The 54,252-nt window shown below is 70.3% G+C and carries 54 protein-coding genes and 2 riboswitches (1 of these 56 only partly in view); of the genes, 20 read left to right on the forward strand and 34 right to left on the reverse strand.

Translation table 11 applies throughout. The features are described 5' to 3' along the window. Positions 1-567, forward strand: partial view of a DUF4126 domain-containing protein gene (locus ACWD04_RS14280; RefSeq protein ID WP_451131584.1) — the 3' portion only. It extends 51 nt beyond the left edge of the window; the window shows 567 of its 618 coding nt (coding positions 52-618); its start codon lies beyond the left edge, outside the window; the stop codon is at positions 565-567. A gap of 31 nt (positions 568-598) precedes the next feature. Then, positions 599-2,095 (forward strand): phytoene desaturase family protein, encoded by a 1,497-nt coding sequence (locus tag ACWD04_RS14285; RefSeq protein ID WP_451131586.1) that lies wholly within the window; start codon positions 599-601, stop codon positions 2,093-2,095. Positions 2,096-2,129: 34 nt separating this feature from the next. On the opposite strand, the gene ACWD04_RS14290 is transcribed toward ACWD04_RS14285, so the two are convergent. The 6 genes from ACWD04_RS14290 to ACWD04_RS14315 all read right to left on the reverse strand — a co-directional run bounded on the left by ACWD04_RS14290 (position 2,130) and on the right by ACWD04_RS14315 (position 6,976). Further along, positions 2,130-3,044, reverse strand: coding sequence for a hypothetical protein (locus tag ACWD04_RS14290; RefSeq protein WP_451131588.1), 915 nt, complete (start codon positions 3,042-3,044; stop codon positions 2,130-2,132). 50 nt (positions 3,045-3,094) lie between these two features. Further along, positions 3,095-4,012, reverse strand: coding sequence for a methylenetetrahydrofolate reductase [NAD(P)H] (metF, locus tag ACWD04_RS14295; protein WP_451131590.1), 918 nt, complete (start codon positions 4,010-4,012; stop codon positions 3,095-3,097). A gap of 129 nt (positions 4,013-4,141) precedes the next feature. Continuing rightward, positions 4,142-4,792 carry a thiamine phosphate synthase gene (thiE, locus tag ACWD04_RS14300; RefSeq protein WP_451131592.1) on the reverse strand — a complete coding sequence of 217 codons (651 nt, stop codon included), beginning with the start codon at positions 4,790-4,792 and terminating at the stop codon, positions 4,142-4,144. Between the two features lie 147 nt (positions 4,793-4,939). Further along, complete coding sequence (locus ACWD04_RS14305) at positions 4,940-5,305, reverse strand: Rv2175c family DNA-binding protein (protein WP_326697067.1); 366 nt, start codon at positions 5,303-5,305, stop codon at positions 4,940-4,942. Positions 5,306-5,364: 59 nt separating this feature from the next. Further along, entirely contained in the window at positions 5,365-6,606 is a 1,242-nt protein-coding gene (locus ACWD04_RS14310) for an NAD(P)/FAD-dependent oxidoreductase (RefSeq protein WP_451131594.1), read from the reverse strand. A 28-nt stretch (positions 6,607-6,634) separates the two neighbouring features. Continuing rightward, on the reverse strand, positions 6,635-6,976 hold the full coding sequence (locus ACWD04_RS14315; RefSeq protein WP_451131595.1) for a hypothetical protein: 342 nt from the start codon (positions 6,974-6,976) through the stop codon (positions 6,635-6,637). Between the two features lie 51 nt (positions 6,977-7,027). Beyond that, positions 7,028-7,140: riboswitch (TPP riboswitch) on the forward strand. Between ACWD04_RS14315 and thiO the strand changes: the two genes are divergently transcribed. From thiO to ACWD04_RS14340, 5 genes are all read left to right on the forward strand, one after another. Beyond that, a complete protein-coding gene (gene thiO, locus ACWD04_RS14320; protein ID WP_451131596.1) occupies positions 7,138-8,331 on the forward strand; it encodes a glycine oxidase ThiO in 1,194 nt (397 codons plus the stop codon). It overlaps the preceding riboswitch by 3 nt. Continuing rightward, the gene (thiS, locus tag ACWD04_RS14325; protein ID WP_451131598.1) at positions 8,328-8,570 is read left to right on the forward strand and encodes a sulfur carrier protein ThiS; all 243 of its coding nucleotides are present in this window, start codon (positions 8,328-8,330) and stop codon (positions 8,568-8,570) included. The genes thiO and thiS overlap by 4 nt, the downstream gene beginning before the upstream one ends. Positions 8,571-8,572: 2 nt before the next feature. After that, positions 8,573-9,367, forward strand: coding sequence for a thiazole synthase (locus ACWD04_RS14330; protein ID WP_451131600.1), 795 nt, complete (start codon positions 8,573-8,575; stop codon positions 9,365-9,367). Positions 9,368-9,493: 126 nt separating this feature from the next. Continuing rightward, entirely contained in the window at positions 9,494-11,413 is a 1,920-nt protein-coding gene (pknB, locus tag ACWD04_RS14335; protein ID WP_451131602.1) for a Stk1 family PASTA domain-containing Ser/Thr kinase, read from the forward strand. Between the two features lie 22 nt (positions 11,414-11,435). Next, positions 11,436-12,293 carry a deoxyribonuclease IV gene (locus ACWD04_RS14340; protein ID WP_451131604.1) on the forward strand — a complete coding sequence of 286 codons (858 nt, stop codon included), beginning with the start codon at positions 11,436-11,438 and terminating at the stop codon, positions 12,291-12,293. A 17-nt stretch (positions 12,294-12,310) separates the two neighbouring features. On the opposite strand, the gene ACWD04_RS14345 is transcribed toward ACWD04_RS14340, so the two are convergent. Beyond that, positions 12,311-12,943 (reverse strand): sulfite oxidase-like oxidoreductase, encoded by a 633-nt coding sequence (locus ACWD04_RS14345; protein WP_451131606.1) that lies wholly within the window; start codon positions 12,941-12,943, stop codon positions 12,311-12,313. A gap of 155 nt (positions 12,944-13,098) precedes the next feature. On the opposite strand from ACWD04_RS14345, the gene bfr reads away from it, so the two are divergent. Next, entirely contained in the window at positions 13,099-13,578 is a 480-nt protein-coding gene (bfr, locus tag ACWD04_RS14350) for a bacterioferritin (protein ID WP_451131608.1), read from the forward strand. A gap of 22 nt (positions 13,579-13,600) precedes the next feature. Here bfr and ACWD04_RS14355 read toward each other — a convergent pair whose 3' ends face one another. Both ACWD04_RS14355 and ACWD04_RS14360 read right to left on the reverse strand, forming a co-directional pair. After that, positions 13,601-13,870, reverse strand: coding sequence for a (2Fe-2S)-binding protein (locus ACWD04_RS14355; RefSeq protein ID WP_451131610.1), 270 nt, complete (start codon positions 13,868-13,870; stop codon positions 13,601-13,603). Between the two features lie 159 nt (positions 13,871-14,029). After that, positions 14,030-15,376 carry a class II 3-deoxy-7-phosphoheptulonate synthase gene (locus ACWD04_RS14360; RefSeq protein ID WP_451131612.1) on the reverse strand — a complete coding sequence of 449 codons (1,347 nt, stop codon included), beginning with the start codon at positions 15,374-15,376 and terminating at the stop codon, positions 14,030-14,032. A 104-nt stretch (positions 15,377-15,480) separates the two neighbouring features. Here ACWD04_RS14360 and ACWD04_RS14365 point away from each other — a divergent pair, with 104 nt between their 5' ends. Continuing rightward, positions 15,481-15,537, forward strand: a complete 57-nt coding sequence (locus ACWD04_RS14365; RefSeq protein WP_451131692.1) for a trp operon leader peptide — start codon at positions 15,481-15,483, stop codon at positions 15,535-15,537. A 108-nt stretch (positions 15,538-15,645) separates the two neighbouring features. After that, positions 15,646-17,544, forward strand: coding sequence for an anthranilate synthase family protein (locus ACWD04_RS14370; RefSeq protein WP_451131694.1), 1,899 nt, complete (start codon positions 15,646-15,648; stop codon positions 17,542-17,544). 135 nt (positions 17,545-17,679) lie between these two features. Here the strand turns inward: ACWD04_RS14370 and ACWD04_RS14375 are convergent, their stop codons facing one another. From ACWD04_RS14375 to ACWD04_RS14385, 3 genes are read right to left on the reverse strand one after another with little or no spacing between them, the layout of a single operon-like run. Then, positions 17,680-18,372 (reverse strand): response regulator, encoded by a 693-nt coding sequence (locus ACWD04_RS14375; RefSeq protein WP_451131614.1) that lies wholly within the window; start codon positions 18,370-18,372, stop codon positions 17,680-17,682. Continuing rightward, on the reverse strand, positions 18,369-19,586 hold the full coding sequence (gene macS, locus ACWD04_RS14380) for a MacS family sensor histidine kinase (RefSeq protein WP_451131616.1): 1,218 nt from the start codon (positions 19,584-19,586) through the stop codon (positions 18,369-18,371). The genes ACWD04_RS14375 and macS overlap by 4 nt, the downstream gene beginning before the upstream one ends. 60 nt (positions 19,587-19,646) lie before the next feature. Further along, positions 19,647-20,366: a lysophospholipid acyltransferase family protein gene (locus ACWD04_RS14385; protein WP_451131617.1), complete on the reverse strand. Its 720-nt coding sequence runs from the start codon at positions 20,364-20,366 to the stop codon at positions 19,647-19,649. A 227-nt stretch (positions 20,367-20,593) separates the two neighbouring features. Here ACWD04_RS14385 and ACWD04_RS14390 point away from each other — a divergent pair, with 227 nt between their 5' ends. Both ACWD04_RS14390 and ACWD04_RS14395 read left to right on the forward strand, forming a co-directional pair. Continuing rightward, positions 20,594-21,373, forward strand: coding sequence for an alpha/beta hydrolase (locus tag ACWD04_RS14390; protein WP_451131619.1), 780 nt, complete (start codon positions 20,594-20,596; stop codon positions 21,371-21,373). Further along, positions 21,366-22,040 carry a hypothetical protein gene (locus ACWD04_RS14395; RefSeq protein ID WP_451131621.1) on the forward strand — a complete coding sequence of 225 codons (675 nt, stop codon included), beginning with the start codon at positions 21,366-21,368 and terminating at the stop codon, positions 22,038-22,040. Before ACWD04_RS14390 ends, ACWD04_RS14395 begins: the two co-directional genes overlap by 8 nt. Positions 22,041-22,086: 46 nt before the next feature. Here the strand turns inward: ACWD04_RS14395 and ACWD04_RS14400 are convergent, their stop codons facing one another. From ACWD04_RS14400 to ACWD04_RS14425, 6 genes are all read right to left on the reverse strand, one after another. After that, positions 22,087-22,848, reverse strand: a complete 762-nt coding sequence (locus ACWD04_RS14400) for an endonuclease/exonuclease/phosphatase family protein (protein WP_451131623.1) — start codon at positions 22,846-22,848, stop codon at positions 22,087-22,089. 73 nt (positions 22,849-22,921) lie between these two features. Next, complete coding sequence (locus ACWD04_RS14405) at positions 22,922-23,863, reverse strand: ROK family glucokinase (protein WP_451131625.1); 942 nt, start codon at positions 23,861-23,863, stop codon at positions 22,922-22,924. Between the two features lie 75 nt (positions 23,864-23,938). Continuing rightward, positions 23,939-24,409, reverse strand: a complete 471-nt coding sequence (locus ACWD04_RS14410) for a DUF5304 domain-containing protein (RefSeq protein ID WP_451131627.1) — start codon at positions 24,407-24,409, stop codon at positions 23,939-23,941. 80 nt (positions 24,410-24,489) lie between these two features. After that, the gene (locus ACWD04_RS14415; RefSeq protein ID WP_451131629.1) at positions 24,490-25,689 is read right to left on the reverse strand and encodes an ArsA-related P-loop ATPase; all 1,200 of its coding nucleotides are present in this window, start codon (positions 25,687-25,689) and stop codon (positions 24,490-24,492) included. Between the two features lie 4 nt (positions 25,690-25,693). Further along, positions 25,694-26,143, reverse strand: a complete 450-nt coding sequence (locus ACWD04_RS14420) for an SRPBCC family protein (RefSeq protein WP_451131631.1) — start codon at positions 26,141-26,143, stop codon at positions 25,694-25,696. A 120-nt stretch (positions 26,144-26,263) separates the two neighbouring features. After that, a complete protein-coding gene (locus ACWD04_RS14425) occupies positions 26,264-27,073 on the reverse strand; it encodes a metallophosphoesterase family protein (RefSeq protein ID WP_451131633.1) in 810 nt (269 codons plus the stop codon). A gap of 280 nt (positions 27,074-27,353) precedes the next feature. Between ACWD04_RS14425 and ACWD04_RS14430 the strand changes: the two genes are divergently transcribed. Beyond that, a complete protein-coding gene (locus tag ACWD04_RS14430; protein ID WP_451131635.1) occupies positions 27,354-29,150 on the forward strand; it encodes an AMP-dependent synthetase/ligase in 1,797 nt (598 codons plus the stop codon). Positions 29,151-29,221: 71 nt separating this feature from the next. Here ACWD04_RS14430 and ACWD04_RS14435 read toward each other — a convergent pair whose 3' ends face one another. Further along, a complete protein-coding gene (locus tag ACWD04_RS14435; RefSeq protein ID WP_451131637.1) occupies positions 29,222-30,364 on the reverse strand; it encodes a glycosyltransferase family 4 protein in 1,143 nt (380 codons plus the stop codon). A gap of 77 nt (positions 30,365-30,441) precedes the next feature. Between ACWD04_RS14435 and ACWD04_RS14440 the strand changes: the two genes are divergently transcribed. Beyond that, complete coding sequence (locus ACWD04_RS14440; RefSeq protein ID WP_451131639.1) at positions 30,442-31,707, forward strand: glycosyltransferase 87 family protein; 1,266 nt, start codon at positions 30,442-30,444, stop codon at positions 31,705-31,707. On the opposite strand, the gene ACWD04_RS14445 is transcribed toward ACWD04_RS14440, so the two are convergent. From ACWD04_RS14445 to ACWD04_RS14460, 4 genes are all read right to left on the reverse strand, one after another. Then, positions 31,664-32,917 (reverse strand): hypothetical protein, encoded by a 1,254-nt coding sequence (locus tag ACWD04_RS14445; RefSeq protein ID WP_451131641.1) that lies wholly within the window; start codon positions 32,915-32,917, stop codon positions 31,664-31,666. The genes ACWD04_RS14440 and ACWD04_RS14445 overlap by 44 nt on opposite strands. A gap of 184 nt (positions 32,918-33,101) precedes the next feature. After that, entirely contained in the window at positions 33,102-34,127 is a 1,026-nt protein-coding gene (locus tag ACWD04_RS14450) for an NlpC/P60 family protein (RefSeq protein WP_451131643.1), read from the reverse strand. A 294-nt stretch (positions 34,128-34,421) separates the two neighbouring features. Then, complete coding sequence (locus ACWD04_RS14455) at positions 34,422-35,783, reverse strand: NYN domain-containing protein (RefSeq protein WP_451131645.1); 1,362 nt, start codon at positions 35,781-35,783, stop codon at positions 34,422-34,424. A 37-nt stretch (positions 35,784-35,820) separates the two neighbouring features. Then, a complete protein-coding gene (locus ACWD04_RS14460) occupies positions 35,821-36,063 on the reverse strand; it encodes a hypothetical protein (RefSeq protein ID WP_311312862.1) in 243 nt (80 codons plus the stop codon). Between the two features lie 170 nt (positions 36,064-36,233). Here ACWD04_RS14460 and ACWD04_RS14465 point away from each other — a divergent pair, with 170 nt between their 5' ends. Both ACWD04_RS14465 and ACWD04_RS14470 read left to right on the forward strand, forming a co-directional pair. Beyond that, positions 36,234-36,983: a rhomboid family intramembrane serine protease gene (locus ACWD04_RS14465; protein WP_451131647.1), complete on the forward strand. Its 750-nt coding sequence runs from the start codon at positions 36,234-36,236 to the stop codon at positions 36,981-36,983. Then, positions 36,980-37,261 carry an Lrp/AsnC family transcriptional regulator gene (locus ACWD04_RS14470; protein WP_359475858.1) on the forward strand — a complete coding sequence of 94 codons (282 nt, stop codon included), beginning with the start codon at positions 36,980-36,982 and terminating at the stop codon, positions 37,259-37,261. Before ACWD04_RS14465 ends, ACWD04_RS14470 begins: the two co-directional genes overlap by 4 nt. Positions 37,262-37,336: 75 nt before the next feature. Here ACWD04_RS14470 and ACWD04_RS14475 read toward each other — a convergent pair whose 3' ends face one another. The 6 genes from ACWD04_RS14475 to ctaE all read right to left on the reverse strand — a co-directional run bounded on the left by ACWD04_RS14475 (position 37,337) and on the right by ctaE (position 44,436). Next, positions 37,337-38,713 (reverse strand): aminotransferase class V-fold PLP-dependent enzyme, encoded by a 1,377-nt coding sequence (locus ACWD04_RS14475; protein WP_451131649.1) that lies wholly within the window; start codon positions 38,711-38,713, stop codon positions 37,337-37,339. Between the two features lie 175 nt (positions 38,714-38,888). Beyond that, positions 38,889-39,006: riboswitch (SAM riboswitch) on the reverse strand. A gap of 84 nt (positions 39,007-39,090) precedes the next feature. After that, positions 39,091-40,155, reverse strand: a complete 1,065-nt coding sequence (gene trpD / locus ACWD04_RS14480; RefSeq protein ID WP_451131651.1) for an anthranilate phosphoribosyltransferase — start codon at positions 40,153-40,155, stop codon at positions 39,091-39,093. 124 nt (positions 40,156-40,279) lie between these two features. Next, positions 40,280-41,905 carry a cytochrome bc1 complex cytochrome b subunit gene (gene qcrB, locus ACWD04_RS14485; protein WP_451131653.1) on the reverse strand — a complete coding sequence of 542 codons (1,626 nt, stop codon included), beginning with the start codon at positions 41,903-41,905 and terminating at the stop codon, positions 40,280-40,282. Then, positions 41,902-42,954, reverse strand: a complete 1,053-nt coding sequence (gene qcrA, locus ACWD04_RS14490; RefSeq protein WP_451131655.1) for a cytochrome bc1 complex Rieske iron-sulfur subunit — start codon at positions 42,952-42,954, stop codon at positions 41,902-41,904. Before qcrA ends, qcrB begins: the two co-directional genes overlap by 4 nt. Then, positions 42,951-43,760 (reverse strand): cytochrome bc1 complex diheme cytochrome c subunit, encoded by an 810-nt coding sequence (qcrC, locus tag ACWD04_RS14495; RefSeq protein ID WP_451131657.1) that lies wholly within the window; start codon positions 43,758-43,760, stop codon positions 42,951-42,953. The genes qcrA and qcrC overlap by 4 nt, the downstream gene beginning before the upstream one ends. 55 nt (positions 43,761-43,815) lie before the next feature. Further along, positions 43,816-44,436 (reverse strand): aa3-type cytochrome oxidase subunit III, encoded by a 621-nt coding sequence (ctaE, locus tag ACWD04_RS14500; protein ID WP_205019672.1) that lies wholly within the window; start codon positions 44,434-44,436, stop codon positions 43,816-43,818. A 187-nt stretch (positions 44,437-44,623) separates the two neighbouring features. Here ctaE and ACWD04_RS14505 point away from each other — a divergent pair, with 187 nt between their 5' ends. Beyond that, on the forward strand, positions 44,624-45,025 hold the full coding sequence (locus ACWD04_RS14505) for a hypothetical protein (protein ID WP_451131659.1): 402 nt from the start codon (positions 44,624-44,626) through the stop codon (positions 45,023-45,025). A 63-nt stretch (positions 45,026-45,088) separates the two neighbouring features. On the opposite strand, the gene ACWD04_RS14510 is transcribed toward ACWD04_RS14505, so the two are convergent. The 4 genes from ACWD04_RS14510 to ctaC all read right to left on the reverse strand — a co-directional run bounded on the left by ACWD04_RS14510 (position 45,089) and on the right by ctaC (position 49,567). Beyond that, positions 45,089-46,345: an Ig-like domain-containing protein gene (locus ACWD04_RS14510; RefSeq protein ID WP_451131661.1), complete on the reverse strand. Its 1,257-nt coding sequence runs from the start codon at positions 46,343-46,345 to the stop codon at positions 45,089-45,091. Between the two features lie 125 nt (positions 46,346-46,470). Next, a complete protein-coding gene (locus ACWD04_RS14515; RefSeq protein WP_451131663.1) occupies positions 46,471-46,869 on the reverse strand; it encodes a cytochrome c oxidase subunit 4 in 399 nt (132 codons plus the stop codon). Further along, positions 46,866-48,602 (reverse strand): aa3-type cytochrome oxidase subunit I, encoded by a 1,737-nt coding sequence (ctaD, locus tag ACWD04_RS14520; protein WP_451131665.1) that lies wholly within the window; start codon positions 48,600-48,602, stop codon positions 46,866-46,868. Before ctaD ends, ACWD04_RS14515 begins: the two co-directional genes overlap by 4 nt. Beyond that, positions 48,599-49,567 carry an aa3-type cytochrome oxidase subunit II gene (ctaC, locus tag ACWD04_RS14525; protein WP_451131667.1) on the reverse strand — a complete coding sequence of 323 codons (969 nt, stop codon included), beginning with the start codon at positions 49,565-49,567 and terminating at the stop codon, positions 48,599-48,601. The genes ctaD and ctaC overlap by 4 nt, the downstream gene beginning before the upstream one ends. Positions 49,568-49,838: 271 nt before the next feature. On the opposite strand from ctaC, the gene ACWD04_RS14530 reads away from it, so the two are divergent. After that, on the forward strand, positions 49,839-51,221 hold the full coding sequence (locus ACWD04_RS14530) for an aminotransferase class V-fold PLP-dependent enzyme (protein WP_451131669.1): 1,383 nt from the start codon (positions 49,839-49,841) through the stop codon (positions 51,219-51,221). A gap of 27 nt (positions 51,222-51,248) precedes the next feature. On the opposite strand, the gene ACWD04_RS14535 is transcribed toward ACWD04_RS14530, so the two are convergent. After that, on the reverse strand, positions 51,249-52,223 hold the full coding sequence (locus ACWD04_RS14535) for a carbohydrate kinase family protein (protein ID WP_451131670.1): 975 nt from the start codon (positions 52,221-52,223) through the stop codon (positions 51,249-51,251). 160 nt (positions 52,224-52,383) lie between these two features. Between ACWD04_RS14535 and ACWD04_RS14540 the strand changes: the two genes are divergently transcribed. Next, positions 52,384-52,581, forward strand: coding sequence for a hypothetical protein (locus ACWD04_RS14540; protein WP_451131672.1), 198 nt, complete (start codon positions 52,384-52,386; stop codon positions 52,579-52,581). 133 nt (positions 52,582-52,714) lie between these two features. Then, complete coding sequence (locus tag ACWD04_RS14545; RefSeq protein WP_451131674.1) at positions 52,715-54,169, forward strand: hypothetical protein; 1,455 nt, start codon at positions 52,715-52,717, stop codon at positions 54,167-54,169. The last annotated feature ends 83 nt before the right edge of the window (positions 54,170-54,252 follow it).

Consider the following 54,252-nt stretch of genomic DNA (forward strand, 5'->3'; position numbering starts at 1 on the left):
GCCTACGCGGTGGTCCTCCTCCTGGGCGTCTTCGGCGCGACGGGCCTCTCCGACGAGGTGCCGGAGTCCCTGCAGCGCACCGATGTACTCGTGGCCGCAGGCGTGCTGTTCCTGTGCGAGACCGTGGCCGACAAGATCCCGTACGTGGACTCGGCCTGGGACGCGGCGCACACCGTGATCAGGCCCCTGTCCGGCGCGGTCGTCGCGGTGCTGCTGGCCGGCGGGAGCGGGGCGCTGCCGGAGCTCGCGGCGGGAGCCGTGGGTGGCTCCACCGCCCTGCTGAGCCATCTGGTGAAGGCCGGCACCAGGATGGCGGTCAACACCTCGCCCGAGCCGTTCAGCAACGCCGGGGTCAGCGTCGCGGAGGATCTCGGCGTCGCCGGGATCCTCACCTTCGCGGTCTTCAACCCGGTGGCGGCGGCCGTCGTCGCCGGGGTCCTGCTGCTGCTCGGCCTGGTGGTACTCCTCTTCCTGGCCTCCCGGATCGGCCGGTTCCTGCGCCGCGGCGCGCAGCGCCGCGAGGAGAAGCGTCCGGCAGGTGCGGGCAGGCACCGGCCTCACGATTGATGTGTCGGTGCCACCCCTTAGGCTCACTGACATGGCACGAATTGCGGTGATCGGCGCCGGGACCGGCGCGATGGCGGCGGCCGCCCGGCTCTCCGTGGCAGGCCACCGGGTGACGGTGTACGAGCGGTCGGAGACCTACGGCGGCTCGCTCGGCCGGTATACCCGCGACGGCTTCGTCTTCGACACCGGCCCCGGGCTGCTGCATCTGCCTGCGGTCTACCGCGACCTCTTCGTGAAGACGGGCAAGGAAAGCCTGGAGCAGTGCCTCACGCTCACCCAGGTCGACCCGGCGAGCCGCCATCTCTTCGCCGACGGCACCGCGGTGTCGCTGCCCAACGCCTCGCGGGCCGGGGTGGTCGGCGCACTGGACCGGGCGCTCGGCGAGGGGGCCGGGGCCCGATGGGGGGCTTTCCTGGACCGGGCGGGGACCGCGTGGAACCGGTCGCGGAGGCCACTGCTGGAGGAGCCGCTGCCCGAGGACCGGCAGGTGCTGAGCCGCGATCCCTACCCCGCGGTGCGCCGGCGCAGGCTGCTGCGCACCGCCCTGCGGGCGGGGACGGTGGCGGAGGTGGGCGCCTGGGAGCTGGGCGACCCCCGCCTGGCGGCCCTGCTCGACGGATACGCCCTGTCCTACGGGCTCGACCCGCGCCGCGCGCCGGCCGCCGCCGCCCTCCTGCCGTACATGGAGGAGACCTTCGGCAGCTGGTACGTCGCCGGGGGCATGCGCACGCTGGCCGACGCGGTGTACGAGCGGTGCCTGGCCCGCAGGGTCGAGTTCGTCTTCGGCGCCGAGGCCATCCGGGTGTCCGAGAAGGACGGGCGGGCGGCAGGGGTCGAGCTGGCGGACGGCGGGAGCGTGGAGGCCGACCACGTGGTCCTGGGCGCGCAGCCGTCGCCCGGGCTCCTGCCGGCCGGGGAGGAGCGGTCCGCCGGGGCGGGCGGGGCTCCGGTGCCGGGACGCTTCCTCGTCCTGCTGTCGCTTCGCGGCGCCCGCGAGTCCGGCGCCGCGCACCGGACCGTGGTGCACACGGCGGACCCCGTCACGGAGCAGGAGGCGGTGTTCGGCGGCCGGACGGCGGAGCGGCCGACGGTGACGGTGCTACGCCCGGACGACCCCGCCACCCGCCCCGACGCGGAGCACGAGGCCGTGACCCTGACGGCGACGGTGGCACCGCACGGTCCGGTTGACTGGACGGCCCCGGCGCTGCGCGAGCGGTTCGCGGACGCGGTGATCGGCCAGGCCGCCGAGGCGGTTCCAGGCCTCCGCGAGCGGATACTCCACACCGAGGTGCGTACGCCAGCCGAGACCGCGGGTGACACGGGCGCCGAGGGTGGTTCGGTGCCTACCCCCGCCCTGGCCGGGGTAGGGGGCGCGTATCTGCACTCCGGAAACCGCGCGCCACTGCCGGGGCTGTACCTGGCGGGCGGCTGGTCACATCCCGGCGGTGGGCTGGCCCACGCCGGGATGTCGGGTGCGCTGGTCGCCGGACTCGTCGTGGAGGGGGACACCTTCCGCGGCTCCCGGTGAGCCGTGGAAGGTGCGTCGGCTGCCGGTCGGCAGGTCAGTAGCGGTACTGCTCGTTCTGGCCTGTGTCGTACCCGTTGCCGTACGGGCCGGGCTGGACGGGTGCTTCCGGCGGCATCGGGGGATGCTGCCCGCTCTCGCGCTGCTGCGGAACCCACACCCCGCCCGGCGGGGTGTCCGTGTACTGCCCGGCGTACGGGTCGGCGGGCTGCTGCCCGGTGCCGTAGGAGGCGTCGTAACCGTTGCCGTAGCTGTCGTGCCCGGTGTACTGCCCGGGGCCCGTGGTGGCGTTCGTGCCGGTGTAGGGATCGGAGTGGGCCGCGTAGCCCGCCTGGCCGGTGTCGTGGTCGTACTGGCCCGCGTAGGTGCCCTGGTCCTGGTACGTGCCCTGGCCCTGGTAGCCCTCCTGGCCGCCGTAGGGGTTCTGGGCGGGTTGCTGGCCGTAGCCGGTGTACGGGTCGTAGGCGGCGTACTGCTGCTGCTCGCCGTACTGGTCCTGCCGGTCACCACCGCCGGCCGGGGCGGGGTCGGTGTAGACGCCGTACTGCCCGGTGTCGTCCGGCAGCGGCTCAGGTGCGTAGACCGCCGAGGGGGCGGCCTCCGCCTGCTGGGGGGCGCCCTCGTACTCGAGGCCGGAGACTTCGAGCGTGGGCTTCGGGTTGCGGCCCGCCCCACGGCGGCGGCGGCTCTCACCGGGACTGCCGCCTATGGCCCAACCCGTCGAGAAGCCGCGCCTGAAGGAGAGCGTCACATACGTCTGGCCCGTAGCGAAGGCGACCGCCCCGATGATGATCACCAGCACGGAGGCGAGCAGGACACCGAGGACCACGCCGAGGAAGCCTGCGAAGGCGAGCAGCCGCCAGCGCAGACGTGCCTTGTACTGCAGGAGCACCTCGCCAAGCAGCCACAGCGCCACTATGCCGAATGCGATGTAGAGGACCGTCCAGCCCACGCCCGCCCCCTCCTACGGCCACCGCCCCGGATGGTGGCGGGTACGGCCGGTCACGACTGCTTGTGCAGTCCGAGATTCTCGTAGATCTCGAGTGTCGCCGTCGAGTTGTTGAGCGTGATGAAGTGCAGCCCCGGGACTCCCTCGGAGAGCAGTTTCGCGCAGAACTCCGTGGCGAACTCGATGCCAATGGAGCGTACAGCGGCCGGGTCGTCCTTGGCTGCGAAGATGCGCTCTTTCAGCTCGGAAGGCAGGGATGCGTTGCTGAGCTGCGCGAATCTCTCCAGTTGTCTGACGCTGGTGAGCGGCATCACCTCGGGAATGACCGGAGTTTCGCAACCCGCAGCGACCACACGGTCACGCATATGCAGATAGCTTTCCGGATGGAAGAACATCTGGGTGATCGCGTAGTCGGCACCGGCGCGGCACTTGTCCACGAAATGACGGATGTCGGAGTCCCAGCCGTCGGACCGCGGATGCATTTCGGGGAATGCCGCGACGCCGACGCAGAAATCACCGGCCTCCTTGATCAGCCGGACGAGATCCGCCGCGTACCGCACGCCGTGCGGGTGCTCGATCCACTCACCCATCGGGTCGCCGGGCGGGTCACCCCGCACCGCCAGGATGTTGCGGATACCGGCGTCGGCGTACTGCCCGACCATGTTGCGCAGCTCGGCGACGGAGTGGTCGACGGCGGTGAGGTGCGCGACCGGGGTGAGCGTGGAGTCCGCGGCGATCTGCTGGGTCGCCCGGACCGTCCCGGCGCGGGTGGAACCACCGGCCCCGTAGGTCACGGAGACGAAGCTCGGCCCCACCGCCTCGATCCGGCGCAGCGCGTTCCAGAGGTTCCGCTCACCCTTCTCGGTCTTGGGCGCCCAGAACTCGAACGAGAACGACATCTCGCCGGTCGCGAGCATCTCACCCACGGTGCGCGCGTGATCTGTCCTGGTGGAAGGTGTGCCAAGGGCCATACTGGGAGGTTAACCAGGGCCCGGCGGTACCCCAACCAGAGAGGGTGATTTGCCCGGAATGAGGTGGGCTTTGTCCACCCTTCGGACAGCCCTCGGGCAGCCGCCGCCTCGGAGTGCGAGGCCGTACGTTCAGACAGCGCGCGCCCGGATGCGTCGCGCGAGCGACGCGGCCGCCGTGGCCGGATCCGCCGCCTCGGTGATCGCCCGCACGACGACGACACGGCGTGCGCCGGCGTCCAGCACCTCGTCCAGATTCCCGGCGTCGATCCCGCCGATGGCGAACCAAGGGCGCGTCGTGCCGAGCGAGGCGGCATAGCGCACGAGGCCGAGGCCCGGGGCGTGCCGGCCGGGCTTGGTCGGGGTGGGCCAGCAGGGGCCCGTGCAGAAGTAGTCGACGCCCGCCTCGGCGACGGCCGCGTCGACCTCGGCCTCGGCGTGGGTGGAGCGGCCGATCACGGCGTCGCCGCCGATCACGGCGCGGGCGGCGGGCACCGGCAGATCGCCCTGCCCGAGGTGCAGCACGTCGGAGCCGATGGCATGGGCGACATCGGCCCGGTCGTTCACCGCGAGGAGCGCGCCGTGGCGCTTGCAGGCGTCGGCGAACACCGCGAGGTGTTCGAGCTCCTCGGCCGCCTCCATGCCTTTGTCGCGCAACTGGACGATGTCCACGCCACCGGACAGCACCGCGTCGAGGAACTCGGGAAGGTCACCCTGCCGCTTGCGAGCGTCCGTGCACAGATAGAGCCGGGCGCCGGCGAGCTGGGAGCGAGGCGTGGACATGGCGATTTCCCCCGTCGGTGTGTCGATGGATCACTGATGCGGCGACGAATCGCCCGTACGTCGAGGGACCGCCGTGCCGGCAAGCCCGATAACGGCGGGGTGCGGGCCGCGTGTGCCACGGCCCGCACCCCGCTCATGGTCGTCCGGTCAGACGGCGAGCGCCTGGGCCCGGCGCTTCACCTCCGTACCGCGATTCTCGCTCAGGGCCTGCGCGGGGGTGCCCGGCAGGCTCGGGTCAGGGGTGAAGAGCCAGTCCAGCATCTCTTCGTCGTTGTAGCCGTCGTCCCTCAGGAGTGTCAGGGTCCCTGCGAGCCCCTTGACCACCTTGTCGCCGTCGATGAAGGCGGCAGGCACCTGGAGCGTCCGGTTCTCACCACGTCGTACGGCGATGAGCTGGCCTTCCTTGACCAGCTGCCGAACACGCGTCACCTCGACATCGAGCATTTCCGCGATGTCGGGAAGGTGGAGCCAGGCGGGGACGAGAGCATCGATCTTTGCGTCAATCTCGGTCACAGGGACAAGCGTGCCATCCCGGACCGGCAGCCGGTACCCGGGCCGACCGTACGAGGCCGTCACTGCCCCTGGAGGACCGTCGATTTCAGCGGTACGGAGGAGTCGGCGGCGCGCACCGGATCGATCCGCGCCCCGGCTTCGACGAGCTTGCGCCCCTGCGCCAGGTCGCGCACCCTGCCGACGGCCAGCACCGCGACCAGGACGCCCTCCCGTAGCCAGCAGACCGTCCAGGACGCCTCCGCGGGGTCACCCCGCCACAGCAGCGTGTCGGCATGGGCGTGACGACCGGCGTACTGCACGAAGCGCCCGAACTGCTCGGACCAGAAGTAGGGCACCGGGTCGTATGCCCCGGCCGTACCCTCCGCGAGGGCCGCCGCGACCGTCTGGGGCCCCTGGAGGGCGTTGTCCCAGTGGTGGACCAGCAGCCGTTCCCCGTAGCGGGCGGAGGGGAAGGAGGCGCAGTCGCCCACCGCGTAGACGTCGGGCAGCGAGGTGCGCAGGGAGCTGTCCGCGGTGACCGAGCCGTCGGGGCCGAGCTCGATGCCCGTGCCCGCGAGCCAGGCGGTGGCGGGCCGGGCGCCGATGCCCACGACCACCGCTCCGGCGGGGATCACCCGGCCGTCCGCCAGGTGGACCGCGCCCTCCTCGACGCGTGCGACCCGGGCGCCGGTGAGGAGTTCGGCTCCGCTCTCGGCGTACCAGCGGGCCATAGGAGCGGCGGCCTCGGCGGGCAGCGTGCCCGCGAGGGGGCGGTCCGCGGCCTCGACGACGGTGACCGCGCAGCCGGCCGCGCGGGCCGCGGTCGTGAACTCGGCGCCGATCCAGCCCGCTCCGACGACGACCACGTCGTGCTGCCGTTCCAGGACGGGCCGCAGCCGTGCGGCGTCGTCGAGGGTGCGCAGCAGATGGACGCCTGGCACGCCCTCGGAACCGGGCAGCCCGATGGGTTCCGCGCCCGTGGCGAGGACCAGCACGTCGTAAGGGACGGGGCCCGCAAGGGTGTCCAGCTCGTGCGCCTCGGCACGCAGGCCGGTCACGTCGACGCCCAGGCGCAGCGTGATGTCCAGTGCCTCGAAGTCGATGTCGAAGGCGGAGTCCTCGGCCTTGCCGAGCAGGACCGCCTTGGACAGCGGCGGCCTGTCGTACGGCTGGTGCGGCTCGGCCCCGATCAGCGTGACCGGGCCCGTGAAGCCCCGTCGGCGCAGGGCCACGGCTGTCTGCACACCGGCCATGCCTGCCCCCACGACCACGACTCCATGCGGCCGCTGTCCCACTGCCGTGTCCTGCGTCTGCTCGCTCACCCGTCCACCCTAATCACCCGATACATCGTCAGCTCGTGAGCTCCTCCACGACGCTGGTCCCGCTGCCCTCCTGGGACTCCCAATCCCACCGCTCGTTTAGACGGACCCGGCCGTCGGGCAGATCCGTGACCGTCGAGACGCAGTGCCCGGAGGACGTCGTTCCGTCGTGCTTCAGCTGGACGTAGCGGAAGTCCAGGGTGTCCGCGTCGCGGGTGCCGACGAGATGCCCGCGGACGACGTCACCGCCCGTGTACCCGGCCCATATCCGGCCGTCCTGCTCGTGGTACGTGAAACGGGTCCCGGTCCCGACCTGGCCGGGGGCCTGGTCGGCGACCGGCGACAGGACGAGTCCGTCGAGCGAACGGGCCACGGGTACGGCTCCCTTACTGGCTGCGAGCGGTGGGGTCTAGGCTGGCCACCGTAAGACACTCGCGGGAGTCCGGACGCACCGGGCTGAGAGGGAGGCTGGCCGGCCTCCGACCGTACGAACCTGATCCGGGTCATGCCGGCGAAGGGAGGGGCTGGACGCCCATGCGCATCTCCGCAGACAGTTCCGACGTCCTGGTCGTCGGAGGCGGCATCATCGGTCTGGTGACCGCCTGGCGGTCGGCCCAGCACGGTCTGAGCACCACCCTCGCCGACCCCGAACCGGGCGGCGGGGCCACGCAGGTCGCGGCCGGAATGCTCGCCGCCGTCACCGAACTCCATTACGGCGAGCAGATGCTGCTCGGCCTCAACGTGGCCTCAGCGGCGCGTTATCCGGCGTTCGTGGCCGAGCTTGAGGTTGAGAGCGGGCAGGAGACCGGCTTCCGTGCCTGCGGCACCCTGTCCGTCGCGCTGGACTCCGACGACCGGGCGCATCTGCGGGAGCTGCACGCTCTGCAGCTGCGTTCGGGGCTGGAATCCGAGTGGCTCAGCGGGCGCGAGTGCCGCCGTCTGGAACCGATGCTCGCCCCCGGTGTGCGCGGCGGGCTGCGGGTCGACGGCGACCACCAGGTGGATCCCCGGCGACTGGCCTCGGCGCTGGTCACCGCGTGCGAACGGGCTGGGGTGGTCTTCCACCGCGCCTGGGTCCGGCGGCTGTCCGCCACGGGCGGCCGCGCGACGGGAGCCGTCCTCGCGGACGGTACGGAGCTCGCCGCAGGCCAGGTGGTTCTCGCCGGCGGCAGCCTCAGCGGCCGGCTCGAAGGGCTGCCCGAGGCCGTCGTGCCGCCGGTGCGCCCGGTCAAGGGGCAGGTGCTGCGGCTCACCGTGCCACCCGCGTACGCGCCCTTCCTCAGCAGGACGGTGCGGGCCGTCGTGCGCGGCAGCCAGGTGTACCTGGTCCCACGTGCCAACGGTGAGCTGGTCGTCGGCGCGACCACTGAGGAGCTGGGCTGGGACACCACGGTCACCGCGGGCGGGGTGTACGAACTGCTGCGGGACGCCCATGAGCTGATGCCCGGCATCACCGAGCTTCCGTTGACCGAGACCCGGGCCGGTCTGAGGCCCACCACGCCGGACAACGCGCCGCTGCTGGGCCCCACCGCCCTGCCCGGCCTGCATCTCGCCACCGGGCACCACCGCAACGGAGTGCTGCTGACTCCCGTCACCGGCGATGTGATGGCCCAGGTGCTGACCACCGGCGAACTGCCCGAGGTGGCCCGCCCCTTCATACCGGACCGCTTCGGCCCGTCCCGCGAAGCCCCCTCCCCCGCCCCGGCGCCCCAGGAGCAGCCCGCATGACAGAGCCCCCGACCGCCTCCGTGTCCGTGTCCGTGTCCGTGTCCGTGTCCGTCAACGGGGAGTACCGCAGTGTCCCCGCAGGGACCCCGCTGGACGCCCTCGTCGCTTCCCTGACCACAGCCCCTTCCGGGGTCGCCGCCGCGGTCAACGAGGCCGTCGTCCCGCGCGGCCGGTGGTCGGCCACCGCGCTCGCCGACGGCGACCGGGTCGAGATCCTCACCGCGGTCCAGGGAGGCTGACCATGTCCGACGATCTCTTCGCCCTCGGTTCCACGACGTTCTCGTCTCGGCTGATCATGGGGACGGGCGGGGCGCCCAGCCTCGACGTGCTCGAACGCTCCCTGATCGCCTCGGGCACCGAGCTGACCACCGTGGCGATGCGCCGGCTCGACCCCTCCGTGCAGGGTTCGGTGCTCTCCGTCCTGGAACGCCTCTCCATCAAGATCCTGCCGAACACCGCGGGCTGCTTCACGGCGGGTGAGGCCGTGCTGACCGCCCGGCTGGCCCGGGAGGCGCTGGGCACCGACTGGATCAAGCTGGAGGTCGTGGCCGACGAGCGGACCCTGCTGCCGGACCCGATCGAGCTGCTGGACGCCGCCGAGATCCTGGTCGACGACGGGTTCACGGTTCTGCCGTACACCAATGACGACCCCGTCCTGGCCCGCAGGCTCCAGGAGGTGGGATGCGCGGCTGTCATGCCGCTGGGCTCCCCCATCGGCTCCGGGCTCGGTATCCGCAACCCTCACAACTTCCAGCTGATCGTCGAGCAGGCCACCGTCCCGGTGATCCTGGACGCCGGTGCCGGAACCGCGTCGGACGCGGCGCTGGCGATGGAACTGGGCTGTGCGGCTGTGATGCTCGCCTCCGCGGTGACCCGGGCGCAGGAGCCGAAGCTGATGGCGGCGGCGATGCGGCACGCGGTGGACGGCGGACGCCTGGCGTACCGGGCGGGACGCATCCCGCGCCGCCATTTCGCCGAGGCGTCCTCGCCGAGGGAGGGCCGAGCGGTGCTGGATCCGGAGCGCCCGGCCTTCTGAGGTCCTGGCCCCGGCGGCGGCCTCCCGGCCACAGAACGTGCATGTCCCGTCACGGCTCGGCACCGGAACCGCCCCCGGCCCCCTCGGCCCATCCGTCGTGTCCGTGGCAGCTCGTAGACTCGCTCCGTGGACACGACCCTCCAGGACCCCCTTGTCGGGCAGCTGCTCGACGGCCGCTATCGCATCGATGCGCGCATCGCCGTCGGCGGTATGGCCACGGTCTACCGGGCCATGGACACCCGGCTCGACCGGGTGCTCGCGCTCAAGGTGATGCACCCGGCGCTGGCCGCGGACGCCGCCTTCGTCGAACGCTTCATCCGCGAGGCCAAGTCCGTCGCCCGGCTCGCCCACCCCAACGTGGTGGCCGTCTTCGACCAGGGCGCCCAGGGGGCGTATGTGTACCTGGCGATGGAGTACGTCGCGGGGTGCACCCTGCGCGATGTCCTGCGCGAGCGCGGGGCGCTGCAGCCCCGGGCCGCGCTGGACATCCTCGAACCGGTCCTGGCCGCCCTCGGCGCCGCGCACCGCGCGGGTTTCGTCCACCGCGACATGAAACCGGAGAACGTCCTGATAGGGGACGACGGCCGGGTGAAGGTCGCCGACTTCGGTCTCGTACGCGCTGTGGGCACCGCCACGGACACCACCGGTTCGCTTCTGGGCACGGTCTCGTATCTCGCCCCTGAGCAGATCGAGCAGGGCACGGCCGACACCAGGTCCGACGTGTACGCCTGCGGTGTGGTGCTCTACGAGATGCTGACCGGTGGCAAGCCCCACGCCGGGGACACCGCCGCCCAGGTCATCTACCAGCACCTGAATCAGGACGTCCCGGCGCCGTCCGAGGCCGTGCCGGGCCTGGCCGCTGGGCTGGACGAGCTTGTGGCGGCCGCCACCGCGCGCAACCCCGATGTCCGTCCGCTCGACGCGGTGGCCCTGCTGGCGAAGTCCCGCGGGATGCGGGCGGCTCTCACCGAGGAGCAGCTCGACAGGGTGCCTCCGCAGGCCCTCGCGGAGGCACACGACGCCGCCGAGGACCGTACGAGCGTGATCCCCAGGGTGATCCCGGCGGGTCAGGGCACCGCCCACCACACCAGCCGGCTGGAAATGCCCCCGCCCCAGGAACCCGGGCACGGACGGCGCCGCCCCTTCGCCGGCCGCGGTAACCGGCGCGGGATGCTCGCCGTGCTCGTCGCCGTCCTGCTGGTGCTGGGGGTCGGATCAGGCGTCTGGTACATCAACTCGGGTCAGTTCACCCGGGTCCCCTCCCTTCTGGGCCAGACCCAGAGCGCTGCCGGGAAGCGGCTGGCGGACGAGGGCCTCGATCTGAAGGGTGTCGAGCGCGCCTACAGCGACACGGTGAAGCGCGGCACGGTGATCAGTAGCGATCCGGGCGCCGGTGAGCGGATCCGGGGCAACGACGCGGTGAAGCTGGTGATCTCGCGCGGCCCGGAGATCGTGAAGGTCCCCGATGTGGAGGGTCTCTCGCTCGGTGACGCCCGGCGCGAGCTGAAGAAGACGGGGCTCGCGCCCGGGATGGTGACCCGGGAGTTCAGCGAGGACATCGCCCGGGGCGAGGTGATCCGTACGGATCCGGCCATGGGCACCGAGCGGCACCCCGACTCCGCGGTCGCCCTGGTCGTCAGCAAGGGCAGCCCGGTCGACGTCCCCGACGTCACGGGACTCGGCATCAAGGAGGCCACGGCCGAGCTGGACGAAGCGGGGCTCAAGGCGAAGGTGCTGCCCGAGCGGGTCAACTCCCCCGAGGCCCAGGGCGAAATCGCCCGGCAGACGCCCGGAAGCGGTGCGGAGGCGGCCGAGGGCGACACCGTGGAACTCACCGTCTCCAAGGGCCCGCGCATGCTCCAGGTTCCCGATGTCACGGGGAAGGACGTCGAGGAGGCCCGGAGCACACTGGAGGACGCGGGGTTCGAGGTCAAGGTCGACCGCCCGTTCCTCTCCTTCAGCGACACGGTCGGGAGCCAGTCGGTGGAGGGCGGCGACAAGGCCGCCGAAGGCTCCACGATCACCATCAGGACCAAGGCCCTGTAGACCCCCCGAGGACTGACAGCACATGCGCAACCCGATAGGCGGTCACGTGCCCGTGGCCGGCGGACTCGCCAAGGTCGGCCTCGGCTACGCACGCGAGCTGGCGGCGGAGACCGTGCAGGTCTTCGTCGCCAATCCGCGCGGCTGGGCGACCCCGTCCGGGAACCCGGCGCAGGACGAGCTGTTCCGCACGGAGTGCGAGGCACGGTCGCTCACTGCGTACGTCCATGCCCCGTATCTGATCAATTTCGGCTCGCACACGGAGGCCACGGTCGAGCGGTCGGTCCTGTCGCTGCGCCACTCACTGCGCCGGGCGCGAGCGATCGGCGCCGCGGGGGTGGTGGTGCACACCGGCTCGGCGACCGGTGGACGCCCGCGCGCGGAGGCCCTCGCCCAGGTGCGTACGCACATGCTCCCCCTGCTGGACGAGCTGACCCATGACGACGACCCGTTCCTGCTCCTGGAGTCGACCGCCGGGCAGGGCTCCTCGCTCTGCTCGCGGACCTGGGACTTCGGCCCGTACTTCGAGGCCCTGGACTCCCACCCCATGCTGGGGGTCTGCCTGGACACCTGCCACATCTACGCGGCGGGCCACGACCTGACCGGTCCCGCCGGCATGCGGCAGACCCTGGATCTGCTGGTGGACACCGTCGGCGAGGGCAGGCTGAAGCTCATCCACGCCAATGACTCCAAGGACGTGGTGGGTGCCCACAAGGACCGGCACGAGAACATCGGGGCCGGGCATATCGGCGCCGAGCCGTTCCGCGAGCTGTTCTCGCACCCGGCGACCGACGATGTGCCTCTGATCATCGAGACGCCTGGTGGCAGGGAAGGCCATGCGGCGGACGTGGCACGGCTGAAGGAGCTCCGCGGCCCTCGCTGAAGCGGACGGGGAGGACGTCAGAGCTCGGGGCCGTCCCCGGGCTCCTCCTGGTAGGAGTAGCGCTGCTCGCTCCACGGGTCGCCGATGTTGTGGTAGCCGCGCTCTTCCCAGAACCCGCGTCGGTCGGCCGTCATGTATTCGATGCCCCGGACCCATTTGGGCCCCTTCCAGGCATACAGATGCGGAACGACCAGGCGCAGCGGGAATCCGTGTTCGGCGGTGAGCAGTTCGCCGTCCTTATGGGTGGCGAACAGCGTGTGGTCCGACGCGAAGTCGGCGAGTCGGAGATTCGAGCTGAATCCGTATTCGGCCCAGACCATCACATGGGTGACGTGGGGCGCGGGCGGCGCCAGTTCCACGATCTCGCGGGCCAGAATTCCGCCCCACTCGGCTTCGAGCATGCTGAATTTCGTCACGCAGTGGAGGTCTGCGACAACGGAGGAGAAGGGAAGCGCCGTGAATTCCTGGTGATTCCAGCAGTGCTTGTCACCGTCGGCGGTGGCACCGAAGACCCGGAACTCCCAGCGGTCCGGTTTGAACTTGGGCACGGGCCCGTAATGGGTGACCGGCCAGCCCCGCTGCAGCCGCTGCCCCGGTGGAAGCCCGTTCTGATCTGCTGTGCCTCGTTCCCGGCTTTCCGGCTGACCCATGCCTCCATGGTGACAGACAGGCAGGGGTGGTCATGACCAGGGGAGAGCCGATTCGGACAACTCCCACTAAGCATGCACTTACTGGACGGCCGCGTAGTGCGATGCGAGGATGCGCGCAACCATGCCCAGTTCACCGGTTGGAAGGAGCCTCTGCGATGCAGGGCGACCCTGAGGTCCTCGAGTTTCTGAACGAACAGCTGACCGCCGAATTGACTGCCATCAATCAGTACTTCCTGCACGCGAAGATGCAGGAGAACTTCGGCTGGACGAAGCTCGCGAAGTACACGCGGGCCGAATCGTTCGACGAGATGAAGCATGCGGAGATCCTCACCGACCGGATCCTGTTCCTGGACGGCCTGCCCAACTATCAGCGGCTCTTCCACGTGCGGGTCGGCCAGACGGTCACCGAGATGTTCCAGGCCGACCGGCAGGTCGAGGTGGAGGCGATCGACCGCCTCAGGCGGGGCATCGAGGTGATGCGCGGCAAGGGCGACATCACCTCGGCGAACATCTTCGAGTCCATCCTCGAGGACGAGGAGCATCACATCGACTATCTCGACACCCAGCTGGAACTGGTCGAGAAGCTCGGTGAGCCGCTCTACATCGCCCAGCAGGTCGAGCAGCCGGACAGCTGATCGCCCTCGTGCCCCGGGCCCCTCAGGCGGCGTCGGAGAGGTTGACGTCCGGCATGACGCCCCGGGCGGCGGGCGCACCGCCCTGGGTGCCCGCCGGCACCGTAGGCCCTTCGACGAGCTCACGGCGCGGACACTCGCCGCGGCCGAGGAGCGCCTGGATCCTGCGGACGCAGCCGCCGCAGTCGGTGCCGGCCTTGCAGGCCGAAGCGATCTGGCGAGGCGTGCACGCTCCGCCGTCCGCATGCTGCTTGACCTGGTCCTCCGTGATGCCGAAGCAGGAGCAGACGTACACGCGGTTCACCTCCCGACGGATCGATCGCTGCGCCGTCCCGATTACTCGGTGAGGCTAACCTAACCTTACCCGTGGGACCCCGCACGCAAAAGCCCCGGTACGCCCGTGGGGCACGGATCACATCGATCCGTGCCCCACGGGCTGCACCAGGGGTGCTCCCTACTGGTCGCGGTACATCTCGGCGACCAGGAAGGCCAGGTCGAGGGACTGGCTGCGGTTGAGGCGCGGGTCGCAGGCCGTCTCGTAGCGCTGGTGCAGGTCGTCCACGAAGATCTCGTGGCCGCCGCCGACGCACTCGGTGACGTCGTCGCCCGTGAGCTCGACGTGGATTCCGCCGGGGTGCGTCCCGAGCTGCTTGTGCACCTCGAAGAAGCCCTTGACCTCGTCCAGGACGTCGTCGAAGCGCCGCGTCTTGTGGCCGGAGGCGGCCTCGAAGGTGTTTCCGTGCATCGGGTCGGTCACCCACACGACCGTGGCACCGGAGGCGGTGACCTTCTCGACCAGCTCGGGGAGCTTGTCGCGGACCTTGTCGGCACCCATGCGGACGATGAAGGTCAGCCGGCCCGGCTCGCGCTCGGGGTCGAGGCGGTCGACGTAGCCGAGCGCCTCGTCGACGGTGGTCGTCGGGCCGAGCTTGATGCCGATGGGGTTGCGGATCTTCGAGGCGAACTCGATGTGTGCGCCGTCCATCTGGCGGGTGCGCTCCCCGACCCAGACCATGTGGCCCGAGGTGTCGTAGAGCTGACCGGTGCGCGAGTCGGTGCGGGTGAGCGACGACTCGTAGTCCAGCAGCAGCGCCTCGTGCGAGGCGTAGAACTCGACCGCCTTGAATTCGGCCGGGTCCGTGCCGCACGCCTTCATGAAGTTCAGCGCGTTGTCGATCTCGCGGGCCAGGGCCTCGTAACGCTGCCCGGACGGTGAGGACTTCACGAAGTCCTGGTTCCAGGCGTGCACCTGCCGCAGGTCGGCGTAACCACCGGTGGTGAAGGCACGCACCAGGTTCAGCGTGGAAGCGGATGCGTGGTACATCTGCTTCAGTCGCTCGGGGTCCGGGATGCGGGAGGCCTCGGTGAAGTCGAAGCCGTTGACGGAGTCGCCGCGGTAGGTCGGCAGGGTCACGCCGTCGCGGGTTTCGGTCGGCTTGGAGCGCGGCTTGGAGTACTGACCGGCGATTCGGCCGATCTTGACGACCGGCACGGAAGCCGCGTACGTCAGGACGGCGCTCATCTGGAGCAGCGTCTTCAGCTTGGCCCGGATGTGCTCGGCGGACACGGCGTCGAAGGCCTCGGCGCAGTCGCCGCCCTGCAGCAGGAACGCCTCGCCCTTGGCGACGGCTCCCAGGCGGGCGCGCAGCTGGTCGCACTCACCCGCGAAGACGAGTGGAGGATACGAGTCGAGGTCCGCGAGTACGTCGCGCAGAGCCTCGGCATCGGGGTACTCGGGCTGCTGCGCCGCAGGAAGGTCTCGCCAGGTGTGGCCACCGGCGACGGAGGTATTGGCGTTCACGGTCACCTCGACAACATTACGGGGTCGGCGAGTGCGTCCCGTCCTGCCGCTCAGCAAATGAGACGCGCGCTCGTTTGTCCACCGTTTCCGTTAGGGTACGTGCCATGTTCGCGCTGACGACCCAGAACTGGTGGTGGACCGCTCATCCGGCGGCCCGCTGATTCATCGCGCGTACAGACTTCGCGAAGGCCGCCCGAGGGGCGGCCTTCTCTGCGTTTCGGAGCCGGGAGCCGTTCCTCCATCAGTAAGGAACACCCGTGCCCGAACCCCTGCCCGAGCCCGTGCCCGCTCGTGCCGCCGGCCGCTTGTCCGCTCTGCTCCGTGACGACGCCCCGCCTTTCGCGCTGCTGCACCGGCGCACGCCCGGCCGGGACCACGACACCGTCGAGGTGCTGACCGGGGAGGTGCGGGAGGTGGACCGGCTCGCCGACATCCCGGTGGGCGAGCTGCCCTCGCTGGCCCTCGTGCCCTTCCGGCAGATCACCGAGCGCGGTTTCGACGTACGGGACGACGGCACCCCACTCGCCGTGCTGGTCGCGGAGGAGGCCTACGAGCTGCCGCTGGCCGAGATGCTCGCCCGGCTGCCCCGCCACGACGTGCGGGTCGAGAACGGGGCCTTCGACGTCGCCGACGAGGAGTACGCGGACATCGTCCGGCGGGTCGTCGAGGACGAGATCGGGCAGGGCGAGGGCGCGAACTTCGTCATCAGACGGACCTTCGGCGGCGAGATCCCCGGCTTCGGCCGGGCCGACGCGCTGGCGCTGTTCAGGCGGCTGCTGGCCGGCGAGCGGGGCGCCTACTGGACGTTCGTCGTGCACACGGGGCAGCGGACGCTGGTCGGCGCCAGCCCGGAGGTGCATGTGCGGATGTCCGGCGGGACGGTCGTGATGAACCCGATCAGCGGGACCTACCGCTACCCGGCCGAGGGGCCGAGCGCGGAGGGCCTGCTGGCCTTCCTCGGCGACCGCAAGGAGACCGAGGAGCTCTCCATGGTGGTCGACGAGGAGCTCAAGATGATGTGCACCGTCGGCGACATGGGCGGTGTGGTGATCGGGCCCCGGCTGAAGGAGATGGCCCACCTCGCGCACACGGAGTACGAGTTGCGCGGGCGTTCCTCGCTGGATGTGCGCGAGGTGCTGAAGGAGACCATGTTCGCGGCGACGGTCACCGGCTCCCCCGTGCAGAACGCCTGCCGGGTGATCGAGCGGTACGAGCCGGGAGGCCGCGGTTACTACGCGGGCGCCCTGGCACTGGTGAGCCGGGAGACCGGTGGGGCGCAGACGCTGGACTCGCCGATCCTGATCCGTACCGCCGACATCTCGGCGGCCGGCCGGCTGCGGGTGCCTGTGGGGGCCACGCTCGTACGCCACTCCGATCCGGCGGGGGAGGTCGCCGAGACCCACGCGAAGGCGGCCGGCGTGCTCACGGCACTGGGTGTCCGCCCTGCCCGGCCCGGGTCGGAGGCGGGCCGGCCGCGGCTGGCCTCCGATCCGCGGGTGCAAGCGGCCCTGGACAACCGGCGCGGCGGGCTGGCCCCCTTCTGGCTGCGGATGCAGGAGCGCACGCGGGATCTGTCCGGCCATGCGCTGGTGGTGGACGGCGAGGACACCTTCACGGCGATGCTGGCGCATCTGCTGCGCTCCTCGGGCCTCGAGGTATCGGTGCGCCGGTACGACGAGCCCGGTCTGCGCGAGACCGTACGAACGCACGAGGGGCCGGTGGTACTGGGACCCGGGCCCGGCGATCCGGGGGACACGGCCGATCCGAAGATGCGGCTGCTGCGGGGGCTGACCGCCGAGCTCGTGCGGGAACATCGTCATGGGCTGCTCGGGGTCTGCCTCGGCCATGAGCTGATCGCGGCGGAGCTGGGCCTGGAGGTCGCACGGAAGGCCGTGCCGTGCCAGGGGGCGCAGACCCGGGTCGATCTGTTCGGCAACCCCGAGATTGTCGGTTTCTACAACAGCTTCACCGCGCTCTGCGACGAGGCGGCGGCAACGGAGCTGGGCGCGCACGGCATCGAGGCGAGCAGGGACACGGCCTCCGGTGAGCTGCACGCACTGCGAGGCAGGGGCTTCGCCTCTGTGCAGTTCCACCCGGAGTCGGTGCTGACGCTGCGCGGCGCCACGATCGTCACCGACCTGCTTGCGGCGCTGCCGGTGCCCAGCTGAAGGAAGCAGGGAGTCGATCTCGTACGTGGCAAGGCTTTCCTTGATGCGGCGCGCCCCCTGGCCCGGCGTACTCCGCGTCGAACGGATCGGTCCGGGAGGAGCCGACGACGGTGCCGCGCGGCAGACTGAAGTCCGTCAGACGTCGTCGAGGCCGGCTTCGATCGCGTAGCGCACGAGCTCCACCCGGTTGTGCAGTTGAAGCTTGCCCAGGGTGTTCTGGACGTGGTTCTGCACGGTGCGGTGGGAGATGACCAGGCGCTCGGCGATCTGCTTGTACGAGAGTCCCTTGGCCACCAGCCGCAGGACCTCCGTCTCACGGTCGGTGAGCTGCGGGACCTTCGGCTGGTCGGAGGCCACGGGCGCGGTGTCGGAGGCGAGTCGGCGGTATTCGCCGAGGACCAGTCCGGCGAGGCCAGGTGTGAAGACCGGGTCGCCGGCCGCGGTGGCGCGCACGGCGTCGGTCAGCTCCTGGGTGCTGGCCGACTTGAGCAGATAGCCGGTGGCGCCGGACTTCACGGCCTCCAGGACGTCGGCGTGCTCGCCACTGGCGGAGAGCACCAGGACACGCAGCCCGGGAAGCGAACCGACGAGCTCCTTGCAGACCTGGACGCCGGGCATCCCCGGGAGATTCAGGTCGAGCACCAGGACGTCGGGCCCGGCGGCCCTGGCCCGGCGCACGGCCCCGGGGCCGTCGCCGGCGGTCGCGACGACGTCGAAACCGGACTCCGCCAGATCGCGGGCGACGGCGTCGCGCCACATCGGGTGGTCGTCGACGACCATCACCTTGATGGCCCGTTCCTCGGTGGCCTGTGTGTTCGGTGTACTCATCGGGCCGATCCTGCCTTCCCCCGTGAAATCTTCGGAACCTTCAATTCGACCTCGGTGCCCTGCCCGGGGACCGAGATCAGCTCTGCTGTGCCGCCCAGCTCGCGCAGCCGCCCGCGGATCGACAGGGCGACTCCCAGGCGGCCCTCCCCTTCAGCCTGGTCGAGCCTGCCCGCCGGGATGCCCGGGCCGTCGTCCCGGACCGTGACGATCACCTCGTCCGGCTCGTCCTCGACCAGGATCCACGCCTGGGCGTCGGGCCCCGCGTGGACCCGGACGTTGTCGAGGGCGGCGCTCACCGCGGCGGCGAGCTCACGCGCCGCGCCGGCCGCGAGCAGCACCGGGGCGCCGGGCTCCGCGAAGGTGACCCGGGAGCCCGCGTGCGGCGCCAGCAGGGCGCGCAGGTCGGACTCGGCGCTGTTCTCCTCGGCCATGTCCACAGCGCGGACCGCTGCGCCCTCGGCGCTGTCCTCGGAGACCCGGGTCGTGGGCACCAGCCCGCTGGAGACCAGGGTCCGCAGGGCTACCTCCTGCTCGCCGGCCATCCGGCCGAGCTCCGCGGCCTCGCCGCCCAGTGCCGTGCCGCGCCGCTGGACCATGGCCAGGACCTGGAGGACGCTGTCGTGGATGTCGCGGGCCAGCCGCTCCCGCTCCCGGGTGGCCGCCTCGATCTCCAGGGCGCGGGCCAGGGTGCGCTCGCTGGCGCGGGCCACTTCGACGACGTAGCCGATGGCGATGGAGGCGACCCAGACCAGCACCACGTTGTGGAAGGTGTCCTCGCTGGGCTCGCCCCGCTCGATGATGTTGGCGACGGCGACGAGGGTGGAGGCGAAGGCCGCCCAGCGCCAGCCGCCCTTGAGCGCGAAGGCGAGGACGGAACCCGCGGTCCAGATCGACGGGATCGTCGGGCCGTCCACGTGCTGGGCGTCGAAGTCGGCGAGCGGGGTCAGCATGATCCCGGTCAGGGCGACGGTGAGGTCCATGCCGAGGAAACGCTTGGTACAGCTCGACGCGTTGGCCACCCTGGGGAGGGTGGCCAACGTCCAGACGGCGAGGACCGCCAGGAAGGCGACAGCCACCCAAGGCCGCTCGTACTTACCGTGACCGTAGCCCGCGATCAGCACCGCGTAGATCAGCGTCAGCACGCGGTAGGCGGTCAGCGCCCGCCACAGCGGCTGCTCGACCGACATCCGTACGACCCGTTCCCGCCCGGCCATGGCCCCTCCCCCGGTTCCCGCCCCTGTCATGCTGCCCGCTCCGGAAGGCCGGCGACGCTGCTACGCGCCGGGCCGTTCCGTCCCCTTCTTCTTCGCCTCGTCGGCGATCTGCCGCTTGGCCGCCGTCGCGTAGATGTCCACGTACTCCTGGCCGGAAAGCTTCATGATCTCGTACATGACCTCGTCGGTCACCGAGCGCAGGATGAACCGGTCGCCGTCCATGCCCTGGTAGCGGGTGAAGTCCAGCGGCTTGCCGATCCTGATGCCGGGCCGCATCAGCTTGGGCACCACCTGGCCGGGTGGCTGGATCTTCTCCGTGTCGATCATCGCTACGGGGACGACCGGCGCACCGGTCGCGAGGGCCACCCGGGCGAGGCCGCCGGGCTTGCCCCGGTAGAGCCGCCCGTCGGGCGAGCGGGTGCCTTCCGGATAGATACCGAAGAGCCCGCCGCTCTCGATCACCTGGATACCTGACCTGATGGCCGCCTCTCCGGCACCGCGGCCGCCGGAACGGTCCACCGGGAGCTGTCCCACGCCCTTGAAGAAGGCGGCGGTGAGCTTGCCCTTGACCCCTGGCGCGGTGAAGTACTCCGCCTTGGCGATGAAGGTCACCTTGCGGTCGAGGACGGCCGGCAGGAAGAAGGAGTCGGAGAACGACAGATGGTTGCTCGCGAGGATCGCCGGCCCGTGTGCGGGGATGTTCTCCAGGCCCTCCACCCACGGCCTGAAGGCGAGCTTCAGAGACCCGCCGATGGAGAACTTCATTGCGCCGTAGATCAACTCGAGTGCCTCCTGTGTGCCGTCCGACAGACCTTAACCTGTGGGACCGCGGCCTCCTCCGCCCGCTCGGGGCCGGAGTCCCTCGCAGGTGCTCCCGCGGATGCTCCCGCAGGTGGCGGCTGCTCGGGCGGTGACGGCCCTGGTCGGTGTCGGTCCGGTCGCGTACGGTGAAGTAAGCCTTTTGCACACCCCCCGCACCCCGCCCCCTTCATGAACAGGAGACCCCGGTGCCGGTTCTCCCTGGAGCCGAGCCGTTCCGCCACGAGGGCGGAGAGGTCGGCGTCCTCCTCTGTCACGGATTCACGGCTTCGCCGCAGTCGCTGCGCCCCTGGGCCGGTTATCTGGCGGACCGTGGACTGACCGTGTCCCTCCCACTGCTGCCCGGGCACGGGACGCGCTGGGAGGACATGGCGGTCACGGGCTGGCAGGACTGGTACGCGGAGGTGGACCGGGAGCTGCGGGCGCTGCGGGCGCGGTGTGAACAGGTCTTCGTCTTCGGCCTCTCCATGGGCGGGGCCCTGGCGCTGCGCCTCGCCGCGAGGCAAGGGGACGAGATCGCGGGCCTGGTGCTGGTGAATCCGGCGAACAAGGTGCGCGGCCTCTCGGCGTACGCCCTGCCGGTGGCCCGGCATGTGGTGCGGACGACGAAGGGGCTGACCGGCGACATCGCCCTGGCGGGTGCCGCGGAGGTCGGCTACGACCGGGTGCCGTTGCACGCCGCCCACTCCTTGCGCTCTTTCTTCCGGCTGGTCGACGCCGATCTGCCCCAGGTCACCCAGCCGCTCGTGCTGCTGCACAGCCCGCAGGACCACGTCGTGCCGCCGGCCGACTCGGCACGGATCCTGAGCCGGGTCTCGTCGAGGGACGTCGAGGAGATCCTCCTGGAACAGAGCTACCACGTGGCGACGTTGGACCACGATGCGGAGCGGATCTTCGACGAGAGCTACCGGTTCATCGGCCGCCTCGCACTCAACGCTGGCAGAAAGGGGAGCACGTCCGGTGGCTGAGCACGACGCGGAGCGCGCGGGCAGTGACGAGGAGCGCGAACCGCGCCCCACGGAGGGGACGGACGTCCCCGAGGGTACGGAGGGGGCCCGGCCGCTCGACGAGGCCGCGGCCTGGCAGGCGATCGTCGCGGGGTACGGCGAGGAACCGCCGGACCCGCCGGGCGCCAAGCCGTTCAAGTCGGTCGAGGACCTGGCGCTGCTGGAGGACGACCAGCTCAATGTCCTGGACCCCTCTGCGGAGTCCGGTGCGGGCGACGACGCGGACAAGGGCATGGGCGGGAAGGCACCCGCCGGTCCGCCCGAGAAGAAGCCGCTCGGCGGTTCGGTCGTCTTCGCCCCCGGGGTCGCGGGCCCGCGCGACTACCACCTGGAGAAGCCCAAGGACAGCGGCATCGACGACGCGGACGACAGCGAGGAGGGGCACTTCGTCCCGCCGGAGCCGCCGCCGCTCCCCGAGGCCGATGTGACCGCGAAGTTCGCCTGGCTCGCGGTCGTCGGCGGCCCGGTGCTGATGCTGCTCGCGGTGCTGATGCAGTGGGAGATGACGTGGTGGCTCACCACCCTCTCCATCGGCGGCTTCCTGGGCGGCTTCGTCACCCTGGTGGCACGCATGCCCCACGACGACGAGGACGAGGACGAGGATCCGGGGCGCGGCGCGGTCGTCTGACCCAGGGGCCCGAAAGGGTCCCGAGGAAGCCCCGGAAGCCTCCAGCTCAGTCCCCCGCGGGCACCCTGAGGGCGGCCAGCACGGGCAGATGGTCCGTGGCCGCCCGCAGGTCCGCGTCACTGACGCCGGGCAGGTCCGTGGGGACGCCGCAGCCGAGCACCTCGATGCCGTCGGTTGCGAACACCGCGTCGATCCGCTTGCGCGGTGCTTCGGGCGGGAAGGTGAGCTCACCGCCCCACGGCCGCACGGTCCGGCAGTCCTGGAGTCGCCCGGCCAGCCGCCGGAACGCGCCCCCCTCCGGTACGTCGTTGAGGTCGCCGGCGACGACGGCGTGCTGGACGTCCATCGCGTCGACCCGGTCCAGCAGCATCTCCGCCTGCGCCTGCCGTTCCTCCCGTTGCAGGCTGAGGTGGCAGCTCACGACGCCGAGCCGCGCCCCGGCGATCCGTACGACCGCCGTGGCCAGACCCCGCCGGTGCAGCCCCGGTGTGAGCGGCAGCAGCACGTCCTCGGTGCGCTCCACGGTGGCGCGCAGCGAGCAGAGCAGCAGCGGCCCGGCCGCCGTGGCACCGCCGCCGAGGACCACCAGATCGGTCATGGCCGCGAGCCGGGCCGCCGCCTTGCGCCAGCGGAAGAAGCGCGGGGCCTCCTGGACGCACACCAGGTCGGGTGCGCAGGCGCGGATGACACGGGCCAGCGCCCCGGTGTCGTCGCGCAGTGAGCGGACGTTGTAGCTGAGCACCCGGAGGACAGCCGAACCGTCCGGCTCGGTACGGGAGTCGGGCAGCGGCGTCGGCATCGTGACCATGAGAGGCACGATACGACGACGCCCGCCGCTCCCCTCGAGGGCGCGGCGGGCGTCGGACGTGCTGTGGTGGAGGTCAGCCCTGGCGTGCCAGGTCCGCCGCGCCCACCAGGCCGGCCTTGCCGCCCAGTTGGGCCGCGAGGACCTGGGCGTGCGGGCGCCACTCGCCGCCGATCAGCCAGCGCCTGAACGACTTGCGGATCGGATCGAGGACCAGTTCGCCCTCGTCCGAGACGCCGCCGCCGACGATGAAGGCCGACGGGTCGAAGAGCGAGGCGAGGTCGGCCAGTCCGGCTCCGGCCCATCGGGCCAGCTCACGGAAGGAGTCGACGGCCACCGGGCAGCCCTGCCGGGCGGCCTCGCTGATGTGCTTGCCCTCGATACCCTCCACGGAGCCGTCGCCGAGTCCCAGGAGGATCGTGGCGTTCTCCGGGGTGGCGTTGGCGCGCTGCTTCGCGTAGCGCACGAGCGCGCGCCCCGAGGCGTACTGCTCCCAGCAGCCCTGGCTGCCGCAGCCGCAGAGCAGCCCGTCCGGAACGACCCGGATATGACCGAATTCCGCCGCCACACCGAAGCGGCCTCGGCGCAGCTTGTTGCCGATGATGATGCCGCCGCCGAGGCCGGTGCCGAGCGTGATGCAGATGACGTCCTCGTGGCCCTGGCCGGCCCCGAAGCGGTATTCGCCCCAGGCCGCGGCGTTGGCGTCGTTCTCGACGACTACGGGCAGCCCGACGCGCTGCTCGACCTTGTCCTTGAGCGGCTCGTGGCGCCAGTTGATGTTCGGGGCGAACAGCACGGTGGCACGCTTGTCGTCGACGTATCCGGCCGCGCCGATGCCTACCGCCTCGACGTCGTGTCCCTCGCTCGCTCCGGACACGGCGGAGCTGATCGCGTCCACGATGCCTTCGGCCGTCGGCGGGGTCGATACCTTGAACGTCGAGAGGATCCGGCCCTCTTCGTCGACCACTCCAGCCGCGATCTTCGTGCCGCCGATATCGACGCCGATGGTGAGTCCCATGAATCCCTCAGTTTCGGTCGAGCCCCGCTACGGCCAACCGTACCCGAGCCGGGGACGGGTATCTCCTGCCCGAGGTCAGTCCAGGTCGATGCGTTCGCTGCCGCCGGGGCCCTCGTCACGCGGGTCCCTGGGGTTCTCGGCCGCCTTCTTCGCCGGGCCCGAGGTGCCCCCGGCGCCTTCGGTGCCCCGGGTCCAGCGGCCCTCCTGGCCCTCGACGGCGGAACGGTAGGCGGCCAGAAGCTCGTTGCCCGCCGCGGCGAGATGGTCGAAAAGATCCGGATTACGCTCGATGACGGGCTCGACCGCGGACTTGGCCTGCCGGATCACCTGCTGGACGGTGCCCTGGGCTGCCATGCCGAGCAGCGGCGACTGCAGCGAGGAGACCTTGTCGGCCACCGCGTCGATCAGTTTGCGCAGCTCTTCGGCGGCGAAGCCCGGCTGCTGTCCGTACTGGGCCCGGCGGCGGGCCTTCTCCGCCTCGAGATCCTCGGCGCAGGCCTCCGCCCACGCGTCGTCGTCGACGGGACGATCGGTGGCTTCACTCATGGCGGACTCCTGCGACGCGATTGCCTGCGTGGCCGTGCGAGCCACGTACTACCGACGTTACCCGAACCGTGGTACGCCGTTCATTGTGTCCGGGGCCAGAGCGCGGGGTCAGGTGTGAACCGGACACGCAGGACACCGTCGGTCAGCGCGGCACCGGTGACGGTGCAGCGGCGCAACGCGGACTCCAGGCGCACGATCCGGTGGAACCGCCCCGCGGTGAGGAGCAGTTCGTCGCCGCGCCGGACGAGCCGGAGGTCCTTCTTGACGGCGCCGGGCAGTGGCAGGCACCAGGCGATCACACCGTCCCCGGCGTTTTCGGTCCACCAGGGGTCCCCGGCGTGGCCCGGAGTCCGGTCGTCCGGTGCGCAGGACGCCGCGCGGGTTCCGGCGAGCAGGGCCAGGTCCTCGACGGTTCGCGGCTCGCGGCCGAGGTGTGCGGTCTCGCGTACGGATGTCCCGGGCGCCCACTCCTCGCGCCAGCCGTCCAGGGACTTCTCCTGCCGAGCGGCGAGATCGGCGAACCAGGGGTCGGCGGAGTGGCGGGGCAGGACCCGGGAGGCCACGACGGAGTCGACGCGCAGTCCGTGCAGGGCGAGTCCGGTACGGGCGCTGCTCAGTGCCTCCCCGGCGGCCGGGCCCGGTTCGGCGACGAGCCGCACGGTGGTCGCGTTGTCCCCGATCAGCGCCTCGACGGCGGCCAGTTCGGCGTCCTTGCGCGCGGCGGCCTCGTACAGCCACTGGGCCGGCATGGGTACGCCGGCGAGCTGGGCGAGTACCGGGCGCAGGGCGCGGGCGGCCTGGCGTTCGCGGGGCAGGAGGCGGCGCAGGTAGCGGCGCAGCTCTCCGGGCAGGGCGAGCAGGGCGAGTGCCTCGGTCAGCGGGGGCAGGTCGACGACGAGGACCTCGTAGCCGTGCTCGGCCCAGTCCCCCTCGGCCACCCGGTGCAGGGTGTGCAGGACGGCGAGCTGGAAGCTGCCCGGCAGTTCGGTGAGCTCTTCGCCGTCGAGCCGGTTGGCACCGAGCAGGTCGAGCACCCCGGACGCCCGGTCCTGGAGTTCGAGCAGTTCGCCGCGGAAGTGCGCGGCGGAGTCGACGCGTGCGCAGAAGAGCCGCTCGGCGACCTCCGCGGGCCCGGGGCCGGGGCCGGCGGGGAGGGCGGGTACGGCGTCGGCGGAGACCAGAAGAGTGCGGCGGCCACCGCGGGCCGAGGCGAGCGCGGTCGCCGCGGCGACTGTGGTACGGCCTGCGCCGCCGGGGCCGGTGACGAGGACCGTACGCACGTGATCAGACCTTCGGGACGGACTCGACGCGCTTCTTCAGCCCGGCGAGGGCGCGGTCGATGATGACCTTCTCGGCCTTGCGCTTGATCATGCCGAGGAGCGGGATCTTGACGTCCACGGCGAGGCGGTAGGTGACCTCGGTGCGGTCGCCGTCGCCCAGCGGTGCCAGTGCGTAACTGCCGTCGAGGGCGCGCAGCATCTGGGACTTGACCAGCGTCCAGCTGACTTCGTACGGGCTGTTCCAGGTGTAGGCGAGGACGTGGTCGTCCTTGATCGCTCCGGCGTCCAGGACGAGACGGACCTGCTCGGCACGGCCCTGGTCGTCGGTGGCCAGGATCTCGGACTCCTTCACCTCGCCGGTCCATTCCGGATAGCGGGCGAAGTCGGCGATCACTCCCATGACGTCGGCCGGTGCCGCCTCGATCGTGATGCTCGAGCTGGTGTGTTCAGCCATCGCCGTGGCCCTCCAGTGCGGTGTACCGGTCGCGTTCGGCAGAGGCCTGCCGTGTGCAGGCTATCGCGTGCCGGGAGCCCTCCCGGCCGCGCCCCGGCCCGCGGCCGGCGGCCGTGTCGCTCACCACTCCAGGGCCCACGGGCGCCCGCTCGAGGCGAAGTGGCCGACATTGACGCACTCGGTGGCGCCGATCCGCATCCGGCGGACCAGCGGCTGGTGCACGTGGCCGAAGATCGCGTACCGGGGGCGCGTGCGGTGGACGGCGTCCAGGAGTGCGCGGCTGCCGCGCTCGAAGCGCCGGGCCACGGTGTCGTACGTCAGCTCCGGGACGTCCGGCGGGATGTGCGAGCAGAGGACGTCCACCGGCCCGAGCGCCTCGACCTTGGCGGCGTACTCCTCGTCGCTGATCTCGTACGGGGTGTTCATCGGTGTCTTGAGGCCGCCCCCGACGAACCCGAAGACCCTGCCGCCGATCTCGACCCGTTCGCCGTCCAGCACGGTGGTACCTGAATTGACGTATTCGGGCCAGAGGGTGGGCACGTCGACGTTGCCGTAGGTGGCGTAGGTGGGGGTGGGCATGACCGCGAACATCTCGGCGTACTGCTTACGTACGGCGGTCAGGATGGCCGCGTTGCGGTCCAGCCCGGCCCACAGCTCCCGGCCGAAGGCGCGGGCCTCCTCGAAGCGGCGTGCGGTGCGCAGCTCGACGATGCGGTCGGCGTTGGCGACGCCGAACAAGTCGGGGAAGATGCCGCGCGAATGGTCGGCGTAGTCGAGGAAGAGGACCAGGTCACCCAGACAGATCAGGGCGTCCGCGCCGTCTCCGGCGCGCGCCAGCGCCTCCGCGTTGCCGTGCACGTCGCTGACCACGTGCACGCGTGTCCGTCGGGTGGGGTTCGTGTGCTGATTGTGCGGTGTGCCGACTCGCATGGAGATCACCCTAGGTCTCCGCCCGGCGCTCTGGGTAGAGGCCGTCGGACCTGCGATTACTTCCGGACCTGGGCACGGGTGGACTAATGTGCGCCGAAGGACCGCGGATATGTGTGATGCATAAGACATCTGGCCGGAACCCCCTTTCCGGAACGGAGTACCGGTGGGTAACGTCCCGCCAGTCCAGTCGTGCTCACCCCACCGAGCATCTGCCAGTCTTGGACCGATCCGGTGCGTCGCACAGAGCCGTGGAACCGGAGCCCGATGAGGAGCAGCAGTCTTGCGCGAGTTCAGCCTTCCGGCCCTGTACGAGGTCCCTACGGACGGCAACCTGACGGATCCGATCCGCCGCAACGCCGCTCAGCATCCCGACGTCGCGGTGATGAGCCGGAAGGTGGCCGGCGACTGGACGGACGTCACGGCCACCCAGTTCCTTGCTGAGGTCAGAGACACCGCCAGAGGCCTGATCGCGGTGGGTATCCAGCCCGGCGACCGGGTCGCGCTCATGTCGCGTACCCGCTTCGAGTGGGTCCTGCTGGACTTCGCCATCTGGAGCGCGGGTGCCGTCACGGTGCCGGTGTACGAGACCAGCTCCCCCGAGCAGGTCCAGTGGATACTCGGCGACTCGGGCGCGGTCGCGGTCGTCGTGGAGAGCGACGCGCACGCCGAGTCCGTCAGCGCCGTGCGGGACGGGCTCCCCGGTCTGCAGCACGTCTGGGAGATCGACCGGGACGCCGTCGGCGAGCTCGTCAGGGCGGGTGCCGGGGTCTCCGACGAGACGCTGGACCTGCGCATGGTGAGCGCCAAGGCAGACGACCCGGCGACCATCGTCTACACCTCTGGCACCACCGGCCGCCCCAAGGGCTGTGTGCTGACCCACCGCAGCTTCTTCGCGGAGTGCGGCAACATCGTGGAGCGGCTCAAGCCCCTCTTCCGTACCGGCGAGTGCTCCGTCCTGCTCTTCCTTCCCACCGCGCACGTCTTCGGCCGGCTCGTCGAGGTCGCTTCTGTGATGGCGCCGATCAAGCTCGGCTGTGTGCCGGACATCAAGAACCTCACCGATGAGCTGGCCTCGTTCCGGCCGACGCTGATCCTCGGTGTGCCACGGGTGTTCGAGAAGGTCTACAACTCGGCGCGGGCCAAGGCACAGGCCGACGGCAAGGGCAAGATCTTCGACCGGGCGGCCGCCACGGCGATCGCGTACAGCCGTGCGCTGGGCACTCCTGAAGGGCCCTCGGTCGGCCTGAAGATCAAGCACAAGGTCTTCGACAAGCTGGTGTTCAGCAAGCTGCGCGCCGTGCTCGGCGGCCACGGCGAGTACGCGATCTCCGGCGGTGCACCGCTGGGCGAGCGGCTCGGCCACTTCTTCCGCGGCGTCGGCTTCACGGTGCTGGAGGGCTACGGCCTCACCGAGACCTGCGCCGCCACCGCCTTCAACCCGTGGGACCGGCAGAAGATCGGGACGGTCGGCCAGCCGCTGCCGGGCTCCGTCGTACGGATCGCCGACGACGGAGAAGTGCTGCTGCACGGCGAGCACCTGTTCACCGGGTACTGGAAGAGCGAGGCGGCGACTGCGGAGGCACTGGCCGACGGCTGGTTCCACACGGGTGACATCGGCACGCTCGACGAGGACGGCTATCTCGCGATCACGGGCCGTAAGAAGGAGATCATCGTCACGGCGGGCGGCAAGAACGTCGCCCCGGCCGTGCTCGAGGACCGGATCCGCGCACACGCCCTGGTCGCCGAGTGCATGGTGGTCGGCGACGGACGGCCTTTCGTCGGTGCGCTGCTCACCCTCGACGAGGAGTTCCTTTCCCGCTGGGCCGAGGAGAACGGCAAGCCGGCCGGGTCGACGGCGGTCTCGCTGCGCGAGGACTCCGAGCTGCTGGCCGAGGTGCAGCGGGCGGTGGACGACGGCAACGCGGCGGTGTCCAAGGCGGAGTCGGTACGCAAGTTCCGCATCCTGGCAGCGCAGTTCACCGAGGAGGCGGGCCACATCACGCCGTCGCTGAAGCTGAAGCGCAATGTCGTGGCGAAGGACTTCGCGGGCGAGGTGGAGTCGATCTACCGCGACTGAGCCGGGCGTACGTACCGAGTGGGCCCGCACCGTGACCCGTGACCGGTCCGGGCCCCGCTTGGTGCATCTGCTCAGAGCAGCGCCTTCAGCTGTCCGGCGAGCAGGTCCCAGCGCCATTTCTCCTCGACCCACGCCCGGCCCCGCTTCCCCATGCGCCTGCGCAGCTCCGGGTCACCGAGCAGGGTGACGATCCGGTCGGCGGACTCCTCGGCGGAGCCGCCCCGTACCACCCACCCGGTCTCGCCGTCGAGCACGGCGTCCGGGGCACCCCCCGAGTCACCCGCCACGACCGGCAGCCCGGTCGCGGACGCCTCCAGGTAGACGATGCCGAGGCCTTCGACGTCGAGTCCGCCCCGCCGGGTACGGCAGGGCATGGCGAACACGTCGCCGGCGCCGTAGTGCGCGGGCAGTTCCTCCCAGGGCACCGGTCCGGTGAAGCGCACGGAGTCCTCGACACCGGTCTCGGCCGCCAGCTTCTTCAGCTGCCCCGCGTACGGGCCGCCGCCGACGACGAGCAGAACCGCGTCCGGCACCCGCGCCAGGATCGCCGGCATGGCCAGGATGAGCGTGTCCTGGCCCTTGCGTGGCACGAGCCGCGACACACACACGACAACGGGCCGGTCCGTGAGCCCGAGCCGGGACCTGACCCGGTCGCCGCCGGAGGCCGGGTGGAAGGTCTTCTCGTCCACCCCGGGCGGCAGCTGCACCATGCGCCCGGCGGCCTCCGGGGTGAGCGCGGTGGTGATCCTGGAGCGGGTGTACTCGCCGAGGTAGGTGATCGTGTCGGTGCCCTCACCGATGCGGCCAAGCAGTCGCCGGGACGCGGGCAGCTGGGCCCAGCCCGCCTCGTGGCCGTGCGTGGTGGCCACGATCCTGCGGGCGCCGGCCTTGCGCAGCGCGGGCGCCATCAGCCCGAGGGGGGCGGCCGCGCCGAACCACACGGAGGAGCAGCCGTGTTCGCGCAGCAGCCGGACCGCCTGCCGGGTGACCCGCGCGGTGGGCAGCAGCATCGTCGTCCGGTCACGTACGACGGTGAACGGCTGCTCGGCGTCGAAGGCGGCGGTGGCCTCGGTGCCCTCCGCGCCGCGCTTCCAGGTGGAGGCGTAGACGACGAGCCGCTCGGGGTCCATGCGCAGCGCCATGTTGTGCAGGAAGGCCTGGATGCCGCCGGGGCGGGGCGGGAAGTCGTTCGTCACGATCAGCGTCTTGTCCATCGCCGCCGACAGTACCGGGCGGTCCGACGGCCCTGCCTGACGGCTCCCGCACAGCCGGGGCCTGCATCATGGCGTGTATGACGGTCAGGACAGGTACGAGTGGCCGGGGGGGCCTGGGTCCGTCCCTCGCCGTATGGGGCCTCACCCGGGCGGTGCTACTGCTCTGCGTCTTCAAGGTGTTCACGGTGCCGGGCCCGGATGTCACGGTCGATGTCTCGGTGATCTACCGGGGCTGGTACGAGGTGCTCCGCACCGGTTCCTATCCGCTGGACGACGTCACCTGGCAGTATCCGCCCGCTGCCGCGCTCGCCGTGCTCTCCCCCGATCTGCTGCCCTTCCTCGAGTACGCCTCCGCCTTCTTCGTCCTCGTACTGATGTGTGACGCGCTGGTGTTCGGGCTCCTGCTCCACGCGGGGACCCGTCCGGGCCTGCGCGACGCGGGCGCGTGGCTGTGGGTGGCGGGTGTGCCGCTGCTCGGGCCGACGGTGTACGCCCGCTACGACCTGATGGTGACGGCTGCCGCGGTGGCGGCGCTGCTGGCAGGCGTGCGCCACCCCAGGGTGCTGGGGGCACTGGCTGCCTTCGGCATGCTGCTGAAGGTCTGGCCGGTGCTGGTGCTGGTGGGCACCGCCAAGGGGAGGGCCACACGCCGGTCCTGGTCGGCGGCCGCGGTGACGGCCGCGGTGCTGCTGCCGGCGGCCGCGGTCGCCGGGCCCGGCGCCTTCGCCTTCCTGACGTTCCAGCGGGACCGGGGGCTGGAGATCGAGTCGCTGGGCGCACTGGTCTTCCACGTGGCCCGGCAGTTCGGCTGGGAGGGCCGGGTGGAGCTCCGCTACGGCTCGATGGAGTTCGCCGGCCCCCACGTGGCGCTGGTGAGCACGCTGGCCCTGGCGCTGAGTGTGCTCGCCTTCGGCTGGCTGCTGGTGTGGCGGCTGCGGGCCCGTACGTTCGCAGTGCACACCCCGGCGGACGCGGCGTTCACCGCGGTGCTGCTGTTCACCGTGACCAGCCGGGTCATCAGCCCCCAGTACATGGTGTGGCCGCTCGGTGTCGCCTCGGTGTGCCTGGTGTTCCGGGGCAGCCGCATGGCGCTGCCCGCGTGTCTGGTCCTGGTGGCCACCGCTGTCACCCTGTTGGAGTTCCCGCTGGGCTTCGCGCACGTGGTGGCCAGTGACGCGGAGGGCGTGGCGCTCATGGCGGTACGCAACGGTCTGCTGGTCGCGGCGACGCTCAGCGCGGGGCGGCGGTTGTGGCGAGCCACCGTGCCGGGGGCCCGGGAGAGGGTCGCGGCGGAGCGGATCAGCCGAGCCGGTCGCGCACATACTCCCGCCAGCGCGCCGTGAAGTCCTGGGGCGTGGTGCCGAGCACCGTGTGCATGGCCTGCTCCACGGCTCCGTCCCGCTGCGAACGGCTGCCCACGGCCTTGTAGAAGGCGATCAGCTCCTCCTCGCCCCAGTCCTCCGCCATGAGCTCGCAAGCCAGCCAGCCGCCCTCGTACGCCCGGGAGAGCTGCGCCGGGTCCTCTCCGAAGCCGAAGTCCTCGTCGGTCGGGAGCCGCGCGGGCAGGTCACCGCCGCGGACCGCCTCGGCGAGTTCCGGTGCGATCTCGGGAGCGGTCCGGTTCTCCTGGCGGTAGGCGGCCCGGTCGGCGAAGCCCTCGGAGAGCCAGACAGGTGTGGCGGCGGAGGTGTGCGCCCGGGTCGCCACGTGGGTGGTCTCGTGCGTGAGGACGACCCGCTGCCCGAAGTCGCCGAGCATTCCGTACGCCTCCGGATTGACGATCACCCGGTCCGCGGGCGCCCGGCCGCTCCCGCCGACCGTGCCGGTGGTGACGGCCGCTATGCCGCGGTAGCTGGCCACGGGTGAATCCAGGAGCGCCGCCATGTCCTCCACGGACTCGGGAACGAGTACCACGACCCCCTCCGCCCAGGGCTCCGGCCAGGAACCGGTGGCGGCCGGAACGGCCCGGTCCGCGGTGGCCGCGATCCCGCGCAGCTCCGCCGTCGGGCGGCCGACCCCCAGGACCAGGCTGTGCGCGCCCCGTACGACCTCGACGTCGCCCTGCTGCCAGAGCTGCCCCGGCGAGCCGTCGGCGGCCCGGTCCGCGGCGATGTACCAGGTGCGGCCCTCCCCGCGGCGGACCAGTTCCACCGTGCGGGACGAGGACACGGGGGCCGTGTCGTAGCCCTTGATCCGGTAGCGCAGTTCGACCTCGGCGGTGGCTCGGTCCGCGCCCTCGTCCGTCACGTCCTTCACCTCGTACGCCCAGGACTCCAGCGGTACGTCGGCGAGGTTGTGCAGCTCGGTGCGCTGGGTGGCCCGGAAGGAGCCGGCCCGGGGGTCGAGCGCCGCCAGGTACGCGTCGGTGTCGCGCTCCATGAGCGCCGCGGCCCGGCGGTCCAGGGCGGCACCGGCCTCCTGGACGGTGACACCGGTCGCGGTGTCCCCCGGGGCGGAGCACGCGGGCGCGAGCAGCAGGGCGGCGAGCACGGCACCCGCCGTGCACCGTCTGCGGGTGCGTTCCCGCCGTGCGTCCCGCATCCGAACAGCCACCCGCCGATCGTACGGTCAGACGCAGCCGCACTTCCTACCGCCGTACTCCGAGGTACGCGGCCCGGCCGCCCGGGACTGGCGGACCCGCGACAGGGAGCCGTCGCAGCGGCGCCCCGCCGGCGACCTGTGGTCTCCGGCGGGGCGCGCGTCAGTGCGGGGATTCGGCCGTTCGGGCGTCAGCTGATCAGACCCGCACGCCGAACTGGAACGACCCGAGGTACTCCATCGCCTCGTAACGCACGTTCGTGCCCGGGTACGGGGCGTGCAGGACCTGGTTGTTGCCGGCGTAGATCCCGACGTGCGAGGTGTTGCTGAAGAAGACCAGGTCGCCGGGCTTCAGAGCGCTGCGGCCGATCCGCACACCGTCGTTGACCTGCGTGTAGGTCGTGCGGGTGATCTGGACACCGGCCTGACCGAAGGCCCACTGGGTCAGACCCGAGCAGTCGTACGAGTCGGGGCCGGAGCCACCGGAGACGTACGGCTTGCCGATCTGCGTGGCAGCGGCCTGGAGGGCGGCGGCGCCGAGGCCGGATGCGGGGACCTCGTTGCCCAGCTCGACGCGGCTGCCGGCGTCACGGCTCGCACGCTCCTCCTCCTGCGCCATCTTGGCACGCTCGGCGGCGGTGAGGGTGTTCAGCAGCTGGCGGGCGTCGGCCAGCTTGGCCTGGTACTTCTTCTTGTTCGCGTCCAGCGTCTTGCGGACGTCGGCGAGGTCGTCGAGCTTGCCCTGCGCCTCCTTGCGCTGCTGCGCGAGAGCGCGCTGCTTGGCCTGGATCTTCTGCAGCGACTGGGCCTGCTTGGCCGTCAGCTGGTCGAGTGCGGAGGCCTGGTCGAGGAAGCTGTCCGGGTCCGAGGAGAGCAGCAGCTGGACCGACGGGTCGAGACCACCGGAGCGGTACTGCGCGGTGGCGAGCGAACCGAGCTCGCTGCGCATGGCGTTGAGCTCGTCCTGGCCACGGGCGACCTTGTCCTGGAGCGCGTCGGTCTGCTCCTTGAGCTTGTCCTGCTGCTCCTTGGCGCCGTTGGCCTTCTCGTTGACGACCTCGGCCTCGTGGTAGAGCTTGTCGACCTTCGCCTTGACCTCACTCTTGGTCGGCTTGGGGTCGGCGTGGGCGGCCTGGGAGGTCAGGGCCACGGCAGCAGCAGCGGTCGCGGTGAGCACGGTCACGCGGGCGCGGCTCGGCTGCTTGGGACGACGGTGGGACCCCACGAAGGCGAGCTCCTTCTTCCTCGAACCGCCTACCGGGCTATGGGGGGAGAGGAAATCCCCGGCTCCGTGGACGTCACGGACTCGGCGGTCCCTTCGCCGTTACCCCGGGTGGGCAATCAACCGTGCGAAGGTTCGAGGCCTGACCTTAGTGACCATCTTGTGATCAGTTCAAATCCTCACAAGCAAAATCTCGTCACACCAGGCACTTCTTTACTTTCATCGCACTGCGTGTAGTGGCAACTTGACGGTACGTTCCATAATTTCCGGCAAGTCGCCCATGTCTCACATGACGCCTCAGACGCGCGAAAGGCGCTTCAGGAGCAAGGCGGACGCGACCGGCCTCGCCCCCGCCTTCGCCACCCCGTCGGCGACTTCGCGGTCGGTGGAGACCACGACGACGGGTCTGCCCGGCGGTTCGGCGCGTGCGAGTTGGCGGATCAGCTCGTCCGCGGTCACCCCGGCCTTGCTGAACAGCACCCGGACTCCGCGCGGCGGCGCCAGCAGGACCGGGGCGGCCAGCTCGGCGCCGTCGAAGACACAGGTCATCTCGGCGCCGGTCTGCGCCGCGAGGACGGAGAGCCCGCCCAGGAGGCGCAACCGCTGTTTCTCCAGGGGCATCTGCGGATAGCCGGTCTTCGTGACGTTGTAGCCGTCGACGATCAGGTGGGCCTGCGGCAGGGCGAGCAGCTGGTCGAGCAGCGCCGGATCGGTCTCCGAAAGGGCCCTGGCCGCAATGTCCTTCGGTGACATCCGGCCGGGCTCCACCGCCTCGACGCCGTCCGCGGGGCGCAGCGAGGAAGGGGGCAGGGCCAGTTCACGGCGGAGCCCCTGCGCCGCGTCGAGCACGGTGTCCAGGAGCAGCCGCAGTCGCATGTCCTCGACCGAGCGCCCTTCCCTCGCCGCCCGGCGGCCCGCCTCCACGGAGGCCTCGGCCTCGGCCAGCCGCGCCTTGAGCCGGCGGGACTCGCTCTCGGAGGCGGAGATCTGGGCCGCCGCCTCGGCCCGCACGGTGTCGGCCTCGGCGCCGGCCTTGCGCAGAGCCGCCTCTCCGCGCTTCACCTCACTGAGGGCGCTGCGCAGCTTGCGGTGCAGGGAGTCGGCCTCCTTCCGGGAGGCCTCCAGCTCCGAACGCAGCCGTTCGGTGTCGGCCCTGGTCTGGCCGCGGGCGCGGTCGAGTTCCTCGCGCAGTCGCTCCAGCTCGCGCCTGGTCTCCTCGTCCACCCGCTCGGCGTAAGCCCTCTGGACCTCTTCACCGGCGGCCGCCACCAGCTTGGTCCAGCCGGCCGGCCGCAGCACGTAGGCGGCGGCGGCCACGTCGACGGGGTCGGCTGCGGCAGGCGGCGCACCGGACGTGAGCGCAGCGGCCAGCTCCGGCTGGGCCTGGGTGACCCGCTCAGCGATGCGCCGGCGGAACGCCGGGTCGCCCTCCAGGGCGGCGGCCATCGCGTTACCCGCGAACTTGGCCCGCCTGTTCGGGGTGAAACGGGCGTACTGGCGGAGCTGGGTGGGGAGTTCGCCGACGGTCAGACCACCGAACGCCTCCGAGACCAATGCCACCACCTTGCGGCGTACACCCTCAGGCAGCGGACGGTCGAGCGACTCCGCGGTGCCGTCGGCCGCGCCGGCCGGTCCGGCGCCGCCTGTCGGCTGCTCCACCATCCATCACCCCAATATGTCTGTCCGCACGACCCCGTCAGGAGTCGGCACCAGGCCGGTCGACCAGCTCGATCTGGTCCACGGCGTTGCACCAACGACAGCGCACCGACTCGATGGTCTCACTGACCACCTCGCGCTCCTCGATACTCGACTCCCCGGCCAGGTCGAGATGCACGTACTCCACGACCTTCGAGGAGCGCGTCACATCGAAACGGGTGAGATTGCCGCAGAGCGTGCAGCGCCAGCGGGTCCCGTCCGTCGGCTGGGGAACCGTCGTCATCGTTGCGTCCTCTTTCGTCGTTCGTCGAGTCCTGTGCGTGCCCAGGTCCTCGATCTCGCGGTGCGCCGTCGAACTGCGGATGTCCTGCCGCAACCCTACGGCCTTGCGCATACCTGACGGCACGGCGAGGCGGTCTGCCCCGCTCTCACCGGGTGCGTCATGCTCTGTACGTGATCGATCGGCGGGAAGTCGGCTGGCGGAAGCGGGCCAGGGAGCTCGGAGCGGCCGCCACGGCGGGGGGCGCCCCGGTCACCTACGGGCTGATGGCGCTGTGCTGCGCGGTGTTCCTGATCAGCCCGCTCTCCGGGTTCAATCCCGCCTACGGCAGCGGCGACGCGCTCCTGGCAGCTCAGGCCGGGTACTTCGAGCGATGGGGTGTGATCCCCAGCGAGCTTCCGGACGGCTCCGCCCACGCGGCCCTGACCCCGCTGACCGCGCTCTTCGTGCACGGCAGCTGGCTGCACCTCCTGGGCAACATGCTCTTCCTCCACGTGTTCGGCGCGATGGCCGAGGAGCGCATGGGCCGCATCGAGTTCACCTTCTTCTACGTCGCGTGCGGCTACTTCGCCCTGGTGGCCTACGCGGTGGTACACGCGGGTTCCGACCAGACGCTGGTCGGCGCGTCGGGGGCGATCTCCGCGGTGCTCGGCGCGTTCCTCTGCCTCTTCCCCAAGGCCCGGGTCACCAGCCTCTTCCCTTTTCTCTTCTTCCTGCCGCTGCGCTTCCCCGCCTGGATCGTGCTCGTGTTCTGGTTCGTCCTGCAGTGGCTGGCGGCGCGGAGCGCGGGCAGCGGCCCGGGCGTGGCGTACCTCGCGCACGTGGCGGGTTTCGCGGCAGGGTTCCTCTACGCCTGGGTCCGGTTCCGGGGTACTAGAGTGAAGTCTCCAGCCACGGCCACTGAGGGAGAAAGCCAGCCGTGATCACCGCGATCGTGCTCATCAAGACCAGCGTGGACCGGATTCCCGAGATCGCCGAGGCCATTGCCGCGCTGGACAGCGTCAGCGAAGTCTTCTCGGTCACCGGTACGTACGACCTGATCGCCATGGTCCGGGTGGCCCGGCACGACGATCTGGCCGATGTCATCCCGGGCCGGATCAGCAAGATCCCGGGCGTCGAAGGCACCGACACCCACGTCGCCTTCCGCACGTACTCGCAGCACGACCTCGAGGCGGCCTTCGCCATCGGCCTCGACGGCTAGGTTCTCCCGTACGGCTCCGGCCGGGGACGGAGGGCGTTTCGCCCCGTCCCCGGCCGGAGCCGTTCCGCGGACCGTTCAGACCTGCGCGACGCCCCGGTCGGGCACGCACCGGCCCTCCTCGGTGCGGTACGTCCAGCGGGCGCCCTTGCCCACCAGCTCGCGGACGGCGCCCAGGAACCGCTCGATGTGCTCGTCCGGCGTGCCGGCGCCGAAGCTCACCCTGATGGCGTTGAGGGACTTCTCCCCCGGCGCGGCCTCCGGCGCGCCGCACTCGCCCGGGTCCTGCGGCTCGCTGCCCAGCAGGGTCCGCACCAGCGGGTGGGCGCAGAACAGTCCGTCGCGCACCCCGATGCCGTACTCGGCGGAGAGCGCCGCGGCGAAGTGCGAGCTGTTCCACCCCTCGACCACGAAGGAGATGACGCCGACCCTCGGGGCGTCGTCACCGAACAGCGAGAGCACCTTGACCTCGGGGACCGCCGCAAGGCCCTCGCGGACCCGGGTCACCAGCTGCTGCTCGCGCGCGACCAGCCGGTCGAATCCGGCCTCGGTCAGGGCCTTGCAGGCAGCGGCGATGGAGTAGACGCCGATGACGTTGGGCGATCCGGCCTCGTGCCGGGCCGCGGTGGTGTGCCACTCGACGTCGACACCGCCGTCGGTGCGCCGGGCGACCTTGCGGGAGGCGCCGCCGCCGGCGAGGTACGGCTCGGCGTCCACCAGCCAGTCGGCCCGGCCCGCGAGGACACCTGAGCCGAAGGGGGCATACAGCTTGTGCCCGGAGAAGGCGACCCAGTCGACGTCCAGCTCGGTGATGTCCACCGGGTGATGGGGCGCCAGCTGCGCGGCGTCGAGCACGATCCGCGCACCGTGCGCGTGGGCGGCGGCGGCCAGTTCCTTCACCGGCCACAGCTCACCGGTGACGTTGGACGCGCCCGTCACACAGACCAGCGCGGGCCCGTAGGGGTCACGGCCGGCCAGGGCCCGCTCCAGCGTGGCGACCGCCTGGTCCGGGGTGCGGGGCGAGTCGAGGTAGGTCACCCGGGCGTCGCGCCAGGGCAGCAGGGAGGCGTGGTGCTCGGTCTCGAACACGAACACCTGGCAGTCGGCGGGCAGCGCGGCGGCCAGGAGGTTGAGGGAGTCGGTCGTCGAGCGGGTGAAGACCACCTGGTCGTCCGCGCGGCAGCCGAGGAACTCCGCGACGGTCACGCGGCTGCTCTCGAACAGGTCGGTGGAGAGCTGCGAGAGGTACCCGGCACCGCGGTGCACGCTGCCGTAGTACGGGGCGTAGGCGGCCACGTCGTCCCACACCCGCTGGAGAGCCGGAGCACTGGCCGCGTAGTCCAGAGCGGCATACGTGACGTCTCCACCTGTAACGAGAGGAACGGTGACATCAGAACCCAGAACCGGCAGCGGGGCACAAATGGACTGGTCGACGGCAGCGGTGGAGACAGACATGGCGAACTCCCGTAAGAGGCAGGCGAGATCCACGCGCCGGCGATACGCAGCGGCGCGGCGGAAGAAGAAAAAGGGGGGTGTGCGGAGGAGGGCGTCGAGCCCTATCGCATTCGCTTGCTCACAAGAGGCTCCCTGGGACCAGGACCCCAAGGGGTGGCATCCAACGATGCCGAGGGGCCCGCGCTTGCCACAGACCTCGCTGCCTGCGGCCTGGTCTTCACCCGGGGCACCCCGCCACGGACGGAGGGTTGCCGGACAGCGGGCCGGGGCCGTAGTCGCTGTCACTCATGACCTGCGCAGCATCTTGCCACATTGGCTGCGACGCGCAAGGACGCAGTCCGCGATCCGGACTGCGCCCTTGCTCACATCGTGCGCCCTCAGGCGTTGCTGGCCGCCACCCAGCGCTCCAGCGCGCGCTTGGCGGCTCCCGAGTCGATCGACTTCGCGGCCCGGGCCATCCCGCCCGAGAGCTGCTCGCCCAGCGTGCCCTCGCCCGGGTCCAGCGCGACCAGCGCGGCAGCCGAGTTGAGCAGCACGGCGTCGCGTACGGGGCCGGTCTCCCCGTCCAGCAGCCGACGGGCCACATCCGCGTTGTACGAGGCGTCGGCGCCGCGCAGCGCCTCGACGGGAACCAGGTCCAGGCCGACGTCGCGCGGGTCGAAGGCCTCCTCGCGGACGGTGCCCTCGTGGACGACCCACACTCGCGATGTCGCCGTGGTGGTCAGCTCGTCGAGGCCGTCGTCGCCCCGGAAGACAAGCGCGGAATTCCCCCGGTCCGCCAGCACGCCGGCCACGATGGGCGCCATCCTCGGGTCGGCGACCCCGATGGCCTGGGAGCGCACCCGGGCCGGGTTGGTGAGAGGGCCGAGGATGTTGAACGTGGTCTGGGTGCCGAGCTCCTTGCGCGCCCTGGCCGCGTACCGCAGGGCGGGGTGGAACTTCACCGCGAAGCAGAAGGTGATGCCCGCTTCCTCGGCGACGGCGACGACGCGCTGCGGCGTCAGCTCAAGGTTGACCCCGAGCTTCTCCAGCACGTCGGAGGCCCCGCTCGCCGAGGAGGAGGCCCGGTTGCCGTGCTTGACGACCTTCGCGCCCGTCCCCGCGACGACGATCGCCGACATGGTGGAGATGTTGACCGTCTTGGCCATGTCGCCGCCGGTGCCGACGATGTCGACCGTCCGGCCGGGCACCTGGATGGTGTGCGCGTGCTCGTACATGGCGCGGACGAGTCCGGTGACCTCGTCGACGGTCTCGCCCTTGGCCCGCAGGGCGATCGCGAAGCCGGCGATCTGCACGTCCGTGGCCTCGCCGCTCATGATGCGGTCCATGGCCCACGCGGTGTCGTCCGCGCCGAGGTGTTCGCCGCGCAGGAGGGGGGTCAGTACGCCGGGCCAGGTACGGGCCACCGCGCTGTCGCCGCCGTCCGGGGTCACCACGTTCATGGTCCGCTCCTGGGGGTCCACAGCCGATACAAGGATGCCTCCCACCCTATCCAGGCCCCGGGACGGCGAAGAGCCCCGTCCATCGGATGGACGGGGCTCCCGCTGTGGCGGTCAGCTGAGGTGATCAGTGGTGGCCGTGGCCGCTGGTGATCTCCTTGTACTCCTCGGCAGTGGGCTTGGCGATCTGGTTGTCCTCGCCGAAGTAGCTCTTGCTGAGCCTGGCCCGCACCTTCTGCAACGCCGACGGCTTGCGCTCGACACCGTTCTTGTCGACGGTCGGGCCGATCTCGATCGGCTTGTACTGCTCGTGCGCCGTGAGCGTGTGCAGCTGCTCCGGGCTGAGCGGCTCGTGGATCTCCACGAACTCACCGTGCGGCAGGCGCTTGATGGTGCCGGACTCGCGCCCGTGCAGCACCTTCTCCTTGTCGCGGCGCTGAAGGCCGAGACAGATGCGCCGGGTGACGACGAACGCCAGGACCGGGCCGACGAAGAAGGCGATCCGTACGAACCAGCTGATCGCGTTGAGCGACAGATGGAAGTGGGTCGCCCAGATGTCGTTGCCGCCGCCGATGAGCATGACGAAGTAGATCGTCACCCAGGCCACACCCAGCCCGGTGCGGGTCGGAGCGTTGCGCGGGCGGTCCAGGATGTGGTGCTCGCGCTTGTCGCCGGTGATCCACGACTCGATGAACGGGTACAGCGCGAGCGCACCGAGGACGACACCGAACAGCACCAGCGGGATGAGTACGCCCAGGACCAGTGTGTGGCCCCAGAGGTTGATCTCCCAGCCGGGCATCACACGGACGAAGCCTTCCGCGAAGCCCATGTACCAGTCCGGCTGGGCACCCGTGGACACCTGGTCGGGACGGTAGGGGCCGAGCGCCCAGATCGGGTTGATCGTGGCGATCGCGGAGAGGATCGCGATGAAGCCGAAGACCAGGAAGAAGAAGCCTCCGGCCTTGGCCATGTACACCGGCAGCAGCGGCATGCCGACGACGTTCTTGTTCGTCTTGCCCGGGCCGGCGAACTGCGTGTGCTTGTGGAAGAAGACCAGGATGAGGTGGGCGACCACGAGCCCGAGCATGATGCCCGGCAGCAGCAGGATGTGGATCGAGTAGAACCTCGAGATGATGTCCGTTCCGGGGAACTCCCCACCGAACAGGAACATCGAGATGTACGTACCGACGATCGGCATCGACAGGATCGCGCCCTGCGTGAAGCGCACACCCGTACCGGAGAGCAGGTCGTCCGGGAGCGAGTAACCGGTGAACCCGGTGAACATGCCGAGCACGAAGAGCAGGAAGCCGAACAGCCAGTTGATCTCGCGCGGCTTGCGGTACGCACCGGTGAAGAACACCCGGAACATGTGCACGAACATGCCGGCGAGGAAGATGATCGCGGCCCAGTGGTGGATCTGCCGGACGAGCAGGCCACCGCGGACGTCGAAGCTGATGTCCAGCGTCGAGGCGTAGGCCGCGGACATCCGGATGCCGTTCATCGGCTCGTAGGAGCCGTGGTACACGACCTCGTTCATGCTCGGGTTGAAGAACAGCGTCAGGTACACACCCGTGAGGATGATGATGATGAAGCTGTAGAGGCAGATCTCACCCAGCATGAAGGACCAGTGGTCCGGGAAGATCTTGCGCATGTTGGCCTTGGCCAGGCCGTAGATGCCCAGCCGGCCGTCCGCCCAGTCGGCCACCCGCTCACCGGCGGGCGCCTTGCGCTGTGTTTCCGTCGCAGTACTCATCCGCGCTCCCAGAAGGCAGGACCGACGGGCTCTTCGAAGTCACCGAGCGCCTCGAGGTTACCCTCGCTGTTCACACCGATCTGCAGCTGCGGAAGGGCGTGACCGGCCGGACCGAAGATGACGCGGGCGCCGTCGGAGAGGTCGAAGGTGGACTGGTGGCACGGGCAGAGCACGTGATGCGTCTGCTGCTCGTACAGGCTGATCGGGCAGCCGACGTGGGTGCAGATCTTGGAGAAGGCCACGATTCCCTCGTGCGCCCACTCGCGCTCCTTCGGGTCCTTGATGTTGTCCGGCTCGATGCGGATGATCATCAGAGCGGCCTTGGCGATCTGCGTCTGGAAGTCGTGCGCGTCCTCCTCCAGGCCCTCGGGCATGGCGAAGGTCAGCGAACCGACGACGATGTCCTCGGGACGCAGCGGCTCCATGGTGTTCATGTTGACGAGCTGCTTGCCCTTGGCCCACAGGGTCTTGCGGAGCTTCTTCTCCGGCAGCGGACCGAGGTCGCGCAGCAGCATCACACCGGAGAGCGGCACCAGGGCCAGCGCACCGAACATGGTGTTGCGGATCAGCTTCCGCCGCCCGATCGCGGACTCCTTGGCACCGGCCGCGAAGTCGGCCATGACCTTGGCCCTGACCTCGGGCTCCGCCTCGATGGCGTGCCGGTCGTCGGCGACCTCCACGTCGGACATCAGGGTGCGCGCCCAGTGGACGGCACCCGCGCCGATCAGGAAGAGCGCCAGCCCCAGGGTCAGACCCAGGGAGAAGTTGAGCGCGCTCACATGGCCGAACGGCCAGATGAAGACGATCTTGTCGACCGGGAAGATGACGTACGAGGCGATGAAGCCGATCGTCGCCAGCATGGACAGCGTGAACATGAGGGCGACGGCTCGCTCGGAGCGCCTCGCCGCCCGTTCGTCGATGTCCTGGATGCGCGGCCGGTGGGCCGGCAGTCCCGGGTCGGCGAACGGGTCGCCCGCACCCTCTACCGCGCCGTGCGCGGTGCCCTGCTCTGCCGGCAGGTTCTCTTCTGAAATCTGTTGGCTACTCATGACTTCTTGGCCTTAGCGGTGTGGGCCGCGACCCATACGGCGATGGCGATCAGGCCGCCCAGTCCGAAGATCCAGCCGAAGAGACCTTCACTGACGGGGCCGAGGCCACCGAGCGAGAGCCCACCGGGGGTCTCGGACTCATCACCGTTGACGGTCTCGATGTACGCGATGATGTCTTTCTTCTGCTGCTCCGGCATGGTGCTGTCCGGGAAGGAGGGCATGCTCTGCGGGCCGGTCTGCATGGCCTCGTAGATGTGCTTCGGACTCACGCCTTCGAGATCCGGAGCGTACTTCCCCTCGGTGAGGGCGCCGCCCTTGCCGGTGAAGTTGTGGCACTGCGCGCAGTTGTTGCGGAACAGGTCACCGCCCTTGGCCACGTCCGCGCCCGAGGGGTCGACCTGACTCTTGGTCGGCGTGATCGGACCGGCGCCCAGGGACGCGACGTACGCCGCGAGCTGGTCGATCTCGGCCTGGTTGTAGATGACCTTCTTCTTCGGGACCTGGGCGCCCGGCTGCTGAGCCGGCATGCGTCCGGTACCGACCTGGAAGTCGACGGCGGCGGAGCCCACGCCCACGAGGGACGGCCCGTCGGTGGTGCCCTGACCGCCGGATCCGTGGCAGCTTGCACAGCCCACGGAGTAGAGCTTCTTGCCCTCGTCGATGGCGAGGGACTGGGCGGTTTCGTCGGCCTGCGCCTTACCCGCAGGCGCAAACGCGGCGTACAGCCCCCCGGTAGCCGCCAGCGCGAGGAGTAGTACGACGACTGCCGCCAGCGGATGGCGTCGTCGTGCGGAGAGCTTTTTCACGGATTACCCCGGTGTCAGGATCTTCTGCGTCGATGGTGGGTGGGTGCGAGCCCGGTTACTTGATCATGTAGATCGTGGCGAACAGGCCGATCCAGACGACATCGACGAAGTGCCAGTAGTAGGACACGACGATGGCCGCGGTGGCCTGTTCATGGGTGAATCTCGAGGCCGCGTATGTCCTGCCCAGGACGAGCAGGAAGGCGATGAGACCGCCTGTCACATGCAGGCCGTGGAAGCCGGTCGTCAGGTAGAACACCGAACCGTACGGGTCGGAGGACAGGGAGAGACCCGCGTCCTTGACCAGCTCGGTGTACTCCAGGACCTGGCCTCCGATGAAGATCGAACCCATCACGAACGTGATGATGAACCAGGTGCGGAGCTTCTTCACATCGCCCCGCTCCGCGGCGAAAACGCCGAGCTGGCAGGTGAGAGAGGAAAGCACCAGGATCGTGGTGTTCGTCGCCGAGAACGGGAAGTTCAGATGGTGAGCCATCTCCTTCCAGTGATCGGGTCCCATCACCGATCGCAGGGTGAAGTACATCGCGAAGAGGGCCGCGAAGAACATCAGCTCGGAACTCAACCAGATGATGGTTCCGACGCTGGTGAGGTTCGGCCGATTGACCGACGGGTGCGCGTGCCCGGTTTCTACTGTCGTTGCTGTCGCCACGACCGACATTATGTCGGTCGCTTATCCCGCCCTCACTCCGGGGGGTGCCGTTCGGTGTGTCAGTGGCATGTGTCCACACCGAACGGCCCAACGAATCGCTGTCTTTACCAGTGCTGACAGGCAGTCCACCGGAGTACGATCCGCCCATCGGTTCATGCCCCGAGAGCCCCGAAGACACAGACGTCACGGAGGAACAATGCAGCCGACCGCCACGGTCCTGGTCTACAGCGACGACGCCAACACCCGTGAGCAGGTGAGGCTGGCAGCCGGGCGCAGGCCTGCGGCGGACGTGCCACCGGTCACGTTCCTGGAGTGCGCCACCCTGCCCGCTGTCCTGAGCGCCCTGGACCGGGGAGGCATCGATGTCTGTGTGCTGGACGGCGAGACGGCCCCCGCAGGCGGCATGGGGGTCTGCCGGCAGATCAAGGACGAGATCTTCGACTGCCCGCCCGTGCTGCTGCTGATCGGACGGCCACAGGACGCCTGGCTGGCCACGTGGAGCCGTGCGGACGCCGCTGTGACGCATCCGGTCGACCCGGTCGGCTTCGCGGACGCCCTGGCCTCCCTGCTGCGCCACAGGCTGTCCGTGGGCGCCTGAGGCACAGGGGCCCCGAGCCCCTCCGCGGTGTCCCTCCGGGGCGCGGCGCACTCCCGGGCCGGATCAGACCTGGGGGCGCAGCCGCGCCGTCCGGGCGTCGGTGCCCGTGTCCGGCGTGCCGCCGCCGTGCAGGGCGCTCCCCTGCAGCCAGGCGTCCCAGGTCAGGTTCCAGTCACCGAAGCCGTTGTCGAAGGGCGTCATCATCTCGCCGCCGCTCCCGACGACCTTGACGATGTCGCCTTCGCGTACGGTCTCGAAGAACCATTCGGCGTCGGCGTTGCTCATCCCCGTACAGCCGTGGCTGACGTTGGCGTTGCCCTGTGAACCGGTCGACCAGGGCGCGGCGTGGACGTACTCACCGCTCCAGGTGACGCGTGTCGCCCAGTAGACCGGCAGGTCGTAGGACTCCGACGAGCCGGCGGCGATGCCGATGCTCTCGCCGCGCATGCGTACGAACTGCTCCTTCGCCAGCACCACCTTGACGCCGTTGCGGGTGTCGAAGCCAGGCTTGCCCGTGGTGACCGGCAGCGTGTTGATCACATCACCGTTGCGCAGGACGGTCATGGAGTGGTCCGCGGCGTCGGTGATCGCTTCTATGCGGTCGCCGGTGGTGAGCTTCAGGGGCTTCGCGGTGGCCCCGTAGAGGGCGTTGGTGACCTTGATGCCCTTGAGGTTGCTGAGGACGTCGATGCTGGCGCCGGCGGGCCAGTACTCCTTGGGCCGGTAGTGCAGGGTCTTGGCGTCGACCCAGTGCCAGGAGCCGGTGACCGCGGGCATGGACCGGACCTGGAGCCCGCGTTCCACGGTCGCCCTGGCGGCCTTGTCCGTGACCGGAGCGCTGAGTTCCGCTGTGAGGGGCTGTCCGACGCCGTAGGTGCCCGCCTGCGGGCCGAAGGTCACCTTCAGGAACTTCTTGGCCGCGGCCGTCCCGAAGGCGTACGTACGGCTGCCAGGAGCGCCGTCGCCGTTCTCGGTGGAGACCTTGACGGTGTATCGGGTGCCGGCCGCGAGCGTGGTGGTGGAATGCCACCGCTTACCGTCGGCGTCGAGCTCGCCCGCCAGGTGGCGGCCATCGGTGTCGACGGCCGTCACGTCCGTGATTCTCGCGTCGTCGTCCTTGACGGTGACTTCGAGCGGCTTCTCGGGGTCGGCCTTCTCGTCCTCGGACGGGCCGGTGAAGGAGACCAGGTCGGCGGCGTCGTGCGGCTTCAACGACAGCGGATGACCTTCGGACTCACCACAGGCGGTCGCACCTGCGACCAGGGTCACGACCAGCAGAGTGCAGCTCACTACGGTGCGGATGCGCGGCGTCTGGTTCATGAACCCACGCTAAGAAGATTCATCCGATCCAGCGCGTTCAGTGACTGCAAACGGGGGCCCGGCCCGCTCATTACTGAGCGGGCCGGGCCCCCGTACGGGTGCGACACGTCCTGTGAGGGCGCGCCCTACTGGGTGCGGTTCTCTCCCCGGTAGTACTCGAAGACCCAGCCGAAGAGGCCGATCAGGAGCAGCGGGGCCGAGAAGTAGGCCAGCCACCAGCCGAAGACGACGGCCAGGAAGAGGAAGGCGCCACCAATGGCCAGCGAGAGCGGCTGCCAGCTGTGCGGCGAGAAGAAGCCCACCTCACCGGCTTCGTCCGCGACGTCGGCTTCCTTGTTGTCCTGGGCCATCGCATCGACCCTGTTGGCCGTGAAGGCCAGGTAGAAGCCGATCATGACGGTCAGGCCGAAGGACAGGACCAGCGCGGTGGTACCGACCGGCTCCTTGGACCAGACGCCGTACGTGACGGCCATGGCCAGCATGAAGACGCTCAGCCAGATGAAGAGCTTGCCCTGGATCTTCACTTGCCGTCCTCCTTGCCGCCGACGAGGACCTTCTCACCCTCGGACAGGTGATCCAGCTGCTCGAGCGCCGCGATCTCCGGGTGGTGCAGGTCGAACGCCGGGGATTCGGAACGGATCCGCGGCAGGCTGAGGAAGTTGTGCCGGGGCGGCGGGCAGGACGTCGCCCATTCGAGCGAACGGCCGTAGCCCCAGGGGTCGTCGACCTCGATCTTCTTCCCGTACTTGGCGGTCTTCCAGACGTTGTACATGAACGGAAGCATCGACAGTCCGAGCACGAACGAGGAGATCGTCGAGATCGTGTTCAGGGCGGTGAAGCCGTCGGCGGCGAGGTAGTCCGCGTAACGGCGCGGCATGCCCTCGGCTCCCAGCCAGTGCTGCACCAGGAACGTGCCGTGGAAGCCGACGAACAGCGTCCAGAACGTCATCTTCCCGAGCCGCTCGTCCAGCATCTTGCCGGTGAACTTCGGCCACCAGAAGTGGAATCCGGCGAACATCGCGAAGACCACGGTGCCGAAGACGACGTAGTGGAAGTGCGCGACGACGAAGTACGAGTCGGAGATGTGGAAGTCCAGCGGCGGCGAGGCCAGGATCACGCCGGTCAGACCACCGAAGGCGAAGGTGATCAGGAAGCCGACCGACCAGAGCATCGGTGTCTCGAAGGACAACGATCCCTTCCACATCGTGCCGATCCAGTTGAAGAACTTCACACCGGTCGGCACCGCGATGAGGAACGTCATGAAGGAGAAGAACGGCAACAGCACGCCGCCCGTGACGTACATGTGGTGTGCCCACACGGTCACGGAAAGGCCGGCGATGGCGATCGTCGCGCTGATCAGACCGACATAACCGAACATCGGCTTGCGGCTGAATACCGGAATGATCTCGGAAATGATTCCGAAGAACGGCAGAGCGATGATGTACACCTCTGGATGGCCGAAGAACCAGAAGAGGTGCTGCCAGAGCAATGCGCCACCATTGGCCGCATCGAAGATGTGTGCGCCGAATTTTCGGTCGACCTCCAGCGCGAAGAGCGCGGCGGCGAGAACCGGGAATGCCAGCAGGACCAGGACACCGGTCAGCAGGACGTTCCAGGTGAAGATCGGCATGCGGAACATCGTCATACCGGGGGCGCGCATGCAGATGATCGTGGTGATGAAGTTGACCGAACCGAGGATCGTGCCGAAGCCGGAGAAGGCCAGACCCATGATCCACATGTCGGCGCCGACACCCGGCGAGCGGACCGCGTCCGACAGCGGGGAGTAGGCGAACCAGCCGAAGTCGGCCGCACCCTGCGGGGTGAGGAAGCCTGCCACGGCGATCAGCGAGCCGAAGAGGTACAGCCAGTACGCGAACATGTTCAGCCGCGGGAACGCCACGTCGGGCGCGCCGATCTGCAGCGGCATGATCCAGTTCGCGAAGCCGGCGAACAGCGGCGTCGCGAACATCAGCAGCATGATCGTGCCGTGCATCGTGAACGCCTGGTTGAACTGCTCGTTCGACATGATCTGCGTACCGGGACGGGCCAGCTCCGCGCGCATGAAGAGCGCCAGGAGGCCACCGATGCAGAAGAACGCGAACGATGTGACCAGGTACATCGTGCCGATCGTCTTGTGGTCAGTGGTGGTCAGCCACTTGACGACGGCACTCCCCGGCTGCTTGCGCCGCACCGGCAGCTCGTCCTCGAACGAGTCGTCTGCTGCCGCGGCACCCTGGGATTCATTGAGGATGCTCACAGTTTGTTCGTCTCCGCATTCCTGGCCGGGTCCGTCTGCTCGATGCCTGCCGGCACGTAGCCCGTCTGACCCTTCTCCGCCAGCTCCTTGAGGTGCTGCTGGTAACGCTCGGGAGAGACGATCTTGACGTTGAAGAGCATCCGGGAGTGGTCGACGCCACAGAGCTCGGCGCACTTACCCATGTAGGTGCCCTCCTTCTTCGGCGTGACCTCGAAGGAGTTGGTGTGGCCCGGAATGACGTCCTGCTTCATGAGGAACGGCACCACCCAGAAGGAGTGGATGACGTCACGCGAAGTCAGGACGAAGCGGACCTTCTCGCCCTTCGGCAGCCACAGGGTCGGGCCCGGGTTGCCGTTCTGCGGGTTGCGCGTACCGGGGATGCCCACGTCGTAGACGCCGCCGGCGCCCTCTGGGAAGTCCTTGCGGTACTTGTCGGGGATGGCGTCGAGCTCCTTGGGGACCTCGTTGCCGGCGGAGGGCTGGCCCTCCACCTTCTCGATGTAGTTGAAGCCCCAGCTCCACTGGTAGCCGACCACGTTGATGGTGTGGGCCGGCTTCGGGCTGAGCTCGAGGAGCTTCGATTCATCGCGCGCGGTGAAGTAGAAGAACACCGAGACGATGATGAGGGGGACCACTGTGTACAGCGCCTCGATAGGCATGTTGTACCTGGTCTGCTGAGGTACCTCCACCTTGGTTTTGCTTCGCCGGTGGAAGATGACGCTCCACAGGATCAGCCCCCAGACAAGGACGCCCGTGGCGAGCGCTGCCGCCCACGAGCCCTGCCAGAGGGAGAGGATCCGAGGGGCCTCTTCCGTTACCGGGGTGGGCATACCGAGGCGGGGGAAATCCTCCCAGTTGTATGAACAACCGGAGGCCGTCGCCAGGACCAGGCCCGCAGTCAGCACCTGCGGCAGCTTCCGCCGCATCGGGCGCCGCGACGAGCGGTCGGAGCCGTTGGGACTCACGTAGCGCCTTCCCGAGAGTCTCGCCCGCACGGTCGGCGCGCCCGTCTCACTTGGTCGGTCGCCGGCCCTGACGCGGGCAGGGGTTTGGATGTTTATGCGGACCAAACCCTACTGGACGCTATCTGGGGTCGCGCGGGGAGGGTGCCCAACGCGCCGCACGACACCCCGAAGGGATGGAATGCGAGCCTCCGGCCGCCATCTGACGCACCCTCTCCCTGTGACCACGGCAGCCGGTCACCTGCTCACGCCCGGTGCGGGCTAGCGTGACGGTGTGCCCTACTTCGATGCGGCTTCCTCCGCCCCCCTGCACCCCGTCGCCCGCCAGGCGCTGCTCGCCTCCCTGGATGAGGGCTGGGCCGATCCCGCCCGGCTCTACCGCGAGGGCCGACGGGCCGCGCTGCTGCTGGACGCGGCCAGGGAGACCGCGGCGGAGGCGGTCGGCTGCCGTCCGGACGAGCTCGTGTTCACCTCGTCGGGCACCCGGGCGGTCCATTCCGCGATGTCCGGAGCGCTCTCCGGGCGTCGGCGTGTCGGCCGCCACCTGGTGCTCTCCGCCGTCGAGCACTCCTCGGTACTCCATTCGGCCGCCGCCCTCGAGGCGGAGGGCGGGTCGTTCACCGAGGTGGAGGTGGACCGGGCCGGGGCCGTGGACGCCTCGGCGTACGGCCGGGCCCTTCGCGCGGACACCGCGCTGGCTTGCCTGCAGTCCGCCAACCACGAGGTGGGGACGGTGCAGCCGGTGGCGGAGACCGCCGAGATCTGTGCCGAAGCCGGTGTGCCCCTGCTGGTGGACGCCGCGCAGTCACTGGGCTGGGGACCGGTGCCCGGCCGCTGGTCGCTGCTGGCCGCGAGCGCCCACAAATGGGGCGGGCCGGCCGGGGTCGGCCTGCTCGCCGTGCGTAAGGGGGTCCGGTTCGCGCCCCAAGGCCCCGCCGACGAGCGGGAGTCGGGCCGGGCCGCCGGCTTCGAGAACATCCCGGCAGTCGTCGCGGCTGCGGCCTCCCTGCGGGCGGTGCGCGCGGAGGCCGATGCCGAGGGCGTACGGCTGCGAGCCCTGGTGGACCGGATCCGGGCCGCGGTGGCTTCCCTGGTGCCCGATGTGGAGGTGGTCGGCGATCCGGTGCGGCGGCTGCCGCATCTGGTCACCTTCTCCTGTCTCTACGCCGACGGAGAGACAGTGCTCCACGAGCTGGACCGGGCCGGGTTCTCCGTGTCGTCCGGATCATCCTGCACGAGCAGCACGCTGACGCCCAGCCACGTCCTCAAGGCGATGGGGGTGCTCACGGAGGGGAACATCCGGGTGTCACTCCCGGCAGGGACGACGGACGACGAGGTCGGCAGCTTCCTCGACGTGCTGCCGGGTGTGGTGGCCGAGGTACGGGAGCGGCTCGGCGCGCCCGCTTCGACGGCTCCCTCCCCCACGCCGCGGGTCTCACTCGTGGTCGACGCGCTGGGCAGGCGTTGCCCGATTCCGGTGATCGAACTCGCAAAGGTGATCGGAGAGGTACCTGTGGGCGGCACGGTGACGGTGCTCTCGGACGACGAGGCCGCCCGCCTCGACATCCCGGCCTGGTGCGCGATGCGCGACCAGGAGTACGTGGGAGAGGAGCCGGCGGACCATGGCTCGGCCTATGTGGTCCGCCGGCTCCTCTGAGCCGATCGTCGTCGCTCCTGCCACGTACTAGGAGAGGTGCTTCCTGACCTCGGAGGCCGCCTCGTCCCCGTAGGCTTTGGTGAAGCGGTCCATGAAGGGCGTGCGGCGCAGGGTGTACTCCTGGGTGCCGACCGTCTCGATGACCAGGGTCGCGAGCATGCAGCCGACCTGAGCGGCACGCTCCAGGCCCACGCCCCAGGCGAGGCCGGAGAGGAAACCGGCCCGGAAGGCGTCGCCGACGCCGGTCGGGTCGGCCTTGCGCTCCTCCTCGGCGCAGCCGACCTCGATGGGGTCCTGGCCGGCCCGGTCGATGCGGACGCCGCGGGCACCGAGGGTGGTGACGCGATGGCCGACCCTGGACAGGATCTCCTCGTCGCTCCAGCCGGTCTTGGACTCGATGAGCCCCTTCTCGTACTCGTTGGAGAAGAGATAGGTCGCGCCGTCGAGAAGGATCCTGATCTCCTCGCCGTTCATCCGGGCGATCTGCTGCGAGAAGTCCGCGGCGAACGGGATGTCCCGCGAGCGGCACTCCTCGGTGTGGCGGAGCATCGCCTCGGGGTCGTCCGCCCCGATCGAGACGAGGTCGAGACCGCCGACGCGGTCGGCGACACTCTTGAGCTCGATCAGCCGGGCCTCGCTCATGGCGCCCGTGTAGAAGGAGCCGATCTGGTTGTGGTCGGCGTCCGTCGTGCAGACGAAGCGCGCCGTGTGCAGGACCTCGGAGGTCCGGACCGAGCCGGTGTCGACGCCGTGCCGGTCGAGCCAGGCACGGTAGTCGTCGAAGTCGGAGCCGACGGCACCCACGAGGATCGGCTGCGTGCCGAGCACACCCATACCGAAGGCGATGTTCGCGCCGACTCCGCCGCGGCGCACGTCGAGGTTGTCGACCAGGAAGGAGAGCGAGACCGTGTGCAGCTGATCCGCGACCAGCTGGTCGGCGAATCGGCCGGGGAAGGTCATGAGGTGGTCTGTGGCGATGGAGCCGGTGACTGCGATACGCACGGGGAGGCTGCTCCTGCGGAAGGCGAAGGGAACGCGTGAGCGCGCCCTCCGGGACGGCGTGACAGTTCACGCTACCCGGTGACGCCACCGTGCCTGAAAGGGCAAAACTACCCGATAGTAGGCCTTTCTGCCTGACCCCTACCGTGCGTACGGTGCGGATATGTCGAACAACAGCGTTCCGCGTGAGTCCGAGATGAGCCTGGCCGAGCTGCGCGGAGACTGCGCGCGGATGGCGCCGCACTGGGCCGCACCCGCGAAGTCCCTTACGAAGCCGGTGGAACTCTCCCGTATCCACGGGGTCACGGTGCCGCCGTCCTCGGCCCGCCTGATCGACGCCATGTCCGACTACGGGGACTGATCCGGGCTCTCCCGGGCGGCTCCCCCCGCGCACACGGTGGAACCGCGCACTCCCCCGGCCCGTCCCACCGGTGTTCCCGCCCCGGGGACGGATGATGGGCCGGTGACGGCCAGGCAGCCGAAGGAGCGATCCGGTGAGCACCGAGCGACCCGAGAATGACGTGACCGGCCTCCGGCGACGGCGTTCGCCGCTCGCCGTTTCCTCGGTGGCGGCGGCCGTGCTGCTGGCCGGGGGCGGGGCGGCGTACTGGGCCTCGGCCGCGTCCGGGGACAGCGGTACGGATGCGGGACGGGCGGCCTTTGGGAAGAGCTCCCCTCCGCTGCTCACGCTGGACGACACGGACAGTTCGTCGGCGCAGCCGCCGGGGATCGCGCCCGGTGAACCCGATCCGCACGGCAGTGTGGTCGTCTACCGCGCCTCGGGTGAGCTGCCGGACGGCCCCGGCAGCGCCGCCGTCCAGCGCGCCGCCGGCACGGTGACCGCGGCCGAGGTGGCACGGCTGGCGAAGGCGCTCGGAGTGCGGGGCACGCCCCGCACGGACGGCGCGGCATGGAAGGTGGGCAGCGACGGCGACGGCTCCGGGCCGGTGCTGAAGGTGATCAAGCAGGCGCCCGGGACGTGGACGTTCGCCCGCTACGCCTCGGGCGGCCCGGACGCGTGCGAGTCGCCCAAGGCCTGCTCGAAGGACGCGACGCCGGGCAGCGGAACCGGCACCGGTTCGCCTGTGAGCGAGAAGGCCGCCAAGGCTGCGGCGGTACCGGTCCTGAAGGCCGTGGGACAGGACGACGCCGCACTCGACGCGGATCAGCTGATGGGTTCCGTACGTGTGGTGAACGCGGACCCCGTGGTGGGCGGGCTGCCGACGCACGGCTGGTCTACCGGGATCCAGGTGGGCGCCGGGGGCGAGATCGTCGGCGGCAGCGGACACCTGAAGGGCCTGGAAAAGGGCGACAGCTATCCGGTGACCGGGGCGGAGGACGCGCTGGAGCAGCTGAACGCGGAGGGCCGGCGGACCGCGATGTCCGGCATCGGCGGCTGCGCCACCCCGGTACCGCTGGATGGCGACCCCATTTCACCGAAGACCGACTGCCATTCGGAGGGCGGGACTCCGCCGGCCACCACGGTGACGGTCGAGAAGGCCGAGTTCGGGCTCGCCGCCCAGTACGCGGACGGGGAGCAGATCCTCGTCCCCTCGTGGCTCTTCTCCGTACGGCCCGAAGAGGGCGGCCCCGGCCACACGGTCGTCCGGGTCGCGGTGGACCCGGACCACGTGGCGCCGGAGAGCACCCGGCCCACTCCGGAGCCCACGAAGGACCCGGGCGGCTCGAGCGCGGGGCTCATCTCGTACAGCGCGGACGGCCGGACGCTGGAGGTGACGTTCTGGGGCGGTGTGTGCAGCACGTACACGGCCCGTGCCGTGGAGGACGGCTCGACGGTGCGGGTGACGGTCGACGAGTCGAAGCCTGATCCCGGCAAGGCCTGCATCATGATCGCCAAGGAGCTGACCCGGACGGTGACGCTGGACGCGCCGCTGGACGGCCGGAAGGTGGTCGACGCGGGGTCGGGCGAGACGGTGCCGCGCGCCTGAGATCCACAGGCGGAGACGACGGCGGCGGGGGGGGGGGGCCGGCCGGCGCCGCCGCCGCGCCCAGCGGCAGGGGACCGCGCTGG

The sequence above is a fragment of the Streptomyces sp. NPDC002911 genome (assembly GCF_053591835.1).

Bases quoted from the DNA above. Each gene is read 5' to 3' on its own strand.
- metF (WP_451131590.1), bottom strand. From the start codon at position 4,012: ATGGCCCTTGGCACACCTTCCACCAGGACAGATCACGCGCGCACCGTG.
- ACWD04_RS14440 (WP_451131639.1), top strand. From the start codon at position 30,442: ATGACGGTCAGGACAGGTACGAGTGGCCGGGGGGGCCTGGGTCCGTCC.
- ACWD04_RS14345 (WP_451131606.1), bottom strand. From the start codon at position 12,943: ATGGGTCAGCCGGAAAGCCGGGAACGAGGCACAGCAGATCAGAACGGG.
- ACWD04_RS14285 (WP_451131586.1), top strand. From the start codon at position 599: ATGGCACGAATTGCGGTGATCGGCGCCGGGACCGGCGCGATGGCGGCG.
- ACWD04_RS14540 (WP_451131672.1), top strand. From the start codon at position 52,384: ATGTCGAACAACAGCGTTCCGCGTGAGTCCGAGATGAGCCTGGCCGAG.
- ACWD04_RS14400 (WP_451131623.1), bottom strand. From the start codon at position 22,848: ATGGTCACGATGCCGACGCCGCTGCCCGACTCCCGTACCGAGCCGGAC.
- thiO (WP_451131596.1), top strand. From the start codon at position 7,138: ATGCGCATCTCCGCAGACAGTTCCGACGTCCTGGTCGTCGGAGGCGGC.
- qcrB (WP_451131653.1), bottom strand. From the start codon at position 41,905: ATGAGTACTGCGACGGAAACACAGCGCAAGGCGCCCGCCGGTGAGCGG.
- ACWD04_RS14510 (WP_451131661.1), bottom strand. From the start codon at position 46,345: ATGAACCAGACGCCGCGCATCCGCACCGTAGTGAGCTGCACTCTGCTG.
- trpD (WP_451131651.1), bottom strand. From the start codon at position 40,155: ATGAACGTGGTGACCCCGGACGGCGGCGACAGCGCGGTGGCCCGTACC.
- bfr (WP_451131608.1), top strand. From the start codon at position 13,099: ATGCAGGGCGACCCTGAGGTCCTCGAGTTTCTGAACGAACAGCTGACC.
- ACWD04_RS14330 (WP_451131600.1), top strand. From the start codon at position 8,573: ATGTCCGACGATCTCTTCGCCCTCGGTTCCACGACGTTCTCGTCTCGG.
- ACWD04_RS14410 (WP_451131627.1), bottom strand. From the start codon at position 24,409: ATGAGTGAAGCCACCGATCGTCCCGTCGACGACGACGCGTGGGCGGAG.
- thiE (WP_451131592.1), bottom strand. From the start codon at position 4,792: ATGTCCACGCCTCGCTCCCAGCTCGCCGGCGCCCGGCTCTATCTGTGC.
- ACWD04_RS14340 (WP_451131604.1), top strand. From the start codon at position 11,436: ATGCGCAACCCGATAGGCGGTCACGTGCCCGTGGCCGGCGGACTCGCC.
- ACWD04_RS14435 (WP_451131637.1), bottom strand. From the start codon at position 30,364: ATGGACAAGACGCTGATCGTGACGAACGACTTCCCGCCCCGCCCCGGC.
- ACWD04_RS14405 (WP_451131625.1), bottom strand. From the start codon at position 23,863: ATGGGACTCACCATCGGCGTCGATATCGGCGGCACGAAGATCGCGGCT.
- qcrA (WP_451131655.1), bottom strand. From the start codon at position 42,954: ATGAGTAGCCAACAGATTTCAGAAGAGAACCTGCCGGCAGAGCAGGGC.
- ACWD04_RS14420 (WP_451131631.1), bottom strand. From the start codon at position 26,143: ATGGCTGAACACACCAGCTCGAGCATCACGATCGAGGCGGCACCGGCC.
- ACWD04_RS14425 (WP_451131633.1), bottom strand. From the start codon at position 27,073: ATGCGAGTCGGCACACCGCACAATCAGCACACGAACCCCACCCGACGG.
- macS (WP_451131616.1), bottom strand. From the start codon at position 19,586: ATGGCCGGGCGGGAACGGGTCGTACGGATGTCGGTCGAGCAGCCGCTG.
- ctaE (WP_205019672.1), bottom strand. From the start codon at position 44,436: ATGTCGGTCGTGGCGACAGCAACGACAGTAGAAACCGGGCACGCGCAC.
- ACWD04_RS14505 (WP_451131659.1), top strand. From the start codon at position 44,624: ATGCAGCCGACCGCCACGGTCCTGGTCTACAGCGACGACGCCAACACC.
- ACWD04_RS14375 (WP_451131614.1), bottom strand. From the start codon at position 18,372: ATGAGTACACCGAACACACAGGCCACCGAGGAACGGGCCATCAAGGTG.
- ACWD04_RS14460 (WP_311312862.1), bottom strand. From the start codon at position 36,063: ATGACGACGGTTCCCCAGCCGACGGACGGGACCCGCTGGCGCTGCACG.
- ACWD04_RS14475 (WP_451131649.1), bottom strand. From the start codon at position 38,713: ATGTCTGTCTCCACCGCTGCCGTCGACCAGTCCATTTGTGCCCCGCTG.
- thiS (WP_451131598.1), top strand. From the start codon at position 8,328: ATGACAGAGCCCCCGACCGCCTCCGTGTCCGTGTCCGTGTCCGTGTCC.